The organism is Streptomyces ossamyceticus (assembly GCF_001418475.1).
GTDB classification, from domain to species: Bacteria; Actinomycetota; Actinomycetes; order Streptomycetales; family Streptomycetaceae; genus Streptomyces; species Streptomyces ossamyceticus.
In genome coordinates this window covers 1-40,988 of record NZ_LIQX01000034.1, presented here as the reverse complement: position 1 = coordinate 40,988, position 40,988 = coordinate 1, and the positions used below count along the sequence as shown (strand labels likewise).

Here is a 40,988-nt window from a genome sequence, read left to right as displayed (position 1 = left end):
GGGACGGACGGGGTCCACGGGTGTGCCGGGGCCGGCCGGGCTGTCGCCCCTCTCGGCCGAGGGGTCCTCCAGTGCTCCCGCCAGCAGCAGGGAGGCGCGGCCCGCGTCCTGCTTGCGGAGCAGCCGGATGGCCTCGGCGGCCGCGACGGGGCTGGTCACGGCGATCGCGTCGGCCGCCGCGCCGAACGCGGCCGCCAGGGCGACCTCGTGGCCGGGCGTCACGGTCAGCAGTTCCGCGGCCGGCCCCAGCAGACCGCCGAGCCGGTCCTTCGCGGCGAGCAGGGCGCCCGTGCCGTCCTTGCGGCGCAGGCCCAGGGCGAGGGCCTCATGGCGGGCCTGGGTAGCGGCGCGGCGGCGCTCGGCGGTGGTGGTCGCCTCGCGGGCGGCGGTGAGGGCGGACTCCGCGTCGGCGAGGGCCCGCTTGGCGGCCTCGTGCCGCTCGGCCAGCTCGGTGTCGTCGGCGTCGAGGCCGTCGACCTCGGCCTTCAGTGCCTCGTACTCCTCCTGGGCGGCGACGGCGCGGTCCTGTGCCTCGTCGCGGGCGGCGGCGAGCCGGTCGATCTCGGCGCGGGCGGAGGCGGCGCGGGAGCGGGCGGCGTTGACCTGGCCGCCGAGGCGGGCGAGGCTCTCGCGGCGGTCGGCGATGGAGCGGGCGACGTCCTTCAGGCGCCGTTCCTCCAGGGCCAGCTCCCGCTCCAGGTCGGCCCGGTGGGCGACCGTGTCTTCCAGGGCCCGCTCGGCGGCTTCGAGGGCTGCTTCGAGTTCGGCCTCCTGCTCCCGGATCCGGGCGGCCTCGCGCTCCATATCCTCGGGATCGCGGCCGCGCCGCTCCTCGGGCGGGGCGGAGGTGGCACTCTTGACGCGGGCGTCGGCGAGGGAGATCGTGCCGCGCACCCGCTCGGCGAGCTGCGACAGCTCGTACCAGGTCTCCTGGGCCCGCTGGAGGCGCGGGGTGAGCCGGCGCACCTCGTCCTCCAGGACCGCCTCGCGCTGGAGCGCCTTCTTCAGCTCCGTCTCGGCGGCCTCCTTGCGCTGCTTGAGCGCGGCCTCGTCGGCGATCTCGTTGCTGAGCGCCTGGCGCAGCCGGACGAGGTCGTCGGCGAGGAGTCGGAGACGGGCGTCGCGGAGGTCGGCCTGGATGACGGCGGCTCGGCGGGCGACGGCGGCCTGACGGCCGAGGGGCTTGAGCTGGCGGCGGAGTTCGTCGGTGAGGTCCTGGACGCGGGCCAGGTTGGCCTGCATGGCGTCCAGCTTCCGCAGCGCCTTCTCCTTGCGCTTGCGGTGCTTGAGGACGCCGGCGGCCTCCTCGATGAAGGCGCGGCGGCCCATGGGGTCGGCGTGCAGCACCGAGTCGAGCTGACCCTGGCCGACGATGACGTGCATCTCGCGGCCGATGCCGGAGTCGGACAGCAGTTCCTGGATGTCGAGGAGCCGGCAGGTGTCGCCGTTGATCTGGTACTCGCTGCCGCCGTTGCGGAACATGATCCGCGTGATGGTGACCTCGGAGTACTCGATGGGCAGGGCCCCGTCGGAGTTGTCGATGGTCAGGGACACCTCGGCGCGGCCGAGCGGGGGCCGCCCGGTGGTGCCGGCGAAGATGACGTCCTCCATCTTGCCGCCGCGCAGCGACTTCGCGCCCTGCTCGCCCATGACCCAGCTGAGCGCGTCCACGACGTTGGACTTGCCCGAACCGTTCGGCCCGACGACGCACGTGATGCCCGGCTCGAACCGGAGCGTGGTGGCCGAGGCGAACGACTTGAACCCGCGGAGGGTCAGGGCCTTGAGGTGCACGGCGCTGGACTTTACCTCTCGGCCTTGTCTCACTCCATGAGCGCGCGGTTTCGCCCATGAACACGCAGGGCACATCAGACGTTAAGAGGGTGGGACAACTTTGAAGCGTAGGGGAAGCGCGGGGGAAGAAAGAAGGGACGCCTCAGGAAGGCGTCCCTTGCAGATCTGACAACTTAGCGGTTGATACGGGCAGCCCAACCACTGCTGTCGTAGTCGTGCGATGCGATGCAGTGATCAGGTGAGCGCAGGCTCCGCCTGGTGTGCGTCGATGCTCTCCATAAGCGAGTCGTGAGAAGCGGCAGCCGTCAGCGCGTCGTTCTCGGCCTGGATCCGTACGAGCTCGGATTCCAGGTCCTGGACACGCTGCTGGAGCCGTCGCATCTCGGCGAGGAGTCGCGGGTCGGAGCCGCCGACGTAACCGAGAAGCGCCTTTGCCATGATGGATGGTCCTCCACACTGAGTGACCGACCGAAGCGGTGTGGGTCGTGAGGGAATCGCACCCGTGGTGCTTGGCACTGTTGAGTTTTTGCTGCCGTTCTCCATGCCAAACAGCTAAGGTGCGCGGGGCTTTCAGCGTCTCACCAAAAAGTTTGACGGTCAACACGATCACGCCCCGTATTGGCGGGCATCCCGGTGGCGCGCGGCCCTGAACGGGCGGCGCTGCGGCGGTTCCGGGGCCTCTCCTGGCCGTGGGGGCGAGGGGATCATCCTTGTCGCGGAGCTTGCCATGACGGCACCTTCTTGGCAACCACCTGCACATTTCTGTTCTGTACATGCACCTGGCATATGCCCGTGGCGCACCCTGCCCCTCGCGTTCACCGCGCTTCGCAGTCGGCGTCAGCGGATGGCGAAGCCGTCATAGCCACCGCGGGGTGTGTCCCAGATCTCGGTGACGCCGTCCACGCGCCCGGGCGTGTCGTCACTCTGGAGCCACTCCAGCAGCCCTTGACACGCTCCGCGAGAGCCCTCGGCGACCACCTGCACCCGCCCGTCGGCCAAATTGAGAGCAAAACCACTCAGGCCCCCGATCTCCAGGGCCCTGGCCCGGGTGAACCAGCGGAAACCCACACCTTGTACCCGTCCGCGCACCCACGCGACCAGTCGCACATCCTCGCTCATGAGTGCACGCTAACGGGCCAATGTCTCCTGGGTCTCACCCTCCCCTGGCGCCATGCTGTACCGTCCCCACCCAATGAATCTCATATGAAACTCACTCCTTCGTGTGAGATTCGTGAAGACGACGATCACAACGTTGACAGCACCCCCCAACGTTGACGCAGGGACACCGCAAGGACGAGGAAGGCCAGGACATGGGACGCCACCGACGCTCCGCCGCCGGCCGCGCCGCCAGGGGCCGCGCCACCGGGGTCACGAACACGGGCTTCGCCGCCGAGGAGCCGCACTACGGGCCCGAGAACCTGTACGGGTTCGCCGAGTTCCTGGAGGCCGACGCCCAGGCCGCGTCGCGCGGGGGCGGTTCGCGTCGTCGTAAGAAGAGGACCGTCACGCCTGTGAAGACGGGCTTGCTGGGCGTCTCCGCGGCCGTCGCGATCGGCACCGCCGCGGTGGCCACCGGGGTCCTGCCGGGCGGCGACAAGTACACCGTCAGCGGTGGCAGCAGCCCCGACGCCGTGGTGCCCGCCGGGTCACCCACGGGTGCGCCCGCCCAGCAGGGCGGCGCGGACGGCGCCGCGCAGCAGCGCGAGGACCAGTCCACGAGCCGCGACGCCGAGCGCGAGGCCTCTCCGTCGGCGACCCCGGCCCCGTCCAAGAAGCCGTCCGAGAAGCCCGAGAAGAAGCCGGAGAAGGAGTCGGGCTCCGAGAAGACCAAGGAGCCGTCCGCCAAGCCTCCCAAGCAGAAGGAGGAGAAGGGCACTCCTCCGGGGCAGATCTCCGCGGCGACCCAGGCCGAGGCGGCCGTCCTCCAGCTGGTGAACGAGGAGCGCGCGAAGGCGGGCTGCAACCCGGTCGCGGCGGACAGCTCGCTGGCGAAGCTGGCCGAGGTGTTCAGCGAGGACATGGCCCTGCGCAGCTTCTTCGACCACACCGACCCCGACGGCAAGGACCCCTGGGACCGTGCCGCGGCCCTCGGGATCACCGGCCTCGGCGGCGAGAACATAGCCCGCGGCCAGGCCACCGCCGAGGCGGTCATGGAGGCCTGGATGAACAGCCCCGGCCACCGCGCGAACATCCTGAACTGCGACTTCAAGACGCTGGGCGTGGGAGTGCACCTGGGCGACGGCGGCCCGTGGTGGACCCAGGACTTCGGCTACTGAACCGACCCTGGGAAAGGGCTTCCGGGCCCCGCTCTCCCGCCTCCACGGGCCCAGCAGGCGCTAACCATGAGTTAGTGCAACCTTATGGTTAGCGCTGCTTCGGAGTATTCTCGGGGCATGGAATCAGCCGCGCAGACCGCCGTGACGCCCGCGCAGGCCTCCGCGGATGCGGACGACCGGGACTTCGACGACCTGGCTTTCGACGTCTTCGCCAGGAACTGTCCCTCCCGGGGCACCCTGGAGCACGTCACCGGCCGCTGGGGCGCGCTGACGCTGGGCGCGCTGCACGAGGGGTCGCTGCGTTTCAACGAGCTGCGGCGGCGTGTCGACGGCGTCAGCGAGAAGATGCTCTCCCAGACCCTGCACGCGCTGGAGCGCGACGGGCTGGTCCACCGTGAGGCGCAGCCCACGAACCCGCCGCGCGTCGACTACACCCTCACTCCGCTCGGCCACGAGGTCTCCGAGCGGCTGCTCTCCCTCATCGTCTGCGTGGAGGAGCGTATGGAGGACGTGCTGCGGGCCCGGGCGCGCTACGACGAGGCCCGCGGGGCCCGCTGACACGTCGGGCAGAAGTAGCTGGAGCGGTTCATCCAGGGCCGCCGCCGCATCGGTGTGCCACAGCGGCGGCAGGGCAGTCCCTCACGCCCGTACGCGTCCAGGGAGCGGTCGAAGTACCCCGACTCGCCGTTGACGTTGACGTAGAGGCTGTCGAAGCTCGTGCCCCCCACCGAGAGGGCCGCGTTCATCACGTCCCGTACGTGGCCGAGGAGTTCGGTGGTGCGGGGGCGGGTGAAGCCGGCGGTCGGGCGTTCGTAGTGGATCCGGGCGCGCCACAGCGCCTCGTCGGCGTAGATGTTGCCGACGCCGCTGATCAACGACTGGTCGAGCAGGGCCCGTTTGATGGTGGTGCGCTTGCGGCGCAGTGCCTGGTGGAACCCCTCCGCGTCGAACAGCGGGTCCAGGGGGTCGCGGGCGATGTGCGCGATGACGTCCGGCAGACCGTCGGGGGCGGTGTCGTGCAACGACAGGCCGCCGAAGGTGCGTTGGTCGACGAAGCGGAGTTCGGTGCCCAGGTCGTCCGCGAAGCGGACCCGGATCCTGAGGTGCTTCTCGTCGGCCGCGTCGTGCGGTTGCACGAGCAGTTGGCCGCTCATGCCGAGGTGCGCGAGAACGGCGGTCCCGGTGTCCGCCACGGGCAGCCACAGGTACTTGCCGCGCCGGCTCGGCTCACCGATGCGGTGCCCCTTGAGCCGGTGCGCGAAGTCCTCGGGCCCGGCCAGATGCCTCCGGATCGCCCGCGGGTGCAGCACCTCGACGTCGGCGACGGTGCGCTGGGCGACCCACCGCTGCAGTCCCCGCCGGACGACCTCGACCTCGGGCAGTTCTGGCACGGGGTCCTCCGGAGGATGAGCCGAGAGAGGGTGGGTTGTTGTCGTGGGGCGGCTGCGGGTGCTCTGTGGTTGCTCGCGCAGTTCCCCGCGCCCCTGAAACACGGGGTGACCCCTGGCTCTTTAGGGGCGCGGGGAACTGCGCGACCAGCCCAGAGACAGGTCGCACGAGACGACGTACGGAAGCCGCCCCCTCACCCCCAGCGGGGGTACGGGGGCGGCAGCCCCCGAAGAGGGGGCACCGAACTGTCAGGCCGACGCGGCGTCCGAGGGCGCGCCCTCGGTCTCGGCGGCCCGCGCGGCGGCCTCCGCGGCCTCTGTGGCCTCGGCCGCCGCCTTGGCCCGCTCGTCCGCCGCGGCGCGGATCGCACGCCAGGCGGACTCGGCCGCCTGCTGCTCCGCTTCCTTCTTGCTGCGGCCGGTGCCGGTGCCGTACGAGACGCCTCCGACGCGGGCGGCAGCTGTGAAGGTCTTCTCGTGGTCGGGGCCGGTCTCCGTGACCAGGTACTCGGGTACGCCGAGCCCTTCGGTCGCGGTGAGCTCCTGGAGACTGGTCTTCCAGTCCAGGCCGGCACCGAGGTTCGAGGACTTCTCGATCAGCGGGTCGAACAGGCGGTGCACCAGCTCCGCCGCCGAGTCCAGTCCCTGATCGAGATAGACCGCACCGATCACCGCTTCGAGGGTGTCGGCGAGGATGGACGCCTTGTCCCGGCCGCCTGTGCCCTCTTCACCGCGGCCGAGCCGGATGAAGGAGCCGAGGTCGAGCCCACGGCCCACCTCCGCCAGCGCACGAGAGTTGACCACCGCGGCCCGCAACTTGGCCAGCTGGCCTTCGGGCAGGTCGGGGTGGGTGCGGTACAGCGTGTCCGTGACCACGAGGCCGAGGACGGAGTCACCGAGGAACTCCAGCCGCTCGTTGGTGGGCAGACCGCCGTTCTCGTACGCGTAGGAACGGTGGGTGAGTGCGCGCACCAGAAGGGCGGACTCGAGCTTGTAGCCGAGCCGCCCTTCCAGAAGCGTGTGGGACGAGGCTGTGGTGTCCGCCTTTTTCTTGGCGGTGGTCTCCGCCTTGGCGTCAGACATGGAGCCTCTCACCAGCCGCTCAGACCTCGAGGACCTGGCGCTTGTTGTAGGTGCCGCAAGACGGGCACGCGATGTGCTGCTGCTTGGGCTCGTGGCAGCGCTCGCACGCAACCAGGGTGGGGACCGCAGCCTTCCACTGCGACCGGCGGTGGCGCGTGTTGCTGCGCGACATCTTCCGCTTCGGAACAGCCACGGCTACTTCTCCTGCTTCTCGTCGGCGCGTGCTGACTGAGTCGCGCCGCCGCTCATCTCGTCCTTCTCGCCATCTTCGAGTGAACCGGCGAGTCCCTGCAGTGCCGCCCAACGGATGTCGACGGCGTCATGGTGGTGGTCCGGGTCGTCCGCGAGCCGCGCTCCGCATTCGGAGCACAGGCCGGGGCAGTCGTCCTGGCACACCGGCTGCATCGGCAGTGCGAGCACCACCGCGTCCCGCAGCACGGGCTCGAGGTCGAACAGGCCGTCCTCGAGGAAGAGCCTGTCCTCGTCGTCCTCGGCGTCGGTGTCGGGCTCCGCGATCACGCGGCCCCGCTCGTCGGCGTCGGGGTACGAGAACATCTCCTGGAAGTCCGCTTCGAGCTCCAGCTCCAGCGGCTCCAGACACCTTACGCACTCCCCCCGGGCCTTGGCACGGGCGGTGCCTGTGACGAGCACCCCTTCCAAGACCGACTCCAGGCGGAGTTCGAGTTCCACCGGGGCGCCTTCCGGCACTCCGATGACGCTCTTGATCCCCAGATCCTTGGGAGCGTCGACCGAACGCGTCAGGCGCTGCATCGCACCCGGCCGCCGGCCCAGCTCGTGCGTGTCGAACACGAGGGGGTTGCGGTGGTCGAGACGGGCGTTCAGAGCCATGTCAACTTTCGATCTTCGAATCCGGGGGAGGGCGCCGCCCCGGTGTTCCGGGCAGCGCACGATCGCGGGCGTCTTCTGCGGACAGCATGAACGCACGCGCGACCGAAGAGCCAGGATACTGGACCTTTCGCTATCGGCCCAATCCGCTGTCAGCGGCCCTGCTCGTAGCGCCGCAACTGCTCCGCGGTGATCATCGTGGTGTCGAAGAGACTCGTCTCGTCGAGCGCGTTCCCCGGGGGCTGCGCGTACCCCTGGTGACCCTGCTGGTCCTGGTGCTGCTGATCCAACTGCTGCTGGTCCAGGTGCTGCTGGTTCGGGTCGTACGACGGCTGCTGCGGGTAGCCCACGGCGTACGGGTCGGCCTGCTGGTAGCCGTAGGGGTCCGCTGCCTGCTGGGGCTGCGCGTACTGCTGCTGGTAGCTGCCGTACTGGCCCTGCTGGTAGGCCGTCGCCCCGTACGCGTCCTGCTGCGGGGCGTACGACGACTGCTCCGGAACCGCGCGGGACGGGTCGGCGGGGCTCGGGGAGAGGGCGGCCAGTTCGGCCAGGTAGTCGGCGTCGCTGGTGGGCCTCGGGGAGGTGCCGTCGTCGTTCAGGGCGAGGGCGCCGAGGTCGTCGGTGGCGATCCGGCCGTGGAGCTTCTGCCGGCCGCGGCCGACGGCCTCCAGGGTCTTGGCGAGGACGGCCTCGAAGGCGCCGAGCTTGGCGTCGACGTAGGCGTCGGCGTCGCGGCGCAGGGTCTCGGGGTCGTGGCTGCGCTCGGGGGCGTCCTCGTCCTCGTAGCCCTGCTCGTCCAGGCCGGGGCCGGTGCCGAGGAGCTTCTCGCGGCCGCGGCCGACCGAGCCGAGGGTCTTGGTGAGGACGACCTCGAAGTTGGCGAGCTTGGAGTCGACGTAGTCGTCGGCCTCGGCGCGGACGTCCTCGGCCTCCTGGCGGGCCTCGGTGAGGATGCGGTCGGCCTCGTTCTGGGAGCGGCGGGCGACCTCGGTGTCGGAGATCAGGGAGCCGCGCTCGGCGTGGGCCGACTCGATGATCCGCTCGGCCTCCTGGCGGGCCCGCTCGACCATGTGGTCGCGGTCCCCGATCAACTCCTGCGCCTGGGCGAGGGAGTCGGGCAGGGCCGCGCGCAGCTCCTCCAGCAGTGAGAGCAGTTCGGCGCGGTTGACCACGCACGAGGCCGACATGGGCATGGATCGGGCGCCGGAGACCACCGAGACGATCTCGTCGAGCTTCTTCTGCACGTCCACCGTGTGCTCGCCACTCTCTACAGCTGTGTTGGAGACGGTCGGATCGACTGTACGGCCAGTGGAGGACCACCGGACACCGGGTGGCGCGAGCGAGTCCGCGCGGGCCCCGCGAACGGGCCCCGCGACGGGGTGCTCTAGTCGCGACGCAGGCGTTCGGTCAGGGCTTCGAGGACGACGGGGGGCACCAGGTGGGAGACGTCGCCGCCCCAGGTGGCGACCTCCTTGACCAGCGAGGACGACAGGAAGCTGTAGGTGGGGTTGGTGGGGACGAAAAGGGTCTCGATGCCCGAGAGGCCGATGTTCATCTGGGCCATCTGCAGCTCGTAGTCGAAGTCGCTGACCGCGCGCAGGCCCTTGACGATGGCGGGGATGTCGCGCTGCTTGCAGAAGTCGACGAGAAGGCCGTGGAAGGCCTCGACCCGTACGTTCGCGTACTCGGCGGTGACCTCGCGGATGAGGTCGATCCGCTCCTCCACCTCGAACAGGCCCTTCTTGGACTTGTTGATCATCACCGCGACATAGACCTCGTCGTACAGCTTGGAGGCGCGGCCAATGATGTCGAGGTGTCCATTGGTGATGGGGTCGAACGACCCGGGACAGACGGCGCGGCGCACTTGGGATCCCTCGCTCTCCGGTCCGGTCATCGTGCGTCTTCGCACGTAGAGGCGGCGCGACCGTACCAAAACGTTCCCTCGCCGTAACGACGGGCCCGGAGCGCTTCGAAACCGGTCGGCCAGGCGAATTCACCGCCTCTGGTGCTGCGCTCCACGGTGACGAGCGCTTCCTCGGCGAGCCAGCCTCCCGTACGGAGTGTGAGCAGGATCTCCCGAAGATCGTCGTCCGGGACGGCGTACGGAGGGTCGAGGAAGACGATGTCGTACGGCTCCTGGGGCGCGGGGCCCTGGATGATCTGTTCCGCTTTGCCCGACCTCACCTCGGCGCCGGGGAGGCCGAGCGTCCGGACGTTGTCGCGGACCGTCCGGGCGGCGCGGGCGTCGGCCTCGACGAGGAGGGTGTGGGCGGCGCCGCGGGAGAGGGCCTCCAGGCCCACGGCTCCGGAGCCGGCGTAGAGGTCCAGGACGCGTTCGCCGTCGAGGGGGCCGCCGAGGAGGGCCTGCCACGTGGAGAAGAGGCCCTCGCGTGCGCGATCGGAGGTGGGGCGGGTGCCGTTCCCTGGCGGGACGGCCAGGCGGCGTCCGCCGGCTGCGCCGGCGATCACGCGGGTCATCTTGGGTCCTTGGAGGAGGGGACGGCTACGACTCCAGTCTGTCAGGCGGGGAGGCACGGGCGCGTGCCACCGGTACGGGGAGGGGGCGAGGTCACACGCGGCACCGGCCCTGCGCGTGCGGCCCTCTCCTCAGCCCTTCTCCAGGTACTGCTCCCTCTCCTCGTCCAGGAGGGCGTCCAAGGCCGTCCTCAGGCCCGGGAAGGACTCCAGCTCCGGGTCGGCGGCCACCACCGACGCCGCCTCCTCCCTCGCCTCCGTGATGATCTCCTCGTCGTCGATGACGGTGAGCATCCGCAGGCTGGTGCGGGCGCCGGACTGGGCCTGGCCGAGGACGTCGCCCTCGCGGCGCTGTTCGAGGTCGATGCGGGAGAGTTCGAAACCGTCGAGGGTGGAGGCGACGGCGCCCAGGCGCTGGCGGGCTGCGCTGGCCTCGGGCATCTCCGTGACCAGGAGGCAGAGACCAGGGGCGGACCCCCGGCCGACGCGGCCGCGGAGCTGGTGGAGCTGGGAGACGCCGAAGCGGTCGGCGTCCATGATGACCATCGCCGTGGCGTTCGGGACGTTGACGCCGACCTCGATGACCGTGGTCGCCACCAGGACCTTGGTCTCGCCGGCGGCGAAGCGGCGCATGACCGCGTCCTTGTCGTCCGGGTGCATACGGCCGTGCAGGACCTCCACCTGGAGGCCGCGCAGGGGGCCCTGGGCGAGCTGGTCGGCGATGTCGAGGACGGCGAGCGGCGGCCGCTTCTCCGCCTCGTCCTCCGGGGACTTCTTGCTCTTCCCGGGGCCGGTCTGTTCGTCGATGTCGTCGCCGATGCGGGGGCAGACGATGTACGCCTGGTGGCCGTTCTCCACCTCCTCGCGGACCCGCTCCCAGGCGCGGGCGAGGAAGTGCGGTTTGTCGGCGGCGGGGACGACATGGCTGGCGATCGGCGAGCGGCCCGCGGGGAGTTGGTCGAGGACCGAGGTCTCCAGGTCGCCGAAGACGGTCATCGCGACGGTGCGCGGGATGGGCGTGGCCGTCATGACGAGGAGGTGCGGCGGCTGCTTGCCCTTGCCGCGCAGAGCGTCGCGCTGCTCCACGCCGAAGCGGTGCTGTTCGTCGACGACGACCAGGCCCAGGTCGTGGAACTGCACCTTGTCCTCGATCAGCGCATGGGTGCCGATGACGATGCCGGCCTCGCCGGTGACCAGGTCGAGGAGCGCCTGACGGCGGGCCGCCGCGCCCATGGAACCGGTGAGCAGCACGACCTTGGTGGCGTGTTCGGCGCCGCCCAGCATGCCGCCCTCGGCCAGTTCGCCCATCATCTCCGTCACCGACCGGTGGTGCTGCTGGGCGAGCACCTCGGTCGGCGCGAGCATGGCCGCCTGCCCACCGGCGTCCACCACGGCGAGCATGGCGCGCAGGGCCACCATCGTGTTGTGGGTGACAGTGAAGTGGTCCGTGATGTACGCGTGGCTGGGATGGGCGACGCTGATGCACTGGACGGGCTTTCGTCCCACGTATTCGACATCGCGGATGCCTCGCCGGAATGTGTTGTACTTCGGCCGAGGACGAGTTCGTTCGGCTTTTCGGGTCAGCCGGAACGGAGGAAACACGTCGGGAAGGGCCACCGAGACATTGAAGGCGGCTTTCTGCGGCAGCACTCGGGCGCGGCCGCCGAGCGACCGTACGAGCCACGCGACGTCCTCCGCGAGTCTGCGAGAGGTAGAACAGAGCGAGACGCTCAGCCCGTTCCCATCCACGGTGCCGTCGGTGTCCAGGAGCCCCTGCAGCAATGCGAGGCGGTTCTTGATCGACGAGTTCTTGAACACTTCGGGGACGAATTTGCCGTGAGCCGTCACGCCCCACAGGCCAAGGTCCCGCAGCGTCTGGATCACGGGGTTGCGGGCGCCACCCAGGCGCCGCGTCGGCTGAATCGTGTAGTCGCAGCGGGAACCCGCGACGGGCACGAGTCGGCATTCCGGTGCCACGGACGTCGCCACGGCATCGTGGATCTCGGGGTCGACGGTGGACACGCGCAGATTGTGGCGGAAGGAACCGTCTCCCAGAAGCAGGCCGAACAGGTAGGGATCGAGAGGCAGCGCAGAGTCGTCTCCGAGGTCGACCGGGGTCGCTGAAGGGATGTACCACTTCGATGAACCATTGGCCTTGTGAAGGTCCTGGCGGATCTCCCGTGTGGTCATCACCTTGGGTGCTTGCCTGCGGTGCCATCCGCAACTGGTGCCGACGATCCAGAGGTGCTCGTCATCGCATTCCACGGAGCTTCCGTCGGAGAGTACGACGCGCCACACATCACGCTCTCCCTGGGGAAAGACACCGTCCACGAGGGCGATCTCGCCGGTGGGCACGATCACCTCGTCCCGCGGCGAGAGGTCGCCCATGCGCCGGAATCCCGAAGGCGTCAGGACCAATGAATCGAGGGGCTGGGCTTTCCCGGAGCCCACCTCTCCCTGGAGCAGCCGGTGCATCGGGTGTTCGGTGGCGAGGTCGTCGAAGATCTCGCGGGAGACCTTCTGCTGGCCCTCGGTCAGGGTGAACGGGAGGCGGGCGTCGAAGGCGGTGAGGAGGCCGTCCGGGGTGGGGCGGCGGGCCACGGCGGGCAGTTGGGCGTCGGCGTGCCGGCGGCGGGCGAGGGCGACCTGGAGGACGAAGGCCTCGTCCCACTTGAGGCGGTCCCGGGCGGACTCGATGTCCGCCTTGGTGTGGGGACGGTGGATCTTCAGCAGGGCTTCGGGGAGGGGGACCAGGCCCCGGCCCGCGCGCAGGGACTCGGGGAGGGGGTCCACGGCCTCCTGGGCGCTCGGCAGGACCGTCTGCACCGCCTTGGCGATCTTCCAGGACTCCAGCTTGGCGGTGGCCGGGTAGATCGGGATGAGGGCGCCCGCCCAGCTGTCGACCGTCTCCGACACGTCTTCGCCGCGCAGCAGTTCGTACGCCGGGTGGGCCAGCTGGAGGCGGCGGTTGAAGACGGAGACCTTGCCGGCGAAGAGGGCGCGGGTGCCGGGGAGGAGCTCCTTGTGGGGCTTGTGCACGCCGTTGCCGAAGAAGACCAGCTGGAGGCGGCCGCTGCCGTCGGTGATCGTGACCTCGAGGCGCTGGCCCTTGCCGCGGGGGGCCTTGGCGGAGGCGAAGGTGTGCAGGCGGGCGTCGGCGACCTGGGCGACCACCGTGACGTGCTCGTCCATGGGCAGGTCGGCGAGGTGGGTGAGCTGCCCACGCTCCTCGTACCTGCGGGGATAGTGGTGCAGCAGGTCTCCGACGGTGTGCAGGCCGAGGTGCTCGGCCATCACCTTCGCGGTGGCGGCGCCGAGCGTGTTCTTGAGCGGTTCTTCGAGCGCGGGCACGAGATCCATTGCACACCACTGCACTGACAATCCCGTATACGTCCTTGAAATCCGCTGGTCAGGCGGGTCGTTCGCGCCTAGGATGGCGCACTCCCGGGCCTGTAGCGAAGGCCCGTGCCGCCTCCCGTCCGCGGTCACCGTCTCGTGGGACCGCCCTACCCCGCGCCGTCGCCCGACCCCCACCCCACCGGCGCTGCGACGATGGACTCAATGACCTCACAGTCATCCCAGGCATCCCGGACTCCACAGTCACCTCACACGTTCCAGGTCGATCTGCGTGGCCTGGTGGATCTGCTCTCGCACCACCTCTATTCCAGTCCGAAGGTCTACCTGCGCGAGCTGCTGCAGAACGCGGTGGACGCGATCACCGCGCGGCGGGCCGAGGAACCCGACGCGCCCGCCCGGGTGCGGCTGTTCGCCGAGGGCGGCGCGCTGCGGGTGGAGGACTCCGGCGTGGGGCTCACCGAGTCCGACGTGCACAGTCTCCTCGCGACGATCGGCCGCAGCTCCAAGCGGGCCGACGGGCTGCAGGAGGTCCGCTCGGACTTCCTCGGGCAGTTCGGCATCGGATTGCTGGCGTGCTTCGTGGTCGCCGAGCGCATCCGGGTCGTCAGCCGCAGCGCCCGTACACCGGACGCGGCGCCCGTGGAGTGGACGGCGACCGACGACGGCTCGTACACGGTGCGGACGCTGCCGGACGAGGCGCGCCCCGAGCCGGGGACGACCGTGCATCTGGTCGCGCGGCCGGGAGCGGCGGAGTGGCTCTCGCACACGCGCGTGCTGTCGCTGGCGCGGGACTTCGGCTCGCTGCTGCCGTACGACGTGCGGGTCGGCGAGGAGGCCGTCACGGATCTGCCGGCGCCCTGGGACCGCCCGTACCCCTCCCCCGCCACCCGGCGGGTGGCTCTCGCGCGGCACTGCCACGACCTGTTCGGGTTCACCCCGTTGGACGCGATCGAGCTGGACGTGCCGCTGGCCGGGGTGCGGGGCGTGGCCTACGTGCTGCCGTCCGCGGTCAGCCCGGCGCAGCGGGTGGGCCACCGGGTGCACCTGAAGGGCATGCTGCTCACGGAGCGGGCCGAACAGCTGCTGCCGGAGTGGGCGTTCTTCGTGCGCTGTGTGCTCGACACGGACAGTCTGCGGCCCACGGCGTCCCGTGAGTCGCTGTACGAGGACGAGACCCTCGCTGCCGTCCGGGAGGCGCTGGGCGAGCGGATCCGCGGGTGGCTGACCGGTCTCGCCGCGGGTGATCCGGAGCGGCTGGCGGCCTTCCTCTCGGTGCACTACCTGGGAGTGAAGTCCCTGGCGCGGCACGACAAGGAGATGCTGCGCACGATGCTGCCGTGGCTGCCCTTCGAGACGACCGACGGGCGGCTGTCCCTGGAGGAGTTCGCGCAGCGGCACCCGGTGGTGCACTTCACGCGGACGGTGGAGGAGTACCGCCAGGTCGCGCCGATCGCCTCCGCGCAGGGCGTCGGGGTGATCAACGGCGGTTACACGTACGACAGCGAGCTGGTCGAGGCACTGCCGTCGGTGCGGCCGGGCACGATGGTCGCCGAGTTGGACGCCGACACGGTGACCGCGCATCTGGACGCGCCCGACCCGGACGAGGAGCTGGCGCTGGCGGGCTTCCTGTCGGCCGCGCGGGCGAAGCTCGACCCCCTGGGTTGCGATGTCGTGCTGCGGGCGTTCCATCCGCTGTCGGTGCCCGCGCTGCACCTGGACGACCGTTCCTCCCGGCACGAGCAGGCCCGCGCGGAGGCCGAGGAGCAGGCCGACGATCTGTGGGCGGGCATCCTCGGCTCGCTGCGCGGCAGCGCCCCGCGCGCGCGGCTGGTGCTGAACCACCTCAACCCGCTCGTCCGGCGGATCGGTGCCCTGCGCGATCCCGAGCTGATCGGGACCGCCACCGAGTCCCTGTACGGGCAGGCCCTGCTGATGGCGCAGCGACCGCTCAGGCCGGCGGACTCGGCGCTCCTGAACCGCGCGTTCATAGGCCTCCTGGAGTGGGCCACGCACAGCGAGAGCGGGCCCGGGGAGGGCGGCCGACCGTGAGGGACGTCATGGACTTCGACGAACTGCGCCGGGCCATGGCGGAGAACTACGAGCAGCCGGAGGGCCCCGCCCGCAACGCGCGCGCGGAGCGGCTGCTCGCCGAGGCCGAGAAGCTGAACATCCCGCTCGCCGTGATCGAGGCGCTCGGGCACCAGCTGAAGGTCTACAACTACAGCTCCGAGAAGGACAAGATGTTCGTCCCCTTCGCGCGCCTGCTGCGCATGTGGGACGAGCGCCCCGAGGACTTCGACGAGTACGAGGTCCACTCGCTGCACTGGGTGTTCAAGTGGATGTCGGCCGGCATGCTCAACCAGCCGCATGTGCCGCTCGCCTCGATCGAGAAGTGGCTCGGCGAGATGGAGCACCGCTACCGGCTCGCCGGGCACTCGGAACGGGCTGTGCGCAGCGCCGAGTTCAGTGTGGCCGCGCACGTCGGTGACCTGGCGCGGGCCGAGCGGGCGTACGAGGCGTGGCTGGCGGCCGACCGGGACAGCATGGCCGACTGCCACGCGTGCGAGCTGCACGGCCAGGGCTGGTGGCAGGCGCGGCAGCGGCGCGACGCCGAGGCGCTGCGGCTGTGGGCGCCGGTCCTGGAGGGCGAGTACACCTGCGCCCACGAACCGCACACCGCTCTGGCGTCCTCCCTGCTGCCGCTGCTGCGGCTGGGCCGCCCGGACGAGGCGCGCGCCCACCATCTGCGCGGTTTCCGGCTGGTGCGGGCCATGGAGAGCATGCGCGGCGCGTACGCGGACCACGTGGAGTTCTGCGCCCTGACCGGCAACGAGGCCCGCGGTCTTGAGCTGCTCGCCGAGCGGCCGGCGTACTTCACGGACTCCGGGGACCCGCGCAGCAAAGCGGACTTCGCGGCCGTGGTGGCGCTCCTCATGGACCGCCTGGTCAGCCGTGGCTTCGCCGATCAGACGGTCCCGGGTCCCGCCGGCCGTACCTGGACGGCCGCCGAACTGGCCGCACACGCGCGCGCGGAGGCACTGTCCCTGGCCGCCCGGTTCGACGAGCGCAACGGCACGGCGTACGTCAGCACCCACGTCCGGGAGCGCATGGACCAGCCACCGCTCGTGGACCGGCTGCCGCTGGGCGTGCGGGCGACGCGCACGGTCCCGGCGCCCCGGCAGCCCCTGGCCGTGGAGCGCGCCGAGGCGGCACCGGCGCGGGACGACCTGCCCGCGCTCCTCGCCGAGGCGCGGCGGCTCTCCGAGTCCCTGCATCCGGACTCCGTGGGCGCGTGGGCCGCGGTGGCGCGGGCCGCCGAGGCGGACGGCGCGGAATTGGACGCCCATGACAGGGCGGAGATCGTCGACCACCGGGCGATCGGCCTCGGGCCCGAGGGACGCACCCTGTTCGAGCACGCGGCCGAGCTGTACGAGGAGGCCGGTGACCTGGGCGAGGCGCTCGCGGCACGCGCGCGCGGAGCGACGGTCCACGCCTTGAACGGGCACACCGAGGAAGCGCTGGAGCTGCTGTCCGAGCCGTACGAGAAGGTCCTCGCGCTCCACGCGGGCGGCGCCACGGGGCTTCGGCAGACGGCGTCCGTGCTGGTGGGGCGGGCCCGGATACTCATGCAGCGGCTGGAGGAGGCGGACCCGGACGAGAGCGCGGTGCCCGCCGCCGAGGCCGCCGTGCGGGAGCTGGCGGAGTTCGTCGAACCGCGCCGTGAGCAGGACGTGCGGCTGGCCTCGCGGGCCGCGGAGGCGCGGGCCATGCTCGGGGAGCTGGCCGAGCGCGGCGGGGACGCGGAGACCGCCGCCGCGCTGTTCGAGGAGGCCGCGGAACGCTATGTGACGGCCGGGGCGCCCTGGTTCGCGGTGCAGTACGAGGCCCGGCTGGCCGGGCTCGCGCAGCAGCTCGGGGATCTGGAGCGGGCCGAGCGGGCGGCCGGCGCGGCGCTGGAGCACGGCGGTACGGATCTGGAGCCGATGGGCCACGCTCAGCTCCATGTCCAGCTGGCCGAGCTCCTCGGGGCCGCCGACCGGGTCGAGCCGGGCGCCGCGCACGCGCTGGAGGCGGCACACTGGGCCGACGAGGCCGGTGAGAGCCGGACGCTCGGCTCCTGGGCCCGGCATCTGCTCGGCGGGTTCCTGCTGCGGCAGGGGCGGTGGGCGGAGGCCGCGGAGGTGCTGGAGTCGGCCCTGCTGGACCTGACCGCCGAGATCCACGGGGACGGGGCCGTAGCCCAGACCCTGTGGTGGCTCGGCGACTGCCACACCGAGATGGGCGAGCACCGTGAGGCGGCCGACCGGTGGCTGCGGGCCGCCGACATCACCCGGCACTGGCCCGAGCAGCGCGACCACGCCGTGCTCGCGCACCTCGCCGCGGAGGCCCTCGCCCGCGCGGGGCTGCCCGCCGAGGCGGACCGGGCGTACGAGCGCGCGGGCACCCTGTGGGGAGAGCTGGGCAACGTCCACGGGTATGTGCGGGCGCTGCGGGCGCGGGCCTGGTACGCGGCGCAGGAGGGTACGGGGCTCGACGCCGCCAGGGAGTTGATGGGTGACGCGGTGGCCGGGTGCGAGGCGGCCCTGTCGGATGTGACCGGCGAGGAGAACCGGCTGCGGATCCACGCGGAACTCGGCGAGACGTACCGGCAGTTCGGCGACCTGCTCGCCCGCTCCGTCGCCGAGGACGCCGAACTCGACGCGTACCGGGCGGTGTTCGAGGAGGCGCTGACGCTCGTCGAGCGGGCGGTGGCGGTGTACGGCTCCCTGGGGGCCGACTTCCTCGACGCGCGGACCGGCGCGGAACTCGCGGCCGGGTGGCTGGAGGCGGACCTTCGGAGGGCGGCCGACGCGGCGGGGCGGGCGCGGAGTGTGTTGGCCGCGTACGGCGGTGGCGACGGAGTCGGCGGCGCCGACGGCGACGGTGGCGGCGCCGGCAGCCAGGAGGACGAGACGGCGGTCGCGCGTCGTGCCGAGGCGGAGCGGATGCTGGGGCTGGTGGAAGGCCCGGGCGACAGGTAGGGCTCAGCGGGTTGGGGGCGGGCCTCACGGGTCTCGCCCCCGCCGCCCCTACCCATCCCCGTCCTCCAGGGGCTGCCGCCCCTTCGACCCCGCGTCGGCGCCTGATGGCTCGGGGGCGCCTGGGGTGTGGCGAGTGCGGGTGCGTCGTGGTTCCTCGCGCAGTTCCCCGCGCCCCTGAAGGACGGGCGGTTCCCGCCGCCCTTCAGACTCTGGCCCCCCGGAGCTATTCGACGCCGATCAGCAGGAGCGTGCCCTGGTGGCCGCCTCGGTAGACCACCGTGTCCACGCCCAGGTGGGACTCGCGGAGTCGGGTTTCCACGTGGTCGGCGATGTCGGTGGGGGCCTCGTCGCCGAGGACCAGGGTGACCATTTCGCCGCCGGCTGCGAGCATGCGGTCGACGACCCTGGTGGCGGTCGCGGTGACGTCGTCGCCGATGACGGCCACGTCCCCGTCGATGAGACCGAGGACGTCGCCGGCCTGGCAGATGCCGGCCATGGTCCAGGACTGGCGCTCGGCGATGACGACCTCGGCGTAGCGCGTGGCGCCCGCCGCGGAGGTCATGGAGACCACGTCCTCGTCGAAGCGGCGGCCGGGCTCGTGCACGGCGAGGGCGGCGATGCCCTGGACGGCCGACCGCGTCGGGATCAACGCCACCCGTACGCCCTCGGCGCGGGCCTGTTCCGCCGCCGCGGCCGCCGTGTGGCGCAGATCCGCGTCGTTGGGCAGGAGCACCACCTCGCGCGCGTGGGCCCGCCGTACCGCCTCCACCAGCTCCCCGCTCGCGGGCGGCTCCCCGGGGCGGGCCAGCACCGTGGTCGCGCCCGCCTCCGAGTACAGCCCCGCCAGACCCTCCCCCGGTACGACGGCCACCACGGCGCGCTGGGCCCGCTCACGGGGCTGCCGTCCGGCCCCGCCGGCCACATGCGCGTCCTCGGCCCCGAAGTGCGTGATCCGGATCCGGTACGGCCGCCCGGCCTCGACCCCCGCCTCCACGGCGGCGCCCGCGTCGTCGACGTGCACATGGACGTTCCACAGGCCGTCCCCGCCGACCACGACGAGCGAGTCGCCCAGCCCGTCCAGCCTGCCGCGCAACCGGGCCACGGCCTCGTCGTCCGCCTCCAGGAGGTAGATCACCTCGAAGGCCGGCCCACCGGTGCCCGGCCGGTCGTCGGCGCACACCTCCGGCCCGACACCTTCCGCGTCGCGCATCGCATCGGCCCCGCCGGTGCCGTCGTCGCGGGGGCCGGCCCCCGCCACGCGCGCGTGCGTGGGCGGGAGGTCGGGTGAAGCGACGAGGGCGGCGTAGGCGTGCGCCCTCGGGGTCTCCCCCGTGAACGTCTCCACCAGCGCGGCCAGCACCGCCACCAGTCCGCGCCCGCCCGCGTCCACGACGCCCGCGCGGGCCAGCGCCGCCAGTTGCCCGGGGGTCGCCAGCAGGGCCGTACCGGCGCCCTCGTACGCGGCGCGGGCCACCGTGCCGCAGTCGCCCTCGGCGGCCACCACCGCTTCGGCGGCCGCGGAGGCCACTGTGAGGACGGTGCCCTCCACCGGGTGCGCGACGGCCTCCCGTGCGGAGTCGGCGGCGTGGCGGAGAGCGAGACGGAGCCCCTGGCCGTCGGTGTGAGCGGCCTCACTGTCGTGCGCGAGCACCTGGGCCATCCCGCGCAGGAGTTGCGCGAGGATCGTCCCGGAGTTGCCCCGGGCGCCTATGAGCGCGCCGTGCGCCATGGCCCGCGCGGCCTCGGCGAGCGTGGGCTGCCCGGCGGCGGGCGAGCCGGGCGCCGCGCCCGTCTCGTGGCCCGCGAACACCGCCTCCACGGCGGCCGCCGCCGACTCCATCGTCAGGTAGAGGTTCGTCCCGGTGTCGCCGTCGGCCACCGGGTAGACGTTGATCGCGTCGATCTCCTCACGGGCCCGCCCCAGGGCGGCCAGCGCGAGGCCGCACCAGGTGCGCACCGCGAGAGCATCGAAGAATGTCTGCGGCACCTGCGGCACCTGCGCCTCCTTGAGCTGCTTGGCTGCTGGACGGGCGCCGGGGGGTACGCCGCACGCCGCACGCAGCGTAGACCCGCAGCCGTGACCGCCGGTAAGAGGGCCGGGGCGAGGCCCCGACCAGCCATGGTAGTTTCGTTGTACGGACGCAGTCGTTGTATGCTGCTCCGGTTGCCCGATCCAGATCACCGATCCAGACCGGGCCTTCCCCCTGGCAACGCCACTCGGATCCCGGTCTCGGGATTGTGATCCCGGCATGCCGGGATCAACCGTAAGTGCATCTGAAGTCTTTGGAGTGACCCGTGGCTGCCAACTGCGACGTCTGCGGCAAGGGGCCGGGCTTCGGCAACAACATCTCGCACTCGCACCGCCGTACGTCCCGCCGCTGGAACCCGAACATCCAGCGTGTGCGTACCGTGGTGGGCGGGACGCCGAAGCGCGTGAACGCTTGCACCTCGTGCATCAAGGCCGGCAAGGTCTCGCGCTGACGCTCAGCTAGCGCGCGGCCACCTGCTGGTTCGCTGCACAGAGCCGGTCCACCTTTGGTGGGCCGGCTTTTTGCCGTGCCCGCTCGCGAGACCAGCGCGTCTTCCGGGCGGCGGCCCGCCCTTCGCGTGACCCGCCTTTCGCGTGAGTCCAGCCCGCCTCGCGAGACCAGCCCGTCCGTCGTGCCCGGCCCTTGCGGACGCGACAGCGGGCCGCGCCCACGAGGGGCCGGGCCGCAGGCATGCCGACGCGCGCGACCCGACCGATGCGACCGATGCCGGCCTTCCGGCCTTCTCTCCCCGGGGCTCGCCGAAGGCCCCACCGAAGGGTCGGCCCCCGTCAGACGGCCGGACCACCCCGTGTGAGCGCCCACCCGTGATCCACAGGCCCGATGCCGCCGCCGAGGGCGAACCCGGCGGCGATCGCCCCGGTGACGTACTCCTTGGCCGCCGCCACGGCCTCCGGCACGGTCAGCCCCTGCGCGAGACGCGCGGCGATCGCGGAGGCCAGCGTGCAGCCCGTGCCGTGCGTGTGCCGGTTGTCGTACCTCGGTGCCCGCAGCCAGTGCTCCTCGGAGCCGTCGCTGAGCAGGTCGACGGCGTCCCCCGAGAGATGCCCGCCCTTGATCACCACCCACCGTGGCCCGTACGCCAGCACGGCCTGAGCGGCCTCGCGCATCCCGGCCTCCGACTCGACGCGCACCCCGGTGAGTTGGGCGACCTCGTCGAGGTTGGGGGTGGCGACGGTCGCCGTGGGCAGCAGCCGCTCACGGACGGAGTCCAGGGCCGTCGCGGCGAGCAGCGGATCACCGTGCTTGGACACGCCGACCGGGTCGACGACCACGGGCGCGTCCGTGGCGGCGAGCAACTCGGCGACAGTCTCGACGAGTTCGGCGGAGGCGAGCATGCCGGTCTTGACGGCCTCCACACCGATGTCGTCGACGACACTGCGGTACTGGGCGCGGACGGCCTCCACCGGCAGTTCCCAAGCGCCCTGCACCCCGAGGGAGTTCTGCGCGGTGACCGCCGTGACGACGCTCATGCCGTGCACACCGAGCGCCAGCATGGTCTTGAGGTCGGCCTGGATGCCCGCCCCGCCCCCGGAGTCGGAGCCGGCGACCGTGAGCACCCTGGGCGGCGCGCCCGGTGCCCCGGTCACGACTCTATGTCCGCGAAGTGGTCCCAGCCGCCCTTGCTGGTCCAGGGCGCCCCGTCCACGGTGACCTGCGGCAGCGCCGACGGGTTGAGGACCTCGCCGATCACCTTCCAGCGGGCCGGCAGCTTCACGTCCGGCGGGAACGTCGCCACTATGGCGTGGTCCTCGCCACCGGTGAGCACCCACTGGATGGGGTCGACACCGACGGCCTGCCCGATGTCGTTCATCTGGGACGGGATGTCGATGGCGCCGGAACGGATGTCGATCCGGCAGTTACTGGCCTCGGCGATGTGCCCGAGGTCCGCGATCAGCCCGTCGCTCACATCGCACATCGCGGTCGCGCCCAGGTCGGCCGCGGCGGGACCCGCGTGGTACGGCGGCTCGGGGCGCCGGTGGGCCTCCACGAAGGCGCGCGGCGAGCGGAAGCCGCGGGAGAGGACCGCGTGCCCGGCGGCGGACCAGCCGAGCCAGCCGGTGACGGCCACGACATCGCCGGGCTGTGCCCCGCCCCTGGTCACGGGCTCGTGGTTGCGGAGATCACCGAGCGCGGTGATGGAGATCATGATGGTGTCGCCGCGGACGACGTCCCCGCCCACGACGGCCGCCCCCGCGACCTGGCACTCGTCGCGCAGGCCGTCCATCAGCTCGGTCGCCCAGGTCACCGGGAGGTCGACGGGCGCGACCAGGCCGAGGAGCAGCGCGGTGGGCACCGCGCCCATGGCGGCGATGTCCGCGAGGTTCTGGGCGGCCGCCTTGCGCCCGACGTCGTACGCCGTGGACCAGTCGCGGCGGAAGTGCCGCCCCTCCAACAGGAGGTCGGTGCTCGCCACGACCCGGCGGTCCGGCGCGGCCACCACGGCGGCGTCGTCGCCGGGGCCGACCCGGACCGCCGGGGTGGTGGTGAGCCGGGAGGTGAGCTCCCTGATGAGCCCGAACTCCCCCAGCTCTCCCACGGTGCCCTTCATCGTCGTATCGCCCCTTCTTGTGCCGCTTCCAGTGTCACTCGCGCCCGGTCGCGAGCGGTCCTCGCCCTCGGTACGGTCGAGTCGACCGTCAACTTCCGCACTCCCCGCGCCCCGGTGTGCGCGGCGCGGCATGTGCGGGTCTCCCCGCGACGCGCGACTACGCGATACCGTGGCGTTCCTTTTCCCCACATGATCCTCGTGGCCGCCCTGGAGGTTCCGTGGTACAGGCGTACATCCTGATCCAGACGGAGGTCGGCAAAGCGTCGACCGTCGCCGACACGATCAGCAAGATCCCTGGGGTCATCCAGGCCGAGGACGTGACGGGTCCCTATGACGTCATCGTCCGCGCCCAGGCCGACACCGTGGATGATCTCGGCCGGCTGGTGGTCGCCAAAGTCCAGCAAGTGGACGGCATCACCCGCACGCTGACCTGCCCGGTCGTGCACCTGTAAGCCCCCGTCTGCCCTCGGCCGGTGTGCTCCTCGCGGCACCGGCGCTCCGTTGTCTCGGGCTGCCCGTCCTGGTCATGTCGTTGATCGCCGTCGCGGGCTGCTCCTCAGCAGACGACAGCGGATCAGCGGCGGTTCCCGGCCCGGACTCGACCGTCACGAAGCTGTGCCGGAACCTGGACGGGGCGTCGCCGCGGACGGTGGACGGTCTCGGCCGCCGGGCCCCCGGGCCCGCCCCGCCGCTGACGGGCGGTCCGGGGCAGCCCGGCGATCATACTGCGCTGCCGTGTTCCCCGGCCGCCCTGGACGGCGTACCCGCGATCAAGGGGGCGACCCCCTGGGGGATCGCCCCCTCGGGGGTGCCGTGTGCGTCAGCGAAGGCCGGTCGGCCTGCGCAGTGCCGCCTGGATCAGGCGGTCCACCAACTCCGGATACGCGATGCCGCTCGCCTGCCACATCGCCGGGTACATCGAGATCGGCGTGAAACCGGGGAGCGTGTTGATCTCGTTGATGACGAAGTGGCCGTCCTCCGTGAGGAAGAAGTCCGCGCGGACCAGGCCCTCGCAGGAGGCGGCCTCGAAGGCGTCGACGGCGAGGCGCCGGACCTCGGCGGTCTCCTCCTCCGTCAGGGGCGCCGGGACGATACCCGGCGTCGAGTCGATGTACTTGGCCTCGAAGTCGTAGTACGCGTGGGTCTCGGGCGGCGGGATCTCGGCGGGCACGGAGGCGCGGGGTCCGTCCTCGAACTCCAGGACGCCGCACTCGATCTCGCGGCCCCGCAGCGCGGCCTCGACGAGGATCTTCGGGTCGTGGTTCTGGGCCTCCGCGATCGCCTCGTCCAGACCGGCCAGGTCGTCGACCTTGGTGATGCCGATGGAGGAGCCCGCGCGGGCCGGCTTCACGAAGAGCGGCCAGCCGTGCTCACCGGCGAAGTCGATGATCTTCTTGCGTGCGGCGGACTCGTCGAGCTGCCACTCGCGCGGCCGGATCACCACGTACGGGCCGACCCGCAGCCCGAAGGAGGTGAACACCCGCTTCATGTACTCCTTGTCCTGGCCGACGGCCGAGGCGAGGACGCCCGAGCCGACGTACGGGACGCCGGACAGCTCCAGCAGACCCTGGAGGGTGCCGTCCTCGCCGTACGGGCCGTGCAGGACGGGGAAGACGACGTCGACCTCGCCGAGCGCCTTGGGCACCGAACCGGGCTCGCTGTAGACGACCTCGCGGTTGGCCGGGTCGACGGGGAGCACCACGCCGCCCTCCTGGGACTCGGCGAGCTCCTCGACGGTCGGCGTGCGGCGGTCGGTGATCGCCATGCGCTCCGGCTCGTCGGCGGTGAGCGCCCAACGGCCGTCCCGGGTGATGCCGATCGGCAGGACGTCGTACTTCGTCCGGTCGATGGCACGCAGGACGGCGCCGGCCGTGACCACGGAGATCCCGTGTTCCGAGCTGCGGCCGCCGAAGACGACGGCCACGCGCGGCTTGCGGGGCGGCTGCTCAGGGCTCTGGGGGAGGTTCTCGGTGCTCATATCGCGATGAGAGTACCCGTTGGTAGTGCGGTCGTCAGCGCCCGCACGGCCGGTATCGCTCAGCGTCGCTCCGACTTGGCGGAGCGCGACATCAGCTCCTTGAGGGCGACCACGGGCGGCTTGCCTTCGTGCACGATGTCGACGACCGTCTCCGTGATCGGCATGTCGACGCCGTGCCGACGCGCCAAGTCCGCGACGGACTCACAGGACTTGACGCCCTCGGCGGTCTGCTTGGTGACCGCGATGGTCTCCTGGAGGGTCATGCCCTTGCCGAGGTTGGTACCGAAGGTGTGGTTGCGGGAGAGCGGCGAGGAGCAGGTCGCCACCAGGTCGCCGAGGCCCGCGAGCCCGGAGAAGGTCAGCGGATCGGCGCCCATGGCCAGGCCCAGTCGGGTGGTCTCGGCGAGGCCGCGGGTGATGAGCGACCCCTTGGCGTTGTCGCCGAGGCCCATGCCGTCCGCGATGCCGACGGCGAGACCGATGACGTTCTTGACGGCGCCGCCCAGTTCACAGCCGACGACATCGGTGTTGGTGTACGGGCGGAAGTACGAGGTGTGGCAGGCGGCCTGGAGTCGCTGGGCGACGGCCTCGTCGGTGCAGGCGACCACGGAGGCGGCCGGCATGCGGGAAGCGATCTCCCGTGCCAGATTGGGGCCGGTGACGACGGCGATCCGCTCCTGCCCGACCTTGGCGACATCCTCGATGACCTCGCTCATCCGCATGGCGGAACCGAGTTCGACGCCCTTCATGAGCGAGACGAGGACGGTGTCCGGGGCCAGCAGCGGCACCCATTCGGCGAGGTTGGCGCGCAGCGTCTGGGAGGGGACGGACAGCACGGTGAAGTCGGCGCCGGCAGCGGCCTCGGCCGGGTCCGTGGTGGCGCGCACGTTCCGCGGGAGCTCCAGGCCCGGCAGATAGTCCACGTTGGTCCGGGTGGAGTTGATGGCGTCCGCGACCTCCGGACGGCGTGCCCACAGCGTGACCTCGCACCCCGCGTCGGCGAGCACCATGCCGAAGGCCGTGCCCCATGAACCGGCGCTGAACACGGCCGCCTTGACCGGCTTGCTCACTTGCCCTGCCCCTCTTCCTGTGGTTCCTGTTCCCGCAGGGCTCCATTGTGCTGACCGGGCCGCTGGTGCTCGACCGCCGCCGCGGTCCGGCGCCGCTGCTCGATGCGCTCCCGCTTCGGGTCGTAGGGAGTCTCGGGCGCCTTCTCGCCGCGGATCTCCTCCAGCTGGCGGGTGATGGCGGCCATGATGACCTCCGTGGCGTCCTTCAGCAGGTCGGGGGTCATCTCCCTGTCGTAGAAGCTGGAGAGGTCGACGGGCGGGCCCGCGAGCACGTGGTGCGTCTTGCGCGGCAGGAAGTGGGGCTTCTTGGCGTACGGCGGCAACAGCTCGTTGGCGCCCCACTGCGCCACGGGGATCACCGGGCACTTGGTCTGGAGGGCGACCCGCGCGGCGCCGGTCTTGCCGGTCATGGGCCACTGGTCGGGGTCCCGGGTGATGGTGCCCTCCGGGTAGAAGGCGACGCACTCGCCGCGCTCCACGGCGTCGATCGCGGCACGGAAGGCGCTCAGGGCGTCCGTGGTCTCGCGGTAGACGGGGATCTGTCCGGTGCCGCGCATCGCGGCGCCCACGAATCCCTTCTTGAAAAGGCCGCTCTTCGCGAGGAATCGCGGAACGCGGCCGCTGTTGTACTGAAAGTGCGCGTACGCGAAGGGGTCCACATGCGAATTGTGGTTCACCGCGGTGATAAATCCGCCTTCAGCAGGAATGTTCTCCATTCCGCGCCAGTCCCGCTTGATCAGAATCACCAGCGGCGGTTTGCACAGGACCGCGGCGAAGCGGTACCAGAAGCCGATTCTGCGGCGGGACACTCGGACACCTTCCTCTAGGGGGCCAGGGGGGCCAGGGGGCTCCTCGCCCGGGGAGCCGCACAAGTGTCGCCCCGGACCGCCGGTCTGTCGAGAACACCGTACGCCCCGCCCTGCGGACTTCCGTGGCCCCCAGGTGACAATGGCGGCGACGAGAGAGGGACGGAACACCCGTGCAGTGGACCCTGGCCGTACCCCTGAAACCCTTGGCGCGGGCCAAGAGCAGGCTCGCGGACACCGCCGACGACGGCGTGCGCCCCGGCCTGGCCCTCGCCTTCGCGCTGGACACGGTGGCCGCGGCGCTGGCCTGTGCGGCGGTGCACGATGTGGTGGTCGTCACGGACGATCCGCTGGCCGGGCGTGAGCTGGCGGCGCTCGGCGCCCGGATCGTCCCCGACGATCCCGCGGCCGATCCGGCGACCGATCCGGCGGACGGTCTGAACGCGGCGCTGCGGCACGCGGCGGCCCTCGCGCGCACCGCCAGGCCGTACGCCCCGGTGGCCACGCTGAACGCCGATCTGCCGGCGCTGCGCCCCGACGAACTCGCCCGCGTCCTGGGCGCCACAGCCGCGTTCCCGCGGGCGTTCCTCGCGGACGCCGCCGGCACCGGGACCACGCTGCTCGCCGCCGCTCCCGGCCGGGCGCTGCGCCCGGCGTTCGGCCCCGGCTCCCGGCACAGCCACCGCCGCTCCGGCGCCGTGGAGCTCGTGCTCGACGACGTCGACTCGGTACGCCAGGACGTCGACACCGGGGACGACCTGCGCGCCGCCCTCTGTCTCGGCGTGGGCCCCCGTACGGCCGCCGCGGCCGCGCGCCTGCTGATACCCGGCCAGTAGGCTGCGTCCATGCAGGCCACCGCGTACACCTACGACGCCGCCACCCGCTCGGGCCAGGTCCTCCTGGACGACGGCACCCCCGTGCCCTTCGACGCCCCGGCCTTCGACGCGGGGGGCCTGCGCCTCCTCCGCCCCGGGCAGCGCGTCCGCATCGAGACGGAGGGCACGGGCGACGCCCTCCGCGTCACGTTGATCACGTTGCAGACTTTCTGAGGCGGGCCGGCCAGAGGCTCCGCCGAAAGGGAGCGGGGAACCGGGAATTCTCAACGAACCCTTACCCCGAGAACGCCGCGGGCCGGGCTCCGACTAGGAGCCCGGCCCGGCGCGTGTGAGTATCCAGCGCCCCCCCTGCTAACGGGCGGCAGTCTTCTTCGCCGTGGTCTTTCGAGCCGACGACTTCTTGGCCGGAGCCTTCTTCGCGGTGGCCTTCTTGGCCGGGGCCTTGGCCGCGGTGGTCTTCTTCGCCGCGGTCGACTTCGCGGCCGTGGTCTTCTTCGCCGCGGTCGACTTCGTCGCCGTCGTCTTCTTCGCGGTGGTCTTCTTCGCCGTCGTCTTCTTCGCCGCCGCCGTGGTCTTCTTGGCGGGCGTCGTCTTACGGGCCGTGGTGGCCTTCTTCGCGGTCGTCGTCTTCTTCGCGGCCGCCTTCTTGACCGTCGCCGAGGCGCCGCCGCTCAGGCTGCCCTTGGGCGCCTTCTTGACGGCGACCTCGCCGCCGCGGGGCAGCTTCTTGGAGCCGCTCACCAGGTCCTTGAAGCCCTGACCTGCGCGGAAGCGGGGCACGGAGGTCTTCTTCACCCGAACCCGCTCACCCGTCTGCGGGTTGCGGGCGTAACGGGCGGGACGCTCGACCTTCTCGAACGAACCGAAGCCGGTGACCGAGACCCTCTCACCCGCGACCGTCGCCCGGACGATGGCGTCCAGGACGGCGTCCACCGCGTCGGCGGCCTGCTGACGGCCACCGAGCTTGTCCGCAATCGCTTCTACGAGCTGCGCCTTGTTCACGTCTTCCCCTTCGGAGACATCGCCAGAACGAAAGTGTTCAAGCTTTTCGCACGTTAGGCAGATATATACCGCAAATCAAACACGAAACGGGCTTATCACCCTTGTGCCGCAACGAACTCGGCTGTCACAGAGTTGCTTCAGCGTTCCCCGGTGGGCATTCGCCCCTCGTCGAGGTCCACCGTGAAGCTCTCCAGACGCCTTGCCGCGTCGGCGAGATCGTGCTTGGCCACGGCCGTAATGACCAGCAGCTTCCGGGTCAGCGCCATCCGTACGCCCTCCGGGACTTGCAGTGCGCGCACTCTTGCGTGCGCTTCCTTGAGTTGGCCCGCGACCGCCGCATAGAGCTCGAGTTGGCCGTCGTGTTCCATGCACAGATTGTGCCATCTGGGGCGAGTTGTCGCCTGCCCAGGGGGCAACTGCCGTCTCCGGGGGGCCTGTCGAGCACCCCCATCCAATGCCGCACGATGATGCGCGTACCCCGGTAATCGCCTTTGTAACTAGGGGAGTTGAAACCTTTCTGCACCCCACTTCCAAGGTGCGTTACGCCAAACATGGCTGTACCCCCAACCGTGCACGATTGGGGGTACAGAGGGGTGTGGCGGTGGCTGGAATCCGTCGTGCGCGGGCCTCCCCGGGGGGGTGGTCCGCGCGGCGGATCAGACCGGCAGCGTCCGCGGCTTGTACGACGGCCGCTTGGCCTCGTACGCGGCGATGTCGGCCTCGTTCTGGAGGGTGATGGAGATGTCGTCCAGCCCGTTCAGCAGCCGCCAGCGGGAGTTCTCGTCCAGCTCGAAGGAGGCGGTGATGCCCTCGGCACGCACCTGCCGGGTCTCCAGGTCGACCGTCACCTCGGCCTGGGGGTCCTTGTCGGTGAGCTCCCACAGCGAATCCACGATCTTCTGCTCCAGCACGACCGTGAGCAGGCCGTTCTTGAGCGAGTTGCCGCGGAAGATGTCGGCGAACCGGGAGGAGATCACGGCCTTGAAGCCGTAGTTCTGCAGCGCCCAGACCGCGTGCTCACGGGAGGAGCCGGTGCCGAAGTCGGGGCCGGCGACCAGGACCGTGGCACCCGCGCGCTCGGGCTGGTTGAGGATGAAGGTCTCGTCCTTGCGCCAGGCCTCGAACAGCCCGTCCTCGAAGCCGTCCCTGGTCACCTTCTTGAGCCAGTGGGCGGGGATGATCTGGTCGGTGTCGACGTTGCTGCGGCGCAGCGGGACGGCCCGGCCGGTGTGCGTGGTGAATGCTTCCATGACTCTCAGACTCCAGCGGGCGCGGGGGCGTCGGACAGGTCGGCGGGCGAGGCCAGGTGGCCCAGCACGGCGGTCGCGGCGGCGACCTGCGGCGAGACCAGGTGCGTACGGCCGCCCTTGCCCTGCCGGCCCTCGAAGTTGCGGTTGGAGGTGGACGCGGAACGCTCACCGGGGGCCAGCTGGTCCGGGTTCATGCCCAGGCACATGGAGCAGCCCGCGTGCCGCCACTCGGCGCCGGCCTCCTTGAAGACGACGTCCAGGCCCTCGGAGACGGCCTGGAGACCGACCCGCGCGGAGCCGGGGACGACCAGCATCCGTACGCCGTCGGCGACTTTGCGGCCCTTGAGCAGGTCCGCGGCGGCGCGCAGGTCCTCGATGCGGCCGTTGGTGCAGGAACCTACGAAGACGGTGTCCACCTTGATGGAGCGCAGCGGCTGTCCGGCCTCCAACCCCATGTACTCCAGGGCCTTTTCGGCGGCCAGGCGCTCCGAAGCGTCTTCGTACGAAGCCGGATCGGGGACGTCCGCCGAAAGCGGCGCACCCTGGCCGGGGTTGGTGCCCCAGGTGACGAACGGCGACAGCTCGGCGGCCTCGATCACGACCTCGGCGTCGAACTCGGCGTCGTCGTCCGTCCTGAGGGTCTTCCAGTACGCGACGGCCGCGTCCCAGTCCTCGCCCTTGGGGGCGTGCGGACGGCCCTCCAGGTAGTCGAACGTGGTCTGGTCGGGGGCGATCATGCCCGCGCGGGCACCGGCCTCGATCGACATGTTGCAGATGGTCATGCGGGCCTCCATCGAGAGATTCTCGATGGCGGAGCCGCGGTACTCCAGGACGTAGCCCTGACCGCCGCCCGTGCCGATCCTGGCGATGATCGCGAGGATCAGGTCCTTGGCGGTGACACCGTCGGGCAGCTCGCCGTCGACCGTGATGGCCATGGTCTTCGGGCGGGCCATGGGCAGCGTCTGGGTGGCCAGCACATGCTCCACCTGGGAGGTGCCGATGCCGAACGCCAGACCGCCGAAGGCGCCGTGCGTGGAGGTGTGGGAGTCGCCGCAGACGACCGTCATACCGGGCTGGGTCAGACCCAGCTGCGGGCCCACGACGTGGACGACACCCTGCTCGACGTCACCCAGCGGGTGCAGCCGCACGCCGAACTCGGCGGCGTTGTTCCGCAGCGTCTCCAGCTGGACGCGGGAGACGGGGTCCGCGATGGGCTTGTCGATGTCGAGGGTGGGGGTGTTGTGGTCCTCGGTCGCGATGGTCAGGTCGAGCCGGCGGACCTTCCGCCCGCTCTTGCGGAGACCGTCGAAGGCCTGGGGGCTGGTCACCTCGTGCAGCAGGTGCAAGTCGATGAAGAGGAGGTCGGGCTCGCCCTCGGCGCGCCGGACGACGTGGTCGTCCCAGACCTTCTCCGCGAGTGTCCTACCCATCGCTTTCCCTCCGGTCGACGCCTCAGCGCGTCGACCCAACTAGATCTCGGAGGTGGCGAGCGTGTGCGCATCCCCTCGTCGCACGCGCCTGCCGCCGGGCTCGTCGGTCCGCGAGCCGCTGTTGTTCTGCTTCCAGAGTGGCAAGGTCCACGTGAAATTGAACTTGCGTTTCACAGAGTGAGACGCGAGTATCGTTGCATGGACAACAGTAGCGGCGTCGGCGTTCTGGACAAGGCGGCCCTGGTCCTGAGCGCTCTGGAGTCCGGTCCGGCCACCCTCGCGGGTCTGGTCGGCGCCACCGGACTCGCACGACCCACGGCCCACCGCCTGGCCGTGGCTCTGGAACACCACCGCATGGTGGCACGGGACATGCAGGGCCGTTTCATCCTCGGCCCGAGGCTGGCCGAGCTGGCCGCGGCCGCCGGTGAGGACCGCCTCCTCGCCACGGCCGGCCCGGTGCTCACGCACCTCAGGGATGTGACGGGCGAGAGCGCCCAGCTCTACCGCCGCCAGGGCGACATGCGCATCTGCGTCGCCGCGGCGGAGCGGCTGTCCGGCCTGCGGGACACGGTGCCGGTCGGCTCGACGCTCACGATGAAGGCCGGCTCCTCGGCGCAGATCCTCATGGCCTGGGAGGAGCCCGAGCGCCTCCACCGCGGCCTCCAGGGCGCCCGCTTCACCGCGACCGCCCTGTCCGGGGTGCGCCGCCGCGGCTGGGCCCAGTCGATCGGCGAGCGCGAGCCGGGCGTGGCCTCGGTCTCGGCCCCGGTCCGCGGCCCCTCCAACCGCGTGGTCGCCGCGGTCTCGGTCTCCGGGCCGATCGAGCGCCTGACCCGCCACCCGGGCCGTATGCACGCCCAAGCGGTGATCGACGCCGCGGCCCGCCTCTCCGAGGCCCTGCGCCGCTCGGGCTGACCCTCCCCCTGCCGTACGACCACGAAAAAGGCCTGCCTCAACGCCGCGGCAGGCCTTTTCTCGTGCGGTCGACCGCACCTTACGGACGGTCGGCCTCGGTGCGTCCCCGATCAGGCGTCCACCCTCCGGTGGGCGAACCGCTCCTTCGCGGACCGGCCCCGCTTCTCGATCGGCAGCACCCCGGTGGCCGCCGCGAGACCGAAGGCCGGCATGTCCGCGTAGATCGACTCGTACGACCCTTCCGGCACCACGTACGTCTCGTGCCAGAGCCCCACGTGTCCGCGGCCTTTCCCCTTGCGCTCCTTGCGGTTCATCGCGGCCCACGCCACACGGTGGAACGCGTCGGGCGCGTGCGCGTAGCCGTAGAGCTTCTCCTTGGACTCCCAGTACTGGACGACGTAGTACGTCCGCGGCGAGGCCGTGAGCAGGACCGCGTTCAGCAGCCCCCGGCCCGGGTCCTTGCGCAGTTCGCGCAGCATCCGGGGCATCGCGGTCAGCACCGGCATCCAGTGGTGGACGGCCCAGAAGTGGTTGATGCGCACGCCGATGAGCAGGACCACCACATCGCCCTCGGCGGCAGCGGTGGTCCGTCCGGCGACGACCGTCTTTCCCGACATGACTCCCCCTTGTTGGTGAGCAGCACTATCCGACCACTCATGCTTGGATAGTGACACTTCCCAAGGAGGGGCGCAAGAGAGATGCGGTTGGCGGAGTTGAGCGCACGCAGCGGGGTGTCCACCGCGACGATCAAGTACTACCTGCGCGAGGGGCTGTTGGCGCCGGGCCGCCAGCTGAACGCGACGACGGCCGAGTACGACGAGACGCATCTGCGCCGGCTGCGGCTGGTGCGGGCGTTGATCCAGGTGGGGCGGGTGCCGGTGGCGAGCGCCAGGGAGGTGCTCAAGCACGTCGACGACGAGTCGCTGGGCCGCACCATCCGCCTCGGCGCGGCGCTGTGGGCACTCCCCCAGGCCCCCGACCCGGACGAGGAGGACCCGGCCACGGCCGCCGCGACGGCGGAGGTGGACCGGTTGCTGCGGACGCTGGGCTGGGACGCGGCGCGGGAGATCGGGGCCCTGTCCCCCGTGCACCGTTCCCTGGTGGCCCTGGTGGCCACGCAGATCCGGCTGGGGTATCCGTGCGACGCCGAAACCATGGCCCCGTACGCCGAGTTGATGCGTCAGGCGGCGGCACGGGACCTGGACCGCATGGAGACGTACGAGTCCGACACGGAGATGGTCGAGTCGGCGGTGTCCTCGGCGGTGCTGTTCGAGCCGGTGCTGCGGGCACTGCACCGGCTGGCCCAGGAGGAGGAGTCGGCCCGGCGGTACGGCCTCGAGTGAGTGGGCCACCGGCGGGCGAAGGGGCACGCCCCCTTGTTTCACCGCTCCGGTGGCTTCACCGCTCCGGACGTGCGCACGACGAAGGCCCTCCGCCGAAGCGAAGGGCCTTCTGTGAGGTACCCCCGACCGGATTCGAACCGGCGCTACCGCCTTGAGAGGGCGGCGTGCTAGGCCGCTACACAACGGGGGCGTGGAGCCTGCGGGCGTTCAGTACTGCATCGCCGCAGGTCCAAGCTGGTCTACCTGGACTCGAACCAAGACTAACTGAACCAGAATCAGTCGTGCTGCCAATTACACCATAGACCAATGTGGTTTAGACCAGTCAGTACCCCCGACCGGATTCGAACCGGCGCTACCGCCTTGAGAGGGCGGCGTGCTAGGCCGCTACACAACGGGGGCCCTAGCGATCCTGCATCGAGGTGAGAGGGTGCGACCCGAACTCTCCTCGCGGGAAGGATCTGTACCCCCGACCGGATTCGAACCGGCGCTACTGCCTTGAGAGGGCAGCGTGCTAGGCCGCTACACAACGGGGGCTTGCGGATGAGATCCGCTGGCGCAGATAAGCTCTGCGAGCTGGCCTACCTGGACTCGAACCAAGACTAACTGAACCAGAATCAGTCGTGCTGCCAATTACACCATAGGCCACTGGAACGCAAGCCCCTGAGGGGATCTTGTTCTAGTTTGCGCTTCCGGTTCCGGCCTTTCGGCCCGCTCCCCGGCGGCGCAGAAAGAACATTACCCGAAGGTGGACGGCGCTCCAAAACGAGTATCCGAGCCGAGGATCGCGGGGAGTTCGGCGAGGGTGGCGATGCGGTGCGGTCCGACCGGCGGGTCGACGGTCGCGTAGAGGCCGCCGCGATCGATCCAGACCGACAGCAGGCCCGCCTCGGCGGCACCCTGTCCGTCGATCTCCGGGTGGTCGCCGACGTACGCGACCTCGCCCGGCGGCAGGTCCAGGGACTCGCACGCGGCGTGGAAGGCCTCGGCGGCCGGCTTGTGGACGCCCAGCTGTTCGGCGCACAGGACCGTCTCGAAGCGGTCCCACACCCCGAGGGCGCGCAGCTTGCGCTCCTGCACGGGGAGACTGGAATTGGAGAGCACCGCGTGCCGGTGGGTCGCGGCGAGGGCGTCCAGGACGGGCAGGACGTCCGGGAAGAGCGCCCAGGCCCGCTCGTAGTGGACGATGTAGCGCTCGAACCAGGCGTCGGCCTCGGCGTCGGTCAGCGGTCGGCCGTGGAAGTCGCGCACCCGGTCGCGCCGGGTGGCCTCCCAGTCGCCCTCACCGGCCGCGTACCGCCGCCAGTGCAGGCTCGTGAGTTCGCGCCAGCGGTCGAGGGCCTCCTCGACGGAGCCGTAGCGGCGCAGCCCCTCCGCCGTCAGATGCGCCCGCATCCCGGTGCGGTCGGCCGTGGTGTAGTCGAAGAGGGTGTCGTCGACGTCCCAGACCACGGCCTTGATGTTCATGGTCCGACGGTAGCCCGAGGCCGGCCGTCCTGTCCGGCGGATGACGAAGGGGCGGCACCCGGAACTCCGGGTGCCGCCCCTTGCGCACGGGCGTTACGCGGCCAGCTTGGCCAGGGCCGCGTCGATGCGGGCCAGGGTCTTCTCCTTGCCCAGGATCTCCAGGGACTCGAAGAGGGGCAGGCCGACCGTGCGGCCGGTGACGGCCACGCGGACGGGAGCCTGCGCCTTGCCGAGCTTGAGGCCGTGGGCCTCGCCGGCAGCCAGGACGGCCTCCTTGAGGGACTCGGCCGAGGTCCATTCGGCGGACTCCAGCTTCTCCTTCGCGGTGCGCAGCAGGGCGTCGGAGCCCTCCTTCATCGCCTTCGACCAGGACGCCTCGTCCTCGACCGGCTCCGGCAGGAACAGGAAGTCGACGTTGTCGGTGATCTCCGAGAGGACCTTCAGCCGGGTCTGCGCGTGCGGGGCGACGGCCTGCCACTTGGCCTCGTCGAAGTCCTCCGGGGCCCAGGGGGCGAAGGGGGCCTTCAGCCAGGGGGCGCAGCGCTCGGTGAAGTCCGTCACGCTCAGCATGCGGATGTGGTCCGCGTTGATCGCCTCGGCCTTCTTCAGGTCGAAGCGGGCCGGGTTGGGGTTCACGTCGGCGACGTCGAAGGCGGCGACCATCTCCTCGATCGTGAAGATGTCCTTGTCCGCGGAGAGCGACCAGCCGAGGAGGGAGAGGTAGTTCAGCAGGCCCTCGGGGAGGAAGCCGCGCTCCCGGTAGAGGTTCAGGCTGGACTGCGGGTCGCGCTTGGAGAGCTTCTTGTTGCCCTCGCCCATCACGTACGGCAGGTGGCCGAAGGACGGGATCTCCTTGGCGACGCCCAGGTCGATCAGCGCCTTGTAGAGCGCGATCTGACGCGGCGTCGAGGAGAGCAGGTCCTCGCCCCGCAGGACGTGGGTGATCTCCATCAGGGCGTCGTCGACCGGGTTGACCAGCGTGTACAGCGGGGCGCCGTTCGCGCGGACGATGCCGTAGTCCGGGACGTTCTCCGGGGTGAAGGTCAGCTCGCCGCGGACCAGGTCGGTGAAGGTGATCGTCTCGTCGGGCATCCGGAAGCGGACGATCGGCTCACGGCCCTCGGCCTCGTACTGGGCCTTCTGCTCCGGCGTGACCTCGCGGCACTTGCCGTCGTAGCCGGAGGGGCGGCCCGCGGCGCGGGCGGCGTCACGGCGCTCCTCCAGCTCGGAGGCGGTGCAGTAGCAGGAGTACGCGTGGCCGGCGTCCTGGAGCTTCCGGGCGATCTCCGTGTACGTCTCCATGCGCTGCGACTGGCGGTACGGCGCGTGCGGGCCGCCGACCTCGGGGCCCTCGTCCCAGGTGAAGCCCAGCCAGCGCAGCGAGTCCAGGAGCTGCTCGTAGGACTCCTCGGAGTCGCGGGCCGCGTCGGTGTCCTCGATGCGGAAGACGAACGTGCCGCCGGTGTGGCGGGCGAACGCCCAGTTGAAGAGGGCCGTGCGGACCAGTCCCACATGGGGGTTGCCGGTCGGGGACGGACAGAAACGTACGCGGACGGAGCCGTTAGCCACGCTTGATCACCTTGTTGGTGAGAGTGCCGATGCCTTCGATGGTGACGGCGACCTCGTCGCCGACGTTGAGGGGGCCGACCCCTGCCGGGGTGCCCGTGAGGATGACGTCGCCCGGGAGCAGCGTCATGGCCTCGGTGATGTTGACGATCAGGTCCTCGATGGAGTGGATCATCTCGCTCGTGCGGCCGAGCTGGCGCTGACCGCCGTTGACCGTGAGCTGGATGGTCAGGTCCGAGGGGTCCAGTTCGGTCTCGACCCAGGGGCCGAGCGGGCAGGACGTGTCGAAGCCCTTGGCCCGGGCCCACTGCTTCTCGCGCCGCTGGACGTCACGGGCGGTGATGTCGTTGGCGCAGGTGTAGCCGAAGATCACGTCCTTGACGCGTTCGCGCGGGACCTCGCGGCACATCCGGCCGATGACCACGGCGAGCTCGGCCTCGTGGTGGAGTTCCTGCGAGAAGGACGGGTACTGGATCTCGTCGCCGGGGCCGATCACCGAGGTGGCCGGCTTGAAGAAGGCGAACGGGGCGTCGGGGACCTCGTTGCCGAGTTCCCGGGCGTGTTCGGCGTAGTTGCGGCCGAAGGCCACGACCTTGTTGGGGAGCACCGGCGGCAGCAGCCTGACCCGTGTCCTCGCGTCACGGGAGGCCACCGGGACCTTCGTGCCGGAGAGCTCGAAGTCCGCGAACGGGATGCCCTTGATGATGTCCAGGACGAGCTCGTCCGGCTTGTCGCCCTCGACCGCTCCGAAGGCTACGTTCCCGTCGATGGAGAACCTGGCGATGCGCACGGGATCCTCGTGCCCCTTACCTGAGCTGGCTGGAGTCTGACGCTCCAGGCTAACGCGGCAAGGGGGGCCCGCCTCGCGCATTAAGGGGGCGCGGTCGGCCGCACCCATGGGAAAGGGCGCCCTGGTCGTGGTGCCGGGCGCCCTTGGTCCGCGTACCTGACGGAGCGGTCCTCCGCTTTCACGGGGTTCACGGGATCCGCCTTGAGCACAGGGCGGATTCCGTGCGTACTTGAGCCTGCAACTACTCAGCGGACTGGGCGGGTACGTTCATCAGGACCGTACGACGGGGGTTCGCGGTCTGGGAGGGGAGGTCGACGGAGTGCTCCTGCTCCGGCGTGCGCAGGTCCTCGGCGTCGGCGAGGTGGGCCAGCGTGGTGCGCCGGGGGTTGGCTATCGTGCGGAACATCATCGTCGTCTTCACTGTTGTCCAGGACCTCGTCGTGAGCGGGCGCCGGGCCGGACCGCAAGGGCCGCCCCACAAGCGCGGGTTGTCGGATTCGCCATCCCTGTAAAGCGTCAGGCTAAACATCCGATTCCCGGGCCAGGGCAGGAAGAAGGCATGATCACCGTGTGAGTTTGCTCACCTACTCATGGGCAAATCAGACAATCCGGACCCTCCCTTCACTCGGACAAACCGGACATCAGTTAACTGAATCAGGCATTCCGCTCCTGATCATGGCGACTGGGACACCCCCCGTGCGCCCCCATATCGCGGGAGTTTGCCCGCTTTGCTGCGAATCTGCCTCCACATCCAGTGACTCACCCCTCACGCACTGTCACTGTGAACAGACCGTTATCCGTTGGCCTTGTTGCAGATCCGGCACTGTGCTGGAATTCCTCGGACCGCCGCAGGATCGTGCCGGTGCGCAGGGGCGCAAAGCAGCGCCGGGCGGCGGCGGAAGGGGGAGCCAGCGCCGGTCACTCACGACCACACACAGGGGACGTAATTCAGGGCGCCCCCAAGACGCCGACACCGTCCCGCCGTTCATTCGGTGGGGCGCCTGGTCCAGAGGTTGCGAAGCTAGTGCAGGGACGTTTCAAGAGGGATGGCAGCGCTTCGGCGGAGCCGGAGCCACACAACGGAACCGGTAACGGTTCCTCCCCCCAGCACGCCCAGAACCCGGGTCCGGCGGAGATCGGCGACGGCGGTGAGCGCTCCGGGCGCACCGGCGCGTCCGCTCCTCCCGCGCCCGGCAAGCCCAAGGGCGACACGGCCGGTGTGACCGGTCCCGGATCACGAGTAGCCCTGCGCAACTGGCGCATCTCCACTCGTCTCGTCTCGCTGCTCGCCCTCCCCGTGGTGGCGGCGACCTCGCTGGGCGCACTGCGCATCGGCGACAACGTGGACGACATCCAGCAGCTCGACAACATGCGGCTGCTGACCGACATGACCAAGCAGGCGACCGAGCTCGCCGACGCGTTGCAGAACGAGCGCGACCTCTCCGCCGGTCCCCTCGCGCGGGGTCTCGACGCCAGCGACTTCACGGTCAAGGGCGCCCGCCAGAAGACGGACCAGGCCCGCGTCCAGTTCGCCGACGCGACCCAAGAGGCCGACAGCTCCAGCACCGCCCAGAACCTCCCCGGCGTCCGCGACAGCCTCGTGCGCGTCGTGCGTGAGCTCAACAACCTCAACAGCGTCCGCAACAAGGCCTACGCCGACCCGAAGAACTCCACGCAGACGGTCGAGGCCTACCACCGTCTGATCATCCAGCTGCTGGAACTCTCCCAGGACATGGCGGAGGCCACCAGCAACCCGGACATGATCAAGCGCACCCGCGCCCTGGCCGCGTTCTCCTCGGCCAAGGAGTACGCGTCCGTGCAGCGCGCGGTCATCGCCGCGGCCCTGCCGGAGAACAAGGACACGTTCGGCACCCTCTCCGAGAACGACCGCCTCTACGCCAGCTCGGCGCTGGCGAACGAGGAGTCCGACCGCACCGCCTTCGCCGACATCTACGGCGACGGCGCCGAGGAGCTCACCAAGCCGATCGACGACGCCAGCCCCACCATCGAGGCCTCCGACCTCTACGCGGACCGCGTGCTCGCCAGCGCCGGCGGTCTGCGCGGCCAGGACAAGCGCTCGTACAAGGACTGGACCGACGACTCCGGGACCAAGATCGAGCGTATGGAGAAGATCGAGGGCTCGCTCCTCGAGGAGATGGAGCAGACGGCTCGCGCGCTCCGTGCGGACGCCGAGCAAGAGGCGATCATCTCCGGTGCGCTCATCCTGCTCGTCCTCGGTGTCTCCCTGGTCGGCGCGTTCGTCGTGGCCCGCTCCATGATCCGCTCGCTGCGCAGGCTGCAGGACACGGCGACCAAGGTCGCCCAGGACCGTCTGCCCGAGCTGGTCAAGCAGCTCTCGGAGTCGGACCCGCAGGACGTCGACACCTCTGTCGAGTCCGTCGGTGTGCACTCGCGGGACGAGATCGGCCAGGTGGCCGCGGCCTTCGACGACGTGCACCGCGAGGCGGTCCGCCTCGCCGCCGAGCAGGCCCTCCTCCGGGGCAACGTCAACGCGATGTTCACCAACCTCTCGCGCCGCTCGCAGGGCCTCATCCAGCGTCAGCTCTCGCTCATCTCCGAACTGGAGTCCCGCGAGGCCGACCCGGACCAGCTGTCCTCGCTGTTCAAGCTCGACCACCTCGCCACCCGCATGCGCCGTAACGGTGAGAACCTCCTCGTCCTCGCCGGTGAGGAGCCCGGCCGCCGGTGGACCCGCCCGGTCCCGCTGGTCGACGTGCTCCGCGCCGCCGCCTCCGAGGTGGAGCAGTACGAGCGCATCGAGCTGGCCGCCGTGCCGACCACCGAAGTGGCCGGCCGCGTGGTCAACGACCTCGTGCACCTCCTCGCCGAGCTGCTCGAGAACGCGACCTCCTTCTCCTCGCCGCAGACCAAGGTCAAGGTCACCGGTCACGCGCTGCCCGACGGGCGGGTGCTGATCGAGATCCACGACACCGGTATCGGCCTCTCCCCCGAGGACCTCGCGGCGATCAACGAGCGCCTCGCCTCGCCGCCCACCGTGGACGTGTCGGTCTCCCGCCGCATGGGTCTGTTCGTGGTCGGTCGTCTGTCGCAGCGTCACGGCATACGCATCCAGCTCCGTCCGTCCGACTCGGGCGGCACGACCGCGCTGGTCATGCTTCCCGTGGACGTCGCGCAGGGCAACAAGAAGCCGGCCCCCGGCAAGCCCGGCCAGGGTGCCCCCTCCACCGGTGGCCCCGCCGCCGCGCAGGCCGCGGCCGGTGCCGCCGCCGCGCGTCGCCAGGCCGGCCAGTCGGGCCCGCAGCTCGGCGGTGGCCCCTCCGGTGGCGGTCTGCTCGGCGGCGCCCCGCAGCGCGGCCAGGTCGGCGCCGGTCAGGGTCCGCGCGCGGCACTGCCCGGCAACCCCAGCGGTCCGGGCAACCCCGGTGGTCAGCGTGGGCCGCAGGGCGGTCCGCCGATGCCTCCGCAGGGTGGCCGGCCGGCTCCGGCGGGCGCCGGTGCCGGTGCGTTCGGCGGCGGTCAGGCCCCAGGTGCCCCGCAGGGCCTCCAGGCCGCCGGGACCGGTGCTCCCGACACCAGGAACTTCGAGAACTTCAACGACTCCGGTCGCCAGGGCGGCTTCGCCGGCGGCGGCTCGGGTCTGCGTCCGGGCGGCAGCTTCGGTGACGGCGGTGCTCCGCGCCAGGGCGGCGCCGGTGACAACGGTCCCGGTGCCGTGCCCCC

Annotated in this window: 37 protein-coding genes and 5 tRNA genes; 11 read left to right on the top strand and 31 right to left on the bottom strand. The window is 71.1% G+C overall.

Going from position 1 to position 40,988, the window contains the following annotated elements:
- The 3 genes from AOK15_RS03440 to AOK15_RS03430 all read right to left on the bottom strand — a co-directional run.
- On the bottom strand, positions 1–1,791 hold a 1,791-nt coding region (locus AOK15_RS03440), incomplete at its 3' end, for a chromosome segregation SMC family protein (RefSeq protein ID WP_157870151.1).
- A 234-nt stretch (positions 1,792–2,025) separates the two neighbouring features.
- Positions 2,026–2,229: a hypothetical protein gene (locus AOK15_RS03435; protein ID WP_009327638.1), complete on the bottom strand. Its 204-nt coding sequence runs from the start codon at positions 2,227–2,229 to the stop codon at positions 2,026–2,028.
- 399 nt (positions 2,230–2,628) lie between these two features.
- On the bottom strand, positions 2,629–2,910 hold the full coding sequence (locus AOK15_RS03430; RefSeq protein ID WP_055512588.1) for an acylphosphatase: 282 nt from the start codon (positions 2,908–2,910) through the stop codon (positions 2,629–2,631).
- Positions 2,911–3,101: 191 nt separating this feature from the next.
- Between AOK15_RS03430 and AOK15_RS03425 the strand changes: the two genes are divergently transcribed.
- Together AOK15_RS03425 and AOK15_RS03420 are read left to right on the top strand one after the other, a co-directional pair.
- Positions 3,102–4,067 (top strand): CAP domain-containing protein, encoded by a 966-nt coding sequence (locus AOK15_RS03425; RefSeq protein WP_055512586.1) that lies wholly within the window; start codon positions 3,102–3,104, stop codon positions 4,065–4,067.
- A 117-nt stretch (positions 4,068–4,184) separates the two neighbouring features.
- On the top strand, positions 4,185–4,625 hold the full coding sequence (locus AOK15_RS03420; protein ID WP_055512584.1) for a winged helix-turn-helix transcriptional regulator: 441 nt from the start codon (positions 4,185–4,187) through the stop codon (positions 4,623–4,625).
- Here AOK15_RS03420 and mutM read toward each other — a convergent pair.
- The 8 genes from mutM to AOK15_RS03380 form a co-directional block, all read right to left on the bottom strand.
- Positions 4,598–5,458 carry a bifunctional DNA-formamidopyrimidine glycosylase/DNA-(apurinic or apyrimidinic site) lyase gene (mutM, locus tag AOK15_RS03415; protein ID WP_055512582.1) on the bottom strand — a complete coding sequence of 287 codons (861 nt, stop codon included), beginning with the start codon at positions 5,456–5,458 and terminating at the stop codon, positions 4,598–4,600. The genes AOK15_RS03420 and mutM overlap by 28 nt on opposite strands.
- A gap of 246 nt (positions 5,459–5,704) precedes the next feature.
- Complete coding sequence (gene rnc / locus AOK15_RS03410) at positions 5,705–6,538, bottom strand: ribonuclease III (RefSeq protein ID WP_055512580.1); 834 nt, start codon at positions 6,536–6,538, stop codon at positions 5,705–5,707.
- A 19-nt stretch (positions 6,539–6,557) separates the two neighbouring features.
- The gene (rpmF, locus tag AOK15_RS03405; protein ID WP_003951102.1) at positions 6,558–6,731 is read right to left on the bottom strand and encodes a 50S ribosomal protein L32; all 174 of its coding nucleotides are present in this window, start codon (positions 6,729–6,731) and stop codon (positions 6,558–6,560) included.
- Between the two features lie 2 nt (positions 6,732–6,733).
- On the bottom strand, positions 6,734–7,387 hold the full coding sequence (locus AOK15_RS03400) for a YceD family protein (protein WP_055512578.1): 654 nt from the start codon (positions 7,385–7,387) through the stop codon (positions 6,734–6,736).
- A 149-nt stretch (positions 7,388–7,536) separates the two neighbouring features.
- Positions 7,537–8,634, bottom strand: coding sequence for an ATP synthase subunit B family protein (locus AOK15_RS03395; protein WP_055512576.1), 1,098 nt, complete (start codon positions 8,632–8,634; stop codon positions 7,537–7,539).
- A gap of 134 nt (positions 8,635–8,768) precedes the next feature.
- Entirely contained in the window at positions 8,769–9,248 is a 480-nt protein-coding gene (coaD, locus tag AOK15_RS03390; protein ID WP_055512574.1) for a pantetheine-phosphate adenylyltransferase, read from the bottom strand.
- A 26-nt stretch (positions 9,249–9,274) separates the two neighbouring features.
- Positions 9,275–9,907 (bottom strand): 16S rRNA (guanine(966)-N(2))-methyltransferase RsmD, encoded by a 633-nt coding sequence (gene rsmD / locus AOK15_RS03385; protein ID WP_257234816.1) that lies wholly within the window; start codon positions 9,905–9,907, stop codon positions 9,275–9,277.
- Between the two features lie 84 nt (positions 9,908–9,991).
- Positions 9,992–13,219, bottom strand: coding sequence for a helicase-related protein (locus AOK15_RS03380; protein ID WP_055512570.1), 3,228 nt, complete (start codon positions 13,217–13,219; stop codon positions 9,992–9,994).
- 192 nt (positions 13,220–13,411) lie between these two features.
- Between AOK15_RS03380 and AOK15_RS03375 the strand changes: the two genes are divergently transcribed.
- Positions 13,412–15,265 carry an HSP90 family protein gene (locus AOK15_RS03375; RefSeq protein ID WP_185093548.1) on the top strand — a complete coding sequence of 618 codons (1,854 nt, stop codon included), beginning with the start codon at positions 13,412–13,414 and terminating at the stop codon, positions 15,263–15,265.
- Between the two features lie 8 nt (positions 15,266–15,273).
- On the top strand, positions 15,274–18,237 hold the full coding sequence (locus tag AOK15_RS03370) for a hypothetical protein (RefSeq protein WP_055512590.1): 2,964 nt from the start codon (positions 15,274–15,276) through the stop codon (positions 18,235–18,237).
- Between the two features lie 223 nt (positions 18,238–18,460).
- Here the strand turns inward: AOK15_RS03370 and AOK15_RS03365 are convergent, their stop codons facing one another.
- Entirely contained in the window at positions 18,461–20,233 is a 1,773-nt protein-coding gene (locus tag AOK15_RS03365; RefSeq protein WP_055512566.1) for a DAK2 domain-containing protein, read from the bottom strand.
- Between the two features lie 299 nt (positions 20,234–20,532).
- On the opposite strand from AOK15_RS03365, the gene rpmB reads away from it, so the two are divergent.
- Positions 20,533–20,718, top strand: a complete 186-nt coding sequence (gene rpmB / locus AOK15_RS03360) for a 50S ribosomal protein L28 (RefSeq protein ID WP_003993230.1) — start codon at positions 20,533–20,535, stop codon at positions 20,716–20,718.
- A gap of 337 nt (positions 20,719–21,055) precedes the next feature.
- Here the strand turns inward: rpmB and thiD are convergent, their stop codons facing one another.
- Together thiD and AOK15_RS03350 are read right to left on the bottom strand one after the other, a co-directional pair.
- Positions 21,056–21,874 (bottom strand): bifunctional hydroxymethylpyrimidine kinase/phosphomethylpyrimidine kinase, encoded by an 819-nt coding sequence (gene thiD, locus AOK15_RS03355; RefSeq protein WP_055512564.1) that lies wholly within the window; start codon positions 21,872–21,874, stop codon positions 21,056–21,058.
- Positions 21,871–22,836: a thiamine-phosphate kinase gene (locus tag AOK15_RS03350; protein WP_055512562.1), complete on the bottom strand. Its 966-nt coding sequence runs from the start codon at positions 22,834–22,836 to the stop codon at positions 21,871–21,873. The genes thiD and AOK15_RS03350 overlap by 4 nt, the downstream gene beginning before the upstream one ends.
- A gap of 218 nt (positions 22,837–23,054) precedes the next feature.
- On the opposite strand from AOK15_RS03350, the gene AOK15_RS03345 reads away from it, so the two are divergent.
- Complete coding sequence (locus AOK15_RS03345) at positions 23,055–23,288, top strand: Lrp/AsnC family transcriptional regulator (protein ID WP_055512560.1); 234 nt, start codon at positions 23,055–23,057, stop codon at positions 23,286–23,288.
- Between the two features lie 368 nt (positions 23,289–23,656).
- Here AOK15_RS03345 and AOK15_RS03340 read toward each other — a convergent pair whose 3' ends face one another.
- Genes AOK15_RS03340 through AOK15_RS03330 form a run of 3 tightly spaced genes read right to left on the bottom strand, consistent with a single transcriptional unit; the run spans position 23,657 to position 26,693 of the window.
- A complete protein-coding gene (locus tag AOK15_RS03340) occupies positions 23,657–24,814 on the bottom strand; it encodes a D-alanine--D-alanine ligase family protein (protein WP_055512557.1) in 1,158 nt (385 codons plus the stop codon).
- Positions 24,815–24,873: 59 nt separating this feature from the next.
- Positions 24,874–25,884, bottom strand: a complete 1,011-nt coding sequence (locus AOK15_RS03335; RefSeq protein ID WP_055512555.1) for an NAD(P)H-dependent glycerol-3-phosphate dehydrogenase — start codon at positions 25,882–25,884, stop codon at positions 24,874–24,876.
- Positions 25,881–26,693 (bottom strand): lysophospholipid acyltransferase family protein, encoded by an 813-nt coding sequence (locus AOK15_RS03330; protein ID WP_055512553.1) that lies wholly within the window; start codon positions 26,691–26,693, stop codon positions 25,881–25,883. The genes AOK15_RS03335 and AOK15_RS03330 overlap by 4 nt, the downstream gene beginning before the upstream one ends.
- A gap of 170 nt (positions 26,694–26,863) precedes the next feature.
- Here AOK15_RS03330 and cofC point away from each other — a divergent pair, with 170 nt between their 5' ends.
- Both cofC and AOK15_RS03320 read left to right on the top strand, forming a co-directional pair.
- A complete protein-coding gene (gene cofC / locus AOK15_RS03325; RefSeq protein WP_055512551.1) occupies positions 26,864–27,526 on the top strand; it encodes a 2-phospho-L-lactate guanylyltransferase in 663 nt (220 codons plus the stop codon).
- A 9-nt stretch (positions 27,527–27,535) separates the two neighbouring features.
- Positions 27,536–27,739 carry a hypothetical protein gene (locus tag AOK15_RS03320; RefSeq protein ID WP_055512549.1) on the top strand — a complete coding sequence of 68 codons (204 nt, stop codon included), beginning with the start codon at positions 27,536–27,538 and terminating at the stop codon, positions 27,737–27,739.
- Between the two features lie 138 nt (positions 27,740–27,877).
- Here the strand turns inward: AOK15_RS03320 and AOK15_RS03315 are convergent, their stop codons facing one another.
- The 4 genes from AOK15_RS03315 to leuC all read right to left on the bottom strand — a co-directional run bounded on the left by AOK15_RS03315 (position 27,878) and on the right by leuC (position 31,208).
- Positions 27,878–28,528 carry an HU family DNA-binding protein gene (locus AOK15_RS03315; protein ID WP_055512546.1) on the bottom strand — a complete coding sequence of 217 codons (651 nt, stop codon included), beginning with the start codon at positions 28,526–28,528 and terminating at the stop codon, positions 27,878–27,880.
- Between the two features lie 137 nt (positions 28,529–28,665).
- Positions 28,666–28,896 (bottom strand): SCO5555 family protein, encoded by a 231-nt coding sequence (locus AOK15_RS03310; protein WP_055512544.1) that lies wholly within the window; start codon positions 28,894–28,896, stop codon positions 28,666–28,668.
- Positions 28,897–29,184: 288 nt separating this feature from the next.
- Positions 29,185–29,778 (bottom strand): 3-isopropylmalate dehydratase small subunit, encoded by a 594-nt coding sequence (leuD, locus tag AOK15_RS03305; RefSeq protein ID WP_055512542.1) that lies wholly within the window; start codon positions 29,776–29,778, stop codon positions 29,185–29,187.
- A gap of 5 nt (positions 29,779–29,783) precedes the next feature.
- On the bottom strand, positions 29,784–31,208 hold the full coding sequence (leuC, locus tag AOK15_RS03300; protein WP_055512540.1) for a 3-isopropylmalate dehydratase large subunit: 1,425 nt from the start codon (positions 31,206–31,208) through the stop codon (positions 29,784–29,786).
- 198 nt (positions 31,209–31,406) lie between these two features.
- Here leuC and ndgR point away from each other — a divergent pair, with 198 nt between their 5' ends.
- Positions 31,407–32,123, top strand: a complete 717-nt coding sequence (ndgR, locus tag AOK15_RS03295; protein WP_009320373.1) for an IclR family transcriptional regulator NdgR — start codon at positions 31,407–31,409, stop codon at positions 32,121–32,123.
- A 110-nt stretch (positions 32,124–32,233) separates the two neighbouring features.
- Here ndgR and AOK15_RS03290 read toward each other — a convergent pair whose 3' ends face one another.
- Complete coding sequence (locus AOK15_RS03290) at positions 32,234–32,740, bottom strand: DUF4188 domain-containing protein (RefSeq protein ID WP_055512538.1); 507 nt, start codon at positions 32,738–32,740, stop codon at positions 32,234–32,236.
- An 81-nt stretch (positions 32,741–32,821) separates the two neighbouring features.
- On the opposite strand from AOK15_RS03290, the gene AOK15_RS03285 reads away from it, so the two are divergent.
- Positions 32,822–33,466, top strand: a complete 645-nt coding sequence (locus AOK15_RS03285; protein ID WP_055512536.1) for a MerR family transcriptional regulator — start codon at positions 32,822–32,824, stop codon at positions 33,464–33,466.
- A 117-nt stretch (positions 33,467–33,583) separates the two neighbouring features.
- Here the strand turns inward: AOK15_RS03285 and AOK15_RS03280 are convergent.
- The 9 genes from AOK15_RS03280 to AOK15_RS03240 all read right to left on the bottom strand — a co-directional run bounded on the left by AOK15_RS03280 (position 33,584) and on the right by AOK15_RS03240 (position 37,707).
- A tRNA-Glu gene (locus AOK15_RS03280) sits at positions 33,584–33,656 on the bottom strand.
- 44 nt (positions 33,657–33,700) lie between these two features.
- Positions 33,701–33,772, bottom strand: a tRNA-Gln gene (locus AOK15_RS03275).
- A gap of 20 nt (positions 33,773–33,792) precedes the next feature.
- Positions 33,793–33,865: transfer RNA gene (locus tag AOK15_RS03270), tRNA-Glu, on the bottom strand.
- A gap of 62 nt (positions 33,866–33,927) precedes the next feature.
- A tRNA-Glu gene (locus AOK15_RS03265) sits at positions 33,928–34,000 on the bottom strand.
- Between the two features lie 39 nt (positions 34,001–34,039).
- A tRNA-Gln gene (locus AOK15_RS03260) sits at positions 34,040–34,111 on the bottom strand.
- A 90-nt stretch (positions 34,112–34,201) separates the two neighbouring features.
- A complete protein-coding gene (locus tag AOK15_RS03255; protein WP_055512534.1) occupies positions 34,202–34,930 on the bottom strand; it encodes an HAD family hydrolase in 729 nt (242 codons plus the stop codon).
- Positions 34,931–35,023: 93 nt separating this feature from the next.
- Positions 35,024–36,499 carry a glutamate--tRNA ligase gene (gene gltX / locus AOK15_RS03250; RefSeq protein ID WP_079058282.1) on the bottom strand — a complete coding sequence of 492 codons (1,476 nt, stop codon included), beginning with the start codon at positions 36,497–36,499 and terminating at the stop codon, positions 35,024–35,026.
- Positions 36,492–37,286, bottom strand: a complete 795-nt coding sequence (locus AOK15_RS03245) for a fumarylacetoacetate hydrolase family protein (protein WP_055512528.1) — start codon at positions 37,284–37,286, stop codon at positions 36,492–36,494. The genes gltX and AOK15_RS03245 overlap by 8 nt, the downstream gene beginning before the upstream one ends.
- Positions 37,287–37,527: 241 nt before the next feature.
- Positions 37,528–37,707, bottom strand: a complete 180-nt coding sequence (locus AOK15_RS03240; protein WP_055512526.1) for a hypothetical protein — start codon at positions 37,705–37,707, stop codon at positions 37,528–37,530.
- A 603-nt stretch (positions 37,708–38,310) separates the two neighbouring features.
- Here AOK15_RS03240 and AOK15_RS03235 point away from each other — a divergent pair.
- Positions 38,311–40,988: sensor histidine kinase (locus tag AOK15_RS03235; RefSeq protein WP_055512524.1), on the top strand; the 2,678-nt coding region annotated here is incomplete at its 3' end.

What these genes read in the sequence shown, in the direction of transcription:
- rnc (WP_055512580.1), bottom strand. Translation starts at nt 6,538, where the DNA reads ATGTCTGACGCCAAGGCGGAGACCACCGCCAAGAAAAAGGCGGACACC.
- AOK15_RS03430 (WP_055512588.1), bottom strand. Translation starts at nt 2,910, where the DNA reads ATGAGCGAGGATGTGCGACTGGTCGCGTGGGTGCGCGGACGGGTACAA.
- AOK15_RS03320 (WP_055512549.1), top strand. Translation starts at nt 27,536, where the DNA reads ATGCAGGCCACCGCGTACACCTACGACGCCGCCACCCGCTCGGGCCAG.
- AOK15_RS03310 (WP_055512544.1), bottom strand. Translation starts at nt 28,896, where the DNA reads ATGGAACACGACGGCCAACTCGAGCTCTATGCGGCGGTCGCGGGCCAA.
- AOK15_RS03255 (WP_055512534.1), bottom strand. Translation starts at nt 34,930, where the DNA reads ATGAACATCAAGGCCGTGGTCTGGGACGTCGACGACACCCTCTTCGAC.
- leuD (WP_055512542.1), bottom strand. Translation starts at nt 29,778, where the DNA reads ATGGAAGCATTCACCACGCACACCGGCCGGGCCGTCCCGCTGCGCCGC.
- AOK15_RS03435 (WP_009327638.1), bottom strand. Translation starts at nt 2,229, where the DNA reads ATGGCAAAGGCGCTTCTCGGTTACGTCGGCGGCTCCGACCCGCGACTC.
- AOK15_RS03375 (WP_185093548.1), top strand. Translation starts at nt 13,412, where the DNA reads ATGGACTCAATGACCTCACAGTCATCCCAGGCATCCCGGACTCCACAG.
- AOK15_RS03370 (WP_055512590.1), top strand. Translation starts at nt 15,274, where the DNA reads ATGGACTTCGACGAACTGCGCCGGGCCATGGCGGAGAACTACGAGCAG.
- AOK15_RS03420 (WP_055512584.1), top strand. Translation starts at nt 4,185, where the DNA reads ATGGAATCAGCCGCGCAGACCGCCGTGACGCCCGCGCAGGCCTCCGCG.
- ndgR (WP_009320373.1), top strand. Translation starts at nt 31,407, where the DNA reads ATGGACAACAGTAGCGGCGTCGGCGTTCTGGACAAGGCGGCCCTGGTC.
- AOK15_RS03290 (WP_055512538.1), bottom strand. Translation starts at nt 32,740, where the DNA reads ATGTCGGGAAAGACGGTCGTCGCCGGACGGACCACCGCTGCCGCCGAG.
- AOK15_RS03380 (WP_055512570.1), bottom strand. Translation starts at nt 13,219, where the DNA reads ATGGATCTCGTGCCCGCGCTCGAAGAACCGCTCAAGAACACGCTCGGC.
- AOK15_RS03400 (WP_055512578.1), bottom strand. Translation starts at nt 7,387, where the DNA reads ATGGCTCTGAACGCCCGTCTCGACCACCGCAACCCCCTCGTGTTCGAC.
- AOK15_RS03285 (WP_055512536.1), top strand. Translation starts at nt 32,822, where the DNA reads ATGCGGTTGGCGGAGTTGAGCGCACGCAGCGGGGTGTCCACCGCGACG.
- AOK15_RS03425 (WP_055512586.1), top strand. Translation starts at nt 3,102, where the DNA reads ATGGGACGCCACCGACGCTCCGCCGCCGGCCGCGCCGCCAGGGGCCGC.
- AOK15_RS03340 (WP_055512557.1), bottom strand. Translation starts at nt 24,814, where the DNA reads ATGAGCACCGAGAACCTCCCCCAGAGCCCTGAGCAGCCGCCCCGCAAG.
- leuC (WP_055512540.1), bottom strand. Translation starts at nt 31,208, where the DNA reads ATGGGTAGGACACTCGCGGAGAAGGTCTGGGACGACCACGTCGTCCGG.
- AOK15_RS03350 (WP_055512562.1), bottom strand. Translation starts at nt 22,836, where the DNA reads ATGAAGGGCACCGTGGGAGAGCTGGGGGAGTTCGGGCTCATCAGGGAG.